We start from the raw sequence: 42,045 nt of genomic DNA on the forward strand, positions 1-42,045 counted from the left end.
CCGGCTTCCAAAGATCAGCATGCGATGCGAATTGAGCTATTTGGAGACGAGGTTGAACGCATCACGGAGATTGATGTACTGACCGGCGAGCTGATAGGTGAGCGCGATCATGTGGCGATATTCCCGGCATCTCACTTTGTTACACGTGAGGAGACGATGAGAGTAGCGCTGGTCAATATTGAGCGTGAGCTTGAGGAGCGTCTTGCTGAACTGCGTGAGCAGGGCAAACTGCTGGAGGCACAGCGTCTGGAACAGCGGACACGATACGATATCGAAATGATGAAGGAAGTCGGCTTCTGCTCCGGGATCGAGAACTATTCTGGACCGCTGACCTTCCGTGAGACAGGAGCAACGCCGTATACACTGCTCGACTATTTCCCTGATGATATGCTGGTTGTCATAGATGAGTCTCATGTGACACTGCCTCAAATTCGCGCCATGTACAACGGTGACCGTGCGCGGAAGACCGTGCTCGTTGAGCACGGATTTCGATTGCCGTCCGCACTAGATAACCGGCCGCTGCAGTTCGAGGAATTCGAGAAGAAGACGAAGCAGCTTGTATACGTCTCTGCTACTCCAGGGCCCTATGAGATTGAGCATACCGAGGGGGATATGGTTCAGCAGATTATCCGCCCTACAGGTCTGCTTGATCCGATCATTGAAGTGAGACCGACCAAAGGACAGATTGATGATTTGATCGGAGAGATTCGGGACCGTGTAGAGAAGGATGAGCGCGTTCTTGTTACGACGCTGACGAAGAAGATGGCGGAGGATCTGACGGATTACTTCAAGGAAGTCGGCATTAAGGTCAGATATATGCACTCTGATATTAAGACGCTGGAGCGTATGGCGATTCTGAGGGATCTCCGGCTAGGCACATTCCATGTTCTTGTCGGAATTAACCTGCTGAGGGAAGGACTTGATCTTCCTGAAGTATCCCTTGTCGCTATATTGGATGCTGACAAAGAGGGCTTCCTGCGTTCCGAACGCTCGCTTATCCAGACCATTGGACGTGCAGCCCGAAACAGCGAAGGTAAAGTTATTATGTATGGTGATAAGGTTACGGACTCCATGGACAAGGCGATTAAGGAGACAGAACGTCGTCGTGCGATTCAGGTAGCTTATAATGAAGAGCATGGTATTACCCCGCAGACGATCCGCAAGAAGATCCGTGAGGTTATTGAGGCAACGAAGGTGGCTGAGGCGAAGAGCGATTATCTGACAGGCGGCGCAGAGAAGATGTCGAAGCGCGATCGTCAGTCGTTGATGCAGCGTCTTGAAGCTGAAATGAAGGATGCGGCGAAGAATTTGCAGTTCGAGCGCGCCGCAGAACTGCGTGACGCTTTGCTTGAACTGAAGGCTGAATAAAATAAGAAGAGAACGGCCGAGGGGTCGTTCTCTTCTTAAAGAGTTCATATGAAATGTTGCTGACCCTGTACTCTTTACTTATGTAATTGTATTTCGGTTTTTAACGTTGAAAGCTAATAATAAGGGCTATACTTATTGATAAATTGATATATTGTTTAATTTAATAGAACAAGCTTAAGGACCGAGCTCGAAGAGCAATGGTCCACCCGTGGGATGAGGCGAAGCGATCCCACGCAGGAACATGCACTTCAAGGACCGAGCTCGAAGAGCAATGGTCCGCCTGTGGGATGAGGCGAAGCAATCCCACGTAAGGAATGCACTTCAAGGACCGAGCTCGAAGAGCAATGGTCCGCCTGTGGGATGGGCGAAGCAATCCCACGCAGGAACATGCACTTCAAGGACCGAGCTCGAAGAGCAATGGTCCGCCTGTGGGATGAGGCGAAGCAATCCCACGTAAGGAATGCACTTCAAGGACCGAGCTCGAAGAGCAATGGTCCGCCTGTGGGATGGGGCGAAGCAATCCCACGCAAGGAAGGTGCACTTCAAGGACCGAGCTCGAAGAGCAATGGTCCGCCTGTGGGATGGGGCGAAGCAATCCCACTCACGATCCCGCGTCGTATGGAAGCATGTTCTAGACAACCAGATGGGTTGTCTAGAACGAATGCGTTCCAACCACAACAACCCAGCTATAAATAACCACGAGCCCAACTACTTCGGCCAATTTCCGGTTTCCAAAGGGAGGTCCCTTTGGGGTCCTCCCTGTCAGGGAGGATTTAGGAGGGTTCTTTTAAGGAGATGAGAGTGTGGCGAACGAGAATATAGTCATTAAAGGCGCGAGGGCGCACAATCTGAAGAATATCGATGTGACGATCCCGCGCGACCGTTTTGTCGTCCTGACCGGACTTAGCGGATCTGGCAAATCATCGCTGGCATTTGATACGATATATGCCGAAGGTCAGCGCAGATATGTAGAGTCACTGTCCGCCTATGCTCGTCAATTTCTAGGGCAAATGGAGAAGCCGGATGTAGATTCGATAGACGGACTCTCTCCTGCGATTTCGATAGATCAAAAAACGACAAGCCGAAATCCGCGCTCAACGGTAGGAACCGTTACCGAAATTTACGACTATTTGCGTCTGCTCTTTGCACGCATCGGTCATCCGCATTGCCCGGAGCATGGTGTGGAGATAACTTCCCAGACCGTTGAACAGATGGTTGATCGGATCATGAGCTACCCGGAACGGACAAGGCTGCAGATTCTGGCTCCTGTTATTTCGGGCCGCAAAGGTGAGCACAAGAGTCTGCTTGCAGATATATCGAAGCAAGGCTTTGTCCGGGTACGGATTGATGGCGAGCTTCGTGACCTGTCCGAAACCATTGAGCTTGAGAAGAACAAGAAGCATACGATTGAGGTCGTAGTGGACCGAATCGTCGTGAAGGAAGATATTCAGTCACGCTTATCCGATTCCATTGAAACCGCGCTTAAAATTTCCGGCGGTCAGCTGCTGGTGGATATCATTGGAGAAGAAGAGCTGAGATTCAGCTCCAACTATGCCTGCCCGATATGTGGATTCAGCATGGAGGAGCTCTCCCCGCGAATGTTCTCGTTCAACAGTCCATTTGGTGCCTGTCCGGACTGTGACGGCTTGGGAACTAAGATGATTGTCGATCCTGATCTGCTTGTTCCTGATCGCAGCAAGTCGATCGAGGGCGGTGCATTTGAAGCTTGGGCTGGGGGAACTTCGAATTACTACCCGCAATTTTTACGTTCCGTATGTGAGCATTACGGAATTCCGATGAATGTTCCCGTCAGCGAGCTGTCACCTGATCAGATGAACAAGCTCCTTAGAGGGACTAATGGAGAGAAGATTCGTTTCCGTTACGAAAATGATTTTGGTCAAAGAAAAGAAGCTTATGTTGTTTTTGAAGGGATCATCCCCAACTTGGAGCGGCGGTATCGTGATACGGCATCGGAAGGCATTCGTGAGTTTATCGAAGGCTTTATGGGCGAGAAGCCATGTGGAACATGTAAAGGACATCGTCTCAAAAAAGAAGTGCTGGCCGTTACAATCAACGGTAATAACATGGCGTACGTGACTAATCTTTCGATTGGAGCTGCCATGGAATTCTTCAGCAATTTGCAGCTGTCCGAGAAGGAACAAGCAATAGCCCATTTGATTCTCAAAGAGATCAACAGCCGTCTGGGATTCCTTGTGAATGTTGGACTGAACTATCTGACCATGAGCAGAGCTGCTGGAACATTATCCGGCGGGGAAGCACAGCGTATTCGACTAGCGACACAGATCGGCTCCAGTCTCATGGGTGTACTCTATATTTTGGATGAGCCAAGCATCGGACTGCATCAGCGGGACAACGACCGTTTGATTGCAACACTGGGTCATATGCGCGACCTCGGAAATACGCTCATTGTCGTAGAGCATGACGAGGATACGATGATGGCGGCAGATTATATCATTGATATCGGTCCCGGAGCCGGAATTCACGGCGGACAGATCATGTCGCAAGGCACGCCGCAGGAAGTAATGGATGACCCTAATTCACTGACGGGCAGCTATCTCAGTGGACGCAAGTTTATACCTGTTCCCGCAGAGAGACGGAAGACGGATGATCGCTGGCTGGAAATTCGCGGTGTGAAGGAGAACAATCTCAAGAACATTAATGTGAAGATCCCGCTAGGTGTATTTACAGCCGTTACCGGTGTATCCGGTTCAGGCAAATCTACCCTCGTGAATGAAATCTTGTACAAAACACTGGCACGGGATTTGAACCGGGCAAGAGTACGCCCAGGGCTGTATAAGGAAATGAAAGGCCTGGAGCATATTGATAAAGTCATTGATATTGATCAATCTCCAATTGGTCGTACGCCTCGATCCAACCCGGCAACATACACCGGTGTATTTGATGATATTCGAGACCTGTACTCTCAGACAAATGAAGCCAAGCTGCGCGGCTACCAAAAAGGGCGCTTCAGCTTCAATATCAAAGGCGGCAGATGTGAGGCGTGTAAGGGCGATGGAATTATCAAGATCGAGATGCACTTCCTGCCGGACGTCTACGTACCTTGTGAAGTTTGCAAAGGGAAACGGTATAATCGGGAGACGCTCGAGGTTAAATATAAAGAGAAGAACATATCGGAAGTATTGGATATGACGGTCGAAGATGCGGTTGAATTCTTCCGGAACATTCCCAAGATTCATCGCAAAATCCAAACCCTGCTGGATGTCGGTCTAGGATACGTCAAGCTCGGACAGCCGGCAACGACACTATCCGGTGGAGAGGCGCAGCGTGTCAAGCTCGCATCCGAGCTGTACCGCCGCAGTACCGGTAAGACGATGTACATTTTGGACGAGCCAACAACCGGTCTGCACGTGGATGATATTGATCGTCTTCTGACAGTACTTCACCGGCTGGTTGACTCTGGGGAATCCGTGCTTGTGATCGAGCACAATCTGGATGTAATCAAGACGGTCGACCATATTATCGACTTGGGACCGGAAGGCGGAGACGGCGGCGGTACCATTATCGGCACAGGTTCACCAGAACAAATAGTACAAGTGAAAGAGTCCTACACGGGTAAATATTTGAAGCCGGTGTTGGAACGAGATACCGAGCGCAGTCAAACACTGGTGTTAAACCGTTCATAGCTGCTACATGAAGAGCTGGAGGAGATACATTTATCTCATCTCCAGCTTTTTTTAAAGTGATCCGTCTTCATCAGAGTGACGTGGCTATATAGACTCTCTATTTTGAGCAACATAAAAAGCCATTGGAACGGAGGACTTCTGTAGTGAGAAGTGAACAAGAAATGATGAACATGCTTATCAATTTTGCCGAAAATGATGATCGAATTCGATTAGTAACTTTGGAAGGGTCACGTACAAACCCCAATATTACCCCTGATACATTCCAAGATTATGACCTGTCTTATTTTGTGACGGATATGAACTCTTTCAAGGAGAATGATCAGTGGCTTCACATATTTGGTAAACCTGTTATGATGCAAAAACCCGAAGATATGGAGCTTTTTCCTTCAGAATTAGGTAACTGGTATTCATATTTAATCCTTTTTGAGGATGGAAATAAATTAGACAATTCACGAAATAAACGATTATTTTACCCATAGCGACGGTTTAGTTGAAGTGTTGCTTGATAAGGACGATCTCGTTAAACACGAAGTGATCGCAAATGATCGTCAATATTGGATTAAAAAGCCGTCTTCAAGAGAATTTGATGATTGTTGTAATGAGTTCTGGATGGTTTCAACTTACGTAGTAAAAGGATTAGGGAGAAAAGAAATACTATTTGCCATTGACCATTTAAACGAGATAGCAAGACCGAATTTATTGCGAATGATGGCTTGGAAAATCGGATCAGAGCAAGGATACAGCTTTAGTGTGGGCAAGAACTACAAGTTTATAAATCGGTACCTCCCAGATGATGATTGGGAAAAACTCCTGTCAACCTATTCCCAGAGTGGGTATCAGGAAATGTGGCAGTCTTTATTCACTTGTTATGAGTTATTTAGAACATACTCAAAAGCTGTGTCAGAAAGTCTTGGATATAAGTATCCAGATTACGATGAAGTGATTACGAAGTATACGGAAAGTATTTATATTTCATTGTCGTGAACCAATTGGATTATTTTAGATTTTCTGGATGAAAAGTCTTGCTAAACCGGGGCGATGAAGATAACATAGAAGAAGGTGTAAACGCTTGTACGTGTACGATATCTCGTCATAAGGGGGCGCATGTATGCTGCTATTAGCGGAAGCTGGAGGCACAACTTCTAAATTTAACGGATTTGATATTTTCGTCATCTTGTTTACAATTATTATCTTCATCGGTGTGGTTCGGCTTATCAAAGCACCCAAGAAGAATCTGTTTGCCATCGCCTTTGGTGTTGTCAGCCTAATCGTATTTTTAATTACCGATTATGCGATGATCAAGCATTGGTTGAGTTAGGGTTACATACAGCATAAGTTAGCTCTGCAGAACACTTTCCCCTGTGTGAAGGGAAGGTGTTTTTTAATCCTCTTTTGAAGAAGAAATAACAGCTGGCGTATGAATTCATAATGTCACATAAGAGCGCGAGAATGATAGATTAAGAGAGGAATCGGTGAAGCCATTTGAAACGTAATAGTATGAATAGTACCAGAGATAGAAACGAAAATAACGTTAGAAATAACGATACAAACACCAATCTATATAGAGTGAAAACTAGAATCACAGCAGCAACTGTTGCAGCAGTCATTATGCTTGGAGCAAGTGCGATTAACCCTGCTGTGATAGAAGGAGCCAGCGTCAAGCTGAATGCCAAGCTCCAGGATGATCAAATATACATAAATTCAAAAGACCTTATTAAAGCGTTAGGCGGCACAGGTCAGTATGACGCGAAGACAGGAACGTTTATTTATACCGCGCAGGATGAGATACCGGAGGTAGTAGAGGCCGTATCCCCATCTGTTGTTGGGATTATAGGGCGCCCGGATGCAGGTGAAGAGGGAGGCGGCTCAGACCGCTATAATTTGACGCATGGAACGGGTGTCATAGTGAAGTCCAATGGATGGATTGTGACGAATGCCCATGTCATCGACGGTTTAACCAATGCAGTTGTAGTCACATCTGACGGTAAGACTTATAAGATTACCGACAGCTACAGCGATCCGACCAGTGATCTTGCACTGATTAAGATCAATGCGAAATCACTGAAGCCCGCGAAGCTTGCCAGCTCCTCTTCCAATATGCGAGTGGGCGAGACGGTCATTGCGATTGGAACTCCGGTGTCTTTTTCACTGCGTAATTCAGCTACAGTGGGTGTGGTCAGCGGGCTCAATCGAGGGGTGAATGCATCCTATCGTCTGATTCAGAGCGATACAGCCATTAACCCGGGTAACAGCGGCGGACCGCTCGTGAATTTGAAAGGTGAAGTGATCGGGATTAACACAATGAAGTATGCGGCAGTTGGCGTGGAGAATACAGGCTTCTCGATCCCTGCTGAGACGGTGCATTATGTAATTAATCATTACTTTAAATATGGCGAAGTCAAGCGTGCAAGTCTGGGGCTTACGCTGGAGGAGAGCTGGTCGGCCATTGTGGGGCTGCCTACTGACGATCCTTTGACCGTAACGAGTGTCCACACAAATGAAGCAGACAAGGCCAAGATCCAAGAGGGCGACGTGCTGTACAGCATAGATGGTGTACGGGTTACTTCGGTAGTTGATATTAATGAGCTGCTTAAGAAGTATCTGCCTGGCCAGAGAGTGAAGCTGCTCATGCAGTCAGATGGAGACATCGTAACACGATATCTAGTATTGACACAGGGTGAGAATACCGTCGTTGCAGTCGAAGACGAAGCATGGGATGAGGTAGAACAATGAATACTAGAACGATACGTACCCTTACAACAGCGCTGTTGACAGGCACAATCATGTTAAGCAGTGTAGTTCAGCCGGCTGCAGCTTCAGATCTTGTTGAAGAGCTGAGATTGAAGACGGGAAGCCAGACGGCAACCATCAATGGAGAGAATCAAACGATTCAAATGCCCTACAATGAGCAGGGAACGCTGATGGTCCCGGTTGGGGTGTTCAAAAAAGCTTTTGATAGCGAGATTCGTCTATCCGGGGAGGATGTCGTTAAAGTGATGGATGGTCCTCATACGGTTGCTCTCACCATCGGCAGCAAGATCGCCTGGATCGATGGGGAAAAAGTAGAAATGACGGCTGCCCCGAAGATGGTGAAGGATGTGCTCATGGTTCCGCTGCGCCCTGTAGCTGAAGGAATCGGAGCTACACTTCATAAGTCAGAACAGGGTGGTGAACTGGTCATTCGCATGAAGGCGAACGGTGCTGAAGCCCCGAATGAGAATCCGGAGAGCGAAATTGATACGGATCTAGGCAAAACAAAGATAGGGAACAGTTACTATGAATGGTCTATGAACTATCCAACCGGACTTATTGTGGGCGGTTCTTACAATGAGAGTGAGGATTTTACCAGCTTCATGAACGCGGAAGGAACATATTATCTTGAAGTTCTGGTCAGCGATCAGGAAGTAGAGCTGGATGCCGAAGATATGCTGCAGCAGCTTGTTCAGGACGCCAAAGACATGGGTGAGATTGTAATGGACCGGGAAGCCTATGGAGAGGCTGTTACCCCTTATGCCCGTATCGTGACCAAGGATGGGGACGGTATGTTCTGGGAAGCGAGACAATACTATGATAATGGGCGCTTGTATGAAGTCTATTTTTCCGATTATGAGGCTGTTAATTACAAGGATTTGCAACAGTATGCCCCACTGCTGAATTCCTTCCGTACATCATTCAACACATCGGATACGACAATGAAGGACTTGTCCACGGTTGAGAATGGCATGACGAAAGTGTACAACGAAGATTATGGCATCGCCTTGTCAGTGCCTGCAGAGTGGGACAAGGATAATCAGTCCCTGGTATACGAGAGCGAGGAAGGAACACATTTATCCCTCCAAGTGACCTCGGTACCGGAAGGGGCATCGCTCAAGGATTGGAGCGACAAGCTGAACCAGTGGATGCGGGATGTGTTCGTAGAGGATGCTCACCGGGAAGTCGATTCCTATACGCTGAACGTAGCAGGTAAGGACGCTCAGGTGAACCAGTTCCAATACGATTTTGGAGATGGCTGGACAACGGAGTATAATGTGCTGATTCAAGAGAACGGATATCGCTACTATTTAGAATATGCTGTACCCGAAGCGGCAGCAGGGGATGAGGACTTATTCGAAGAGATTCTGGCTTCGCTTGAAATTGATTATGATACAGTCTCTGAAAATTTCGGCAAGCTCGGCGAAGATCCTTACTTAGTGAATAAGTCGAGCATGATCACCCGGACTTCCAAAACGTACGGCTACACGCTTGATATACCGAGATACTGGACACCGGTGGAGAACCGATTTGAGTCCACGATTGTAGCGTATCAGTTTACAGGAGGGTTTTTCTCCATACATGTGGATAAGGAAGTATCTGTAGAGATGGCAGTCAGTCAGCTCCGTGAATCTTATGCTGAAGCGGCCCAGAGCCGCAAAGATTTCCGTGTGACCGATACGAAGAATGTGACCTTTGCCGGAGAACCGGCGACAGAGTTCACTTATCATGAAGTCGAGAAGGATGTTCCTATGCAAGGCAGGCAGCTTGTATTTGAGCATGACGGCATTACTTACACCGTGACCGCGGTATTAAATGATGCGAATCGAACGGAAGTACAGCTGAATGCCCTCTCGAAGACGCTTGAATCTTTTTCATTTAATAAATAGTTGATGTGGTGAAGGACTGGCAGAGCTTTTTTTGGCATGCTGGTTCTTTTTTTATAGATTTAGAGAAAGCTTTTCAATACACTATTAATAGAAAAGTCCATGGAGAATGGACGGAAATTTCGGTTTTTTCAGGAAGTAGTAGAGGAAAGAACAAGGATTTGATACACTATTATAGTTGTTTATAGGAATGGCTACACTGATAGAGTATATAGTTAATGAATTGGACGTTGTATTAGGATATTGGCAAAGTAAAAAAAACCTGTTTGGATCAGGTTTAGGAGGATATATGAATACAAAAGCATTGAGAAGAGAAGATGTCGAGCTGTTAGCACCTGCCGGCGATTGGGATTGTATGCGTTCAGCAGTAGCGAACGGCGCAGATGCGATCTTTTTCGGTGTGGAAAAGTTTAATGCCCGCGCAAGAGCAAATAATTTTCGGATGGAAGAGCTGCCGGAGATTATGGCTTTTTTGCATAGCTATGGAGTCAAAGGCTTTTTGACGTTTAACATATTGGTGTTTGAAAATGAACTGGCGGACGCAAAAAAATTAGTCGATGCTTGTGTGGATGCAGGCGTGGATGCCGTAATTGTACAGGATCTGGGTCTTGTGAAGCTGATTCGCGAAATCTCACCGGATTTCCCCATTCACGGTTCAACACAGATGACGATTACTTCACCGGAGGCGGTTGAGTTTACGAAGCCGTTTGATATTGAACGCGTCGTACTAGGCCGTGAGAACAACCTGAAGCAGATTCAAAAAATCGGGGAACAAGCGAAGCTGCCGATGGAAGTATTCGTGCATGGTGCACTCTGCGTCTCTTACTCGGGTCAATGCTTGACTTCCGAGATGTGGGGCGGACGCTCTGCGAACCGCGGTGAGTGCGCGCAGGCCTGCCGTCTTCCCTATGATCTGATGGTGGATGGTGAACAGAAGCCGATGGGCGATGTTGCTTACCTGTTGTCTCCAAAAGATCTGGCTGCAATCGACATTATGCCTGAGCTGATTGAAGCGGGTGTTACTTCCTTCAAGATTGAAGGGCGTCTAAAGACACCGGAATATGTGGCGAATGTGGTAAGCAAATATCGTAAAGCAATTGATGCTTATTTTGACGGGGTTAAAGATCCGATCAGCACTGAGGAAATTCGTGAGCTGCAGCAGAGCTTCTCCCGTGGCTTCACGCATGGCTTCCTTGAAGGAACAAACAACAAGAAGCTGGTGGACGGGACGTTTCCGAAGAGCCGTGGTGTATATTTGGGACGTGTGGAGAAAATACTTCGCGACGGCGTTGTATGTAAACTGGAAGCTCCGCTGAAGCGTGGAGACGGTATTGTGTTTGATGCCGGCGACCCGACCAAACGCGAAGAAGGCGGACGCGTCTATGATATTCGCCGTAAAGGCGTCAAGATCGAAGGCGAAGCTGGCGAAGGCTGGATCATTGATATTGTACCTGGTCGCAGTGACGTGGATCTTCGTCGTCTGCATGAAGGCGATCGGATCTGGAAGACCAATGACCCAGCGCTGGATAAGCGTCTGCGTCAAAGCTATGAGACAGAGAAGCCTTACCGTGTCTTCCCGGTTCATGTGAAGGCAGTAGGCATACCGGGGCAGCCACTCGAAACCTGGTGGACCGATGTGCAGAAAGGTACCACCGTTCAGGTGAATTCCGAGATGGAGCTCGAAATGGCGAAGAAACGCCCGATGAACGCGGAGCTGCTCGAAGAGCAGTTTGGACGACTGGGTGGTACAGTGTACCAGCTGGAGGAGCTTGATGTGCAGCTCCATGGGGATATCATCATTCCGATGCGGGAGCTGAACAACATTCGCCGTCAGGCGGTGGAAATGCTGGCAGGTGAGCGTCCGAAGCCGCCAGTGTACGTTAAGCGTGAAGTGGAGGTTTACGGTGACTCCGTTAAGCCAGCTCCAGCGGTGAAGCGCGGTGCAGCGGAGCTGACCGCTTTATGCCGCAGTCTTCCTCAAGTAGAGGCTTGCCTTGAAGCCGGTGTAGACTTTATTTATGCCGACTTTGAGTTCATCAAGCAGTTCCCGGCAGCGGTTGAAATGGTGCATGCAGCAGGCAAGAAGATCGCACTCGTTACACCACGCATCCACATGCCTGGTGAGAACGGCTACCATAACAACATCCTGCGTCTGAAGCCAGACGCGGTGCTGGTTCGTAATACAGGCGCACTGTATTTCTACCTGCGTCATCGTATGGAGAATCCGGAGGCGAATCATCCGGAGCTGATCGGTGACTTCTCGCTGAACATCGCCAACCATAAAGCGGTTGAGCTGTTCCTCGAAGCAGGTTGTGATGCGGTTACTCCATCTTATGATTTGAACATTCAGCAAATGGTCGATCTGTTGGAGCGTTCCCGTACGGACAAGATGGAAGTTGTTATTCATCAGCATTTGCCGATGTTCCATACAGAGCACTGTGTGTACTGTACATTCCTCAGTGAAGGAACGGATTACACGAACTGCGGACGTCCATGTGAAGATCACAGCGTATCTTTGCAGGACCGTATTGGCATGTCCCATCCGGTGCGTGTCGATGAGGGCTGCCGGAATACGGTATATAATGCCGTTGAACAATCCGGTGCCGAGTACCTGACGAACTTCATGGATCTTGGTGTATCCCGCTACCGCGTGGAGTTTCTGGAAGAGACACCAGAGCAGGTACGTGAGGTACTTGGACTGTACAACCGTGCACTTCGCGGCGAGATCAGCGGTACACAGGTATGGAAGACACTCAAAGCAACCAACCAACTTGGCGTTACGCGCGGGCAATTGGTGAAATAAATTAAATTAAATGGAGCCATTCTCTTCAAATGAAGAGAATGGCTCTTTTTGCTAGTGAAATGTTTATTGCATAAACATCATTATGTAGAGATATTAATATCATCAATTGAAATGTTTCAAGTGCTGAATCAATTCCATATTCGTTGTTTTAAAAAGTTATGAAATTGATTCTGATTAGAGAAGTTTCCAGTTCATTCCGTTATAATGAATTTATTCTAGTATGAAGGGGAATTATGGAATGAAGATTCGAAAAGCAATAATACCTGCAGCTGGGCTAGGCACACGATTTTTACCAGCGACCAAAGCAATGCCCAAGGAAATGCTGCCTATCGTAGACAAGCCTACGATCCAATACATAATTGAAGAGGCGGTGGCCTCCGGAATTGAAGATATTATTATCGTGACAGGTAAAGGAAAAAGAGCAATTGAGGATCATTTTGACAACTATTTTGAACTGGAGCATAACCTGGCATCGAAACAAAAATGGGGATTGCTTGAAGAAGTTCGGAAGTCCTCTGAAATGGCAGATATCCATTATATCAGACAGAAGGAGCCTAAGGGACTCGGGCACGCAATCTGGTGTGCTCGTAAATTTATAGGTAATGAGCCGTTTGCCGTATTGCTTGGAGATGATATTGTTGAATCCGATCTGCCTTGTTTGCAGCAAATGATGGGAATCTATGAGCAATATGAGCAGCCTGTAGTCGGGGTTCAGCCCGTTCCTTGGGAACAAGTATCGAGGTATGGGATTATAGAGGGAAATCAAATCGAAGACAGAGTATATACAGCGAATAATTTAGTGGAGAAACCCCCGGTAGGGAGCTCCCCATCTAATCTTGCGATAATGGGAAGATATATATTGACTCCGGATATATTTAATATTTTGGAGAATCAGCATACCGGAGTGAATGGAGAAATCCAGCTGACGGATGCTATTGCGGCACTTGGTGCAAGCAGAGACATTTTGGCATACCATTTCGATGGAATTCGTCATGATGTCGGAGAGAAGCTAGGATTTATTCAAACGACTCTTCATTACGCGATGCAGCGTGAAGAACTTCGTGAAGGATTGAGTGAATATCTGGAGGAGCTCTTGAGATCTTATCGGACTTTGAAATAAGCAGATATCATGGTTTTAAAAAAGCAGCGAGTTGAAGAAAATCCTTCGACTCGCTGCTTTGTTGTAGTGCTAGAAATTTAAAGAGGCTAACTGATCGATTTGATCATCAGCTTCGGGCTGAATTCCAATTAACTGATTATAGACCTGCTCATCTGTTTGGCCTGCTTTTTGCAATGATGCCAGATACCACCGGGCTACTTCTTGATTGGCAGGGTCACTCATATCTTCTGTCAAACCTTGCTTCAAGGTAGCCGCGGCTTCAGCAGATTGATTCATCATAAACTCTATTTTACCTGCATTCAGAGCAATAGCTGGTGTGATTTCAAATGCACGCCCTTGAAGCTGTCCTTCAGGCAGCGTCTTCAAATGCTCGATACCCTCTACTACATGCTGGTAAGCTTGCAGTCCTGCCTCGAAGTATTCGTCCTTCTTAGCTGTATCCTGATTGCCAAGAGCTTGGTAACCATATTCGAAGGCCTGGCTGATTAGCGTCTCGTGCCAATCAATATCCCAAGCAAAATTGACGGCTTTTTCTTCCTGGATAGCAAAAGCTTGCTCATTCTCCCCTTTTGCTTGTAGAAGAGAAATTTTGCGCTTCAGCATGCTTTTATTATAGGGCTCATCTTCAAGTCCTTTGTTAATCCATGCCAGTGCCTCATTGTAATATTGTTCATCTTGAGTCTGCGAATAGACCTGTTGGTAGATCTCAGCCATCAACAGCAAGGAATCCGGATGAGTGTCACGGATGGATAGATCCTTATCCAGAGCTGTCTTGATTTCATTAAAATCCTGGCTCGTCTGAACCACTTGCTGAGCATCTACAGCAGCATAGCTGGACTGCAAGTAACGAACTGAAGTAAATAGAACAAAGATAGACAGCATACCTACGGCTCCGACATATAGATAGCGAGTACCTGCTCCTTTGAAACTGAATTTCTTCACTGGCTTATTATCCATGACAGCCGCCATTCCGCCGAATCCGAGAAAGACGAGTATTCCCATAAATACATAACTCATATTAAAGTCCAGAATACTGTGAATTAAAATAGAGAACGTAATAATGAAGTATAGGAAATGGGACTCCCGGTTTTCTTCAGACTGACGAATGTATCCTTTAATATATTTCCAGATAATAAAGATCATAAAGGCCATAAAAATAAGGAATCCCAGGATACCGACCTCTACGAGATATTGCATGAAAAAGTTATGGGCTTGGCGACTCGTGTACGGGTTATTTTGATAGGTCTCGTATAAGCTTGCCCATGCTCCACCGCCGGCCCCAATGATAGGATAATCGGCAAGCAGCTTCAGTGCATCCCGATAGAACGTAAATCGTTCGAGCACACTGTGCTGGTTAAAGTTGATGTTCTCCAGGCGGACTTGAATGCTGTCTGGCAAAATGTTTTTGAGACTCGTAAACAGAAGCAGCAGGGCTGCAATAATGGCAACAATGGAAGAGCCAATTGGAATCCAGATGCTCGATAATTTGCGAACAGACCAACCCTGCACTCCGTTTGTTAAGCGAGAGGCCGCATAGCTTTGAATTACCCAGGCAACCACTGCCACAGCAATAGATGCAACAACCAGGTAGATCCACCCGTTTAGAGCTGTAGATGCTGAGTATTGCTCATGTAAAGCCAGACCTGCTGAAGTAATAGGATTAAGTACAATTACCGTCGCTGCGCCTGCTATGAGACAGTAAATAATCCAAAGTATTTGTTTTGCAGGCTTCAAAAATAGCAATAATACGACAAAAACAACCGGTAGAAGGACAAGGCCTGTTCTCGACAAAGTCAGCATAATGGAGACGATGATCGGAACAAGCATAAAACCATGAGTCAACTGACCATACCATTTTTTAGTTCTAACTAAACTAAAGATGGATGCAAAGAGCAAAGCCATGAGAAATGCTGCATATGTATTGGCATATTGGAACACAGAGGTTAACCGCGGTCCATTAGAGTCCACCATGACGGCATCAATATATTTCCCATTCTGTACAGCACTCGTAAACCAACCGACAAGATTCGCTGCCAGATTCGACCCTCCAAGCCAGTTCAATAGACCAAATCCGACAATAACATATGAAATACCCATAATTGCCAAATGTATGATATGATTGATTTGTTTGCTTTGGAGAATATACACTCCAATGGCAAATACAACCGCATAAATGCATTGAATGAGCACCATGTTCGTTGCAAGATAGTGGGAGGCTGCCGATATAAGAGAGATGACATAAGTTAATGGAAGCAACAGGACAGCGACAAGCAGCCACTCTCGTTGTGTCTCCAGCTTAATTTCTTTGTAATAGCTGGCAATCCATAAGAACATCAAGAGAGTTGAAATAAGGACGGCCCAGTAGATTGGCTTTTCAAAATTCAACATTTGTCCGTTGAACAGGGCAATTTGGAACGGAGCCCAGAACAAGAACAAGATAAAGCCGATAACTAGAATCCATCGTGTGACACTAATTTGGTTCTTCGGATCAATACCGCTCGATGGCTTAGCGGATTTACCGTATACTGGATTCGACAAGGTAGAATTCTCCTTTTCTAGTAGATACGACAATTATTTTAACATAGGAATTTAGAAAATTGTAACTATAAAGGATGGACCAAGCATTCCATGCATTATTTTTATAGATAAACCTGAAACTCTGTTGGGACAATGTCCTGACATTTTTCGATAAGAAATATGTTTTTAGTTTATCCTTTTGGCTTTCTGATATTAATTTGTAATGTGACGAGGTACATTTGTATGAATAATTATGTGAGGAATTTCCTTAAGTATAGACACTTCCTGTTCGAACTTATAAAAAAAGACTATAAGTTTAAATATAGGAGATCCCGTTTAGGTGTCCTGTGGAGTTTGCTAAATCCTTTACTTATGATCACAGTTTTATCTATAGTTTTTTCAACATTGTTTAAACACGATATACCGCACTACATTTTATATCTACTTACTGGGAAGTTGATTTTTGATTTCTTTTCAGAATCGACCAGCACAGCTATGAGAGCGATTAATGGTAATGCTTCTCTTATTAGAAAAATATATGTTCCGAAGTATATTTTTCCGATGTCTAAAACTTTTTTTTCTCTAATCAACTTATTTTTCACATTAATTATTTTGTTTGTTATTATGCTGTTTTCAAATATAGAGTGGTCGTGGGAAATGTTATTGTTTCCTCTTCCTCTTATTTATGTGTTTATTTTTTCATTGGGTGGAGGTCTGTTTCTTTCAGCTTATGCGGTTTATTTTAAAGATTTGAATCACTTATATGGAGTGGTATTAACCGCTTGGATGTACCTAACGCCTATTATTTATCCGGTTGAGATTATCCCAGATAAATTTAGGATGATTATGGACTATAACCCTTTGTATTATTACGTAAGTCTTTTCAGAGATATTATTTACTACGGAAATGCTTCTGATTTCAATACGCATGCAATCTGTATAGTAATATCGCTTCTTTCGTTATTAATAGGTTTGTTTGTTTTCCGTAAAAAACAAAATGATTTTATCCTATATTTGTAAGAGGGTATGAGGAAGCTATGATTAATAATCATCAAATAGCCATTGATATTTCCGGTGTGTCTATGAAATACCGGCTGTATAAGGAGAAAGTTGATTCCATTAAAGAATACTTTGTGAGAATGGTTAAACAGGAGCTGCAATACAAGGAGCATAACGCTCTGAACCAGATCTCTTTTCAGGTGCGGAAAGGAGAGATCATGGGGGTTATAGGATTAAACGGTGCTGGTAAAAGTACTTTATTAAAAATTGTAGCCGGGATATTAAAGCCATCTTCTGGAACTATTTCAGTGGAAGGTAGAATGGCTCCTTTGATTGAATTGGGTGCCGGTTTTGATGAACACCTAACAGGGAGAGAAAATATATTTTTAAATGGTTCTCTTTTAGGGCATTCAAATAAGTTTATGAAGGAAAAAGAACAATCAATTGTTGATTTCGCAGAATTAAGTGAATTTATTGATGTTCCAGTGAAAAATTACTCCTCGGGAATGAAAGCGAGATTAGGGTTTTCAATAGCAACTTGTATAAATCCTGATGTTCTTATAGTAGATGAGGTCTTATCTGTTGGAGACTTTAAATTTCAGCAGAAGTGTCAGGCTCGTATGCAAGATTTGCTAGGTGGGGGGACGACTGTTTTATTTGTTTCTCATTCGCTTGGAGAAGTAGAACAACTGTGCTCTCGAACGGTCTGGCTAGAGAAGGGGCATATTAAACTGATAGGAGATACAAAAGAGGTTTTGGATAAGTTTAAGAAACAAGATTAGTGTGGAGGGTTAACATGAACAGGTTTTGGGAAAGTATAATCAAACCAATATTTGAAGAAAGACAAGTAAGAAATATTATCGAAATTGGAAGTCAAAATGGATATAACACATCGAAGATCCTAGAATATTGTGAAGCATTTGACGGACATTTATATTGTATTGACCCTGTACATCCTAAGAAATTAAGCGAGTGGATTGAAAAATTTGGTAGTCACCTAACATTTTATCCAACTCTAAGTTTGTCAGCATTACCCCTTATTGATAATTTTGATGCCGTATTAATTGATGGCGATCATAATTGGTACACAGTAATCAATGAATTAGAGATCCTTGAGAGTAAAGTAGTGGAAAATAATATTTCTCCAGTAATCTTTCTACATGACATTGGGTGGCCATATGGTAGGAGGGATCTATATTATAATCCTAGCAATATTCCAGGAGCTTATATTCAGGCATATAGTAAGAACGGTGTTGTACCGGGAGAATCGAACCTTAATAAAGAAGGTCTTAACAGCCATCTAAATAACTCCATTTATGAGAATAACCCTCGGAATGGAGTTCTTACTGCTGTTGAGGATTTCCTTAAGAAGACACATCTTGAATTCGAATTTTACAAAATACCTGCCTTTCACGGTTTGGGAATTCTCACCTTTGGTAAAAGGAAATTGAAATTATTTGAGAGTGATGCTTGGTACAACGATTTATTGAGTGGAATGGAAAAGTTCAGGATAGATCAAATTTTAAAACAAGAACAAACATCAAAGAGATTGAATGAAGCTAAAAAAAATGTTGAAGACCTCAATAATGAAAAGATAGAATTGCAATTAAAACTAAAAGAACACAAAGAGGATTTTGATAACAAGTTAGAAATCATGAATGATGAAGTAAGAAAATTAACGGAAATCAAGATTAAAAACATTAACGATATACATGAATTGAAAAACAGCATTGGCAATAAAAATAAAGAAATTGAAAGTCTAGCATTAGAGAAATCGTCTTTATATAAGACAGTTACAATAAAAGATCAAAAAATATCAGAGTTAACAAAATCTAATGAAAAATTCAGGCAGGAAGTAATAGCATACAGGAATGAGATAAGGAAATTAGAAGTTGCAAATGGAGTTCATCTCAATTCAATAAAGTATCAATTAGGTGAAGCGTTTGTAGCGGCGTGTACTTCTCCTAAACAGGCACTGCTACTTCCTCTAAAACTTTCTAAATTAATACGACAGAAACGGGAAAGAAAGAAGACGAATTTTGGCCAGAGAAAGTATCGGGACAAAAAACAAAATCTTATACAAGAGGGATATGAAAAAAAAAGTGATGTAGAATTAGAAAAAGTAGAACTTGATATAGTTATCTGTGTGCATAATGCGCTTGATGACGTAAAAGACTGCGTTTATTCCGTGTTAAAAAATACAAGTGTTAGATTCCGGATAGTTATTGTTAATGATGGAAGTGAGGATATTACTAAGAATTATTTAGATAGTATAGAAAGAGAAAATGATAACATAATTGTTATTCATAATAAGGAACCTTTAGGGTATACAATTGCTGCTAATAAAGGCCTACGATATACGAATAGTGAATATGTGATATTACTTAATAGCGATACAATTGTTTCTTTAGGCTGGGAAAAAAACATGATAGATTGTATCGAAAACGATAATAGTACTGGAATTGTGGGTCCTTTGTCTAATGCAGCAAGTTGGCAATCAGTCCCGGACATATTTGATAAAGATGGCGATTGGATGGTTAATGAGCTCCCTAAGGGACTTACAAATGAGCAAATGTCTAACTTAGTTAAAGATTGTTCTCTTAGAATATTTCCGGAAGTTACATTTGTAAATGGATTCTGTTTTATGATCAAAAGAGCAGTTATAGAGAAGATTGGTTACCTGGACGAGGATACATTTCCTAAAGGGTATGGTGAAGAGAATGATTACTGTATAAGGGCAAGGGAAGCAGGATTTAGTCTAAAAATTGCTGATAACAGTTTTGTTTATCATAGGAAATCAAAAAGTTTTACTCATGATACTAGGAAAGTGTTGGCAAAGAATGCAAAAGGTTTATTAAGAGAAAAGCATGGTGACGAGAAAATTGATGCTTTACTCAAGGGAGTTAAGCATAATATGGATCTTCCTAGGATTAGAGAACGTATTGCAGCTGCGTTAAGTGCTTATGATTTTAGGAAGAACTTCAATGTGTTATTTATTCTTCCCGCTAAAGGTGGCGGAGGGGGGGCCCATTCAGTAATCCAAGAAGCCAGGGGGTTAATGAATCTAGGCTTGGAAGTAAAAGTTATATCAAAATTAGAATATAGAGACTCTTTTCTTAGTAACTACCCAGAGATCAAGGATATTTGTTTGTTTTATACAGATGAGTTGGAACTGGCATATATTTCGTCAAAGTTTAGTATTGTTGTAGCAACTGTATATCATTCTGTACAGTTACTAAAAAGGATTTGTCAAAGGTACCCATCAATTATACCAGCATACTATATACAAGATTATGAAGCATGGTTTTTCGACGAAGTAGATCCAAGAAGAGAGGAAGCTGAATCTTCTTATGAGTTGATTCCTGATATTATTGCATTTGCAAAAACTGATTGGATACGTGAAATAGTCCAAGAGAAACATGGACTATTTGTTCATAAAGTCTCCCCAAGCCTAGATACTGATCTATATTACTTAGATCATAATACTGAAAATGGAGTTTATAGAGAGAATGCACCTGTTACTATAACGGCAATGATTAGGCCTAGTTCTCCAAGAAGATCGCCAAGAGAAACACTTCAAGTTTTATATGAAATTGAGAAAAAATATCATTCTAAAGTCGAAATTCATTTCTTCGGATGTTCAGAAGAAGAACTACAAATGCTATTGTATAACCAAGAATTTGCTTCAATAAATTATTATAATCATGGAGTTTTAAAAAGAAACCAAGTATCTGATTTATTAAAGAAAACTGATATTTTCTTAGACATGTCATCTTATCAGGCTTTTGGGAGAACTGGCTTAGAAGCAATGGCTGTAGGATGTGCAGTGGTTTTACCAAAGACTGGAGGAACATCAGAGTATGCAGTAAATGAGAAAAATAGTTTCCTGGTTGACACATTAAATCTATCAGAGGCTATAAGTGCAGTTTCTATTCTCGTAGAAGATTACAAAGTACGTGAAAAAATAATTTCAGAAGGTTTGAAAACTGCGTCCCTGTACTCAATCGAAAAGGCTGCCACCTCAGAATTGGAATTATTTAAAAATATATTTGATAGTAAAAAAAAAACAGACAAATTAATAATTGGGGCCATATTCACTAAAACAAAAAATAATGGCCCGACAGGATCTTCATACCATAGAGTTGTACTACCTCTAGATAATTTATCTATGGACTCGAAAGACACAGTTTGGTTCCCTTTAAATCCTTTGAATGTGATTAAATTTAGAATTGATATCTTGATTATACAAAGAAATTCAATTCAATCTCTTGATATGGCTAAAAGCTTGATGGAATATTGCGATAACAATAATGTAAAAACTGTATTTGAAATCGATGATCATTTAATTGGAGATGATGTAGCGATTCCTACTGAATCAAAAGACATCATTCAATATTTGATGAAAAATGTACAATTGATTACTGTTAGTAGTTTCAAATTAGAAGAACAGTATAGTAGATATAACAAAAATACTAAACTAATACCGAATGCTTTTATTCCAGATATATTTAGTGAGAGACCTGAAAAGCAAACTGGTAAAAGGGGAAAAATTAAAATTGGGTATTTAGGAACTCCTACTCACTATGAAGATTTAAAAGTTGTAGAGCAAGTTGTTATCGATATTTCCAAAGAATACAAGGATGATGTTTGTTTTGAAATTATTGGTCAGGATTTTCCGGGGTTTAATAGACTAGATGTTCCTTTTGCTACTTATCCTAATTTCATTAAAACAGTTACTAATAGTATTGATTGGGACTTTGCAATTGCACCTCTTGCAATAAGTGAATTTAACTATTATAAAAGTTATCTGAAATATGTTGATTATACTGGTTTAAAGCTCCCTGCTATCTATTCAAAAGGTTTTGATTACGATAAAGTAATTCAGAATGAATTTAATGGGTTATTGGCTGAAAATACTTATGAATCTTGGTATAACGCAATATCTAAATTTATTAATGATTTGAAATTAAGGGATCTTTGCCTCCGAAATGCTATTGAAGATATTCAAGAAAATCATCTTATAAATAAAATAAATATAAAAAGGAAGCAATTGTTTAGGGATTTGGTAAACTGAATTTTCCTAAACTCTTAAAGGGAGGGATACAGTGGAAAAAATTATCTTTTGTTTAAAAATCGGAGTCCCTACCCGTAAACAACTTAAAAGTTGGGGGGATTACTATTTAGCAAAAAGCTTGGCAGAAGAGTTAAATAGGCAAGGGCATGAATGCTTCATACAGATTTTACCTGAGTGGAATAGTAATAAAGACGATAATGCAGATGTAGTAATACACTTTAGGGGGCTTTCTTCATATGATATAAAGCCCCATCACTTCAATATAATGTGGAATATTTCTCATCCTAATGAAGTTAGCAAGGCAGAGTTTGAAAAATATGACCTAGTACTCGTTTCATCAAAACAGCACGCAAATTATTTAAAAAGCATTTTGAATGTTCCGGTTGAAACATTTTTACAATTTACGGATACTTCAGTCTTTTATAATAAGCAGAATTTAGAATTACGCCATGAAATATTATTTGTGGGAAACTCCAGAGGGGTTTCCCGCCCAATTGTAAATGATGTTTTAAAATGTTCGGATCAACTGGCTGTTATTGGATCAGGATGGGAAGGAAGAATTGAGAAGAAGTTTATAAAGGATACTTGGTATCCAAATGAAAAACTTAACGAGTTGTATTCTTCCTGCGGAATTTTATTAAATGACCATTGGGAAGACATGCGAAAGTTGGGGTATATAAATAATCGTTTTTTTGATGCGATTGCTTGTAAAGCTGTAGTTATAAATGATGATCATTCGGAACTGAAAGATACATTCCCAGAAGCTCTGACTTATTCAAATGTTGAGGAGCTAAAATTTTTACTCGAAGATATTAAAAAAAATGAAGAAAGCTACAAATTGTTAACTGAGAGACTACACAATGAAGTGAAAAATAACCATACGGTAATCAATCGAGTTGAACAACTGCTAAATATACTTGGTAAATACGATTATACAACGAAAAAAAACAGCGTTCCTAAGACCTCTAACCATAAATTATCTGTTAAGAAAAAAATAAATCAAAGCCTTCTTAATATTTTCGGTTACGGTAGAACTTATCGAATAATACATCGAGGATACATTACCTGTAAAAACAATATTAACTCTATTAAAGGAATAAATAGTAGAGTGAGGAAAAGATTGTTTAGGTCAAATAATTCTATGCTTATTAATTTTTTCTCTGAGTCGGAAATTAAATCATTAGCACAAAATAATGCTACTGTATTTACCAACGATGGGTTTGATTCTTTAGTTAGTATTATTGTGCCTACTTTAAACGGGGAAAAACATCTTAGAAATTTGATTCCTAGCTTGCTTAAAAATACACTTTATTCTAATTACGAAGTAATTTTTATTGATAACAATAGCAAAGATGGAACAGAGAAGTACATTAATTCTTTATACAATAAAAAGTTCAAATACATTAACTCAAGAAAAAACCTGAATTTCTCAGAGAGTATTAACCTAGGAGTTGAAAAGGCATCAGGGGAATATTTAGTTTTTCTCAATAATGATGTCATGCCGTTGTACGGTTGGTTGGATGAGATGTTGAGGATATGGACTTCAATCAATAATCCAGGAGTAGTTGGTGCAAGGTTAATTTACAATAAATTAGATGCTTCACGTCTGAAGATAAAAGAAGTTGTTTACCCTGGATTATCTGTCCAGCATGATGGTATTAGGTTTAGATGGACTAGAAACGGTATAGTACCATTTAATATTGGCAAATATGAGAATCCTTTGAGAAAAGATAGCTTGGTTTCAGAAACTGTACCTGCTATTACCGCAGCTTGCTTATTAACTGATCGAACTACGTTTTTGAAAGTTAAAGGGTTTGATGAGAGATATACATTTGGTAGGGAAGATGTTGATTTCTGTCTTAGAGTGAAAAGTGAGGACTTGAATGTGGTAGTTGCTCGAAATTCTTTATTATTTCATAGGGAATTCTCTTCACAAATCAGAAACAGTCACTCTTATAGAAAGGCCTCCAGAATCGCAAATCACAAGTTGTTTAATGATATCTGGGGTGAAATAATAGCAACTGCTATTTGGAAAGAAAAAATACTATCTAAACAAAATTATTGGACAGATAGTCCATTGAATATAGCCTTTTTGGTTACAGAAAATGATCCTTATACTACAGCGGGAGACTATTTTTCGGCAAAGGGTCTCGGAGAAAGTTTGAAGACTCAATATGGCTATAATATATGTTATTTAGCTAGAAGACCGGATAATGAGTGGTTAGAGATTCCTGAATCGATAGATATCGTAGTATCTATGCTTTATGACTGCAATATCAGTTCATTACAGATTCCAGAAGGAGCATTGACGATTGCCTGGATCAGAGGCTTTTTAAATAATTGGAAGGAAAATGCTAATTTGAATGCTTTTGACGGTGTTATAGTGTCTTCAATTTCAGCTCAAGAAGCAGTTACAAATTGTGTCGAGCCTTCTAGACTCTGGGGACAGTTACCCTTAGCAGTAAACAGCAATTCCTTTAGACAAGATGTGCCTGCTAAACATAGGGATGTTGATATCTGTTTTGTAGGAAATATTTTTCAGGTACCTCGAGATATCGTGTTAAATTTAGATGTCAGTGAAGATGTTAATTTTCATTTTTATGGAAGATTTGAGCCTGCTGAGGTAAACCATCCGTGGAGTAAGTTCCACAAAGGTAGTATCCCTTATTCCAGTCTTCCTGATCTATATCAAAGGAGTAAGATAATTATTGAGGATGTTGCCCCTTTTAATAGGGGGACGATAAATCTCAGAATTTATGAATCAATGGCTAGTGGAGCATTGGTCATTGCTAACGATGTCCCTGAGATAAAAGAAACTTTTGGTGAGCATGTTGTTTTATATAGAAATAAAGAGGAACTCAATTCTTTGATAAGGTATTATTTAACGAATGATCTTGAGCGAGAAAGGGTAGCGTTAGGAGCAAAAGATTTTGTATACAGTCAGCATACTTTTGTTCATAGAGCTACAAGATTCAAAGAAATATTAGAGCAAAACCTATTAGAAAACAATAAAATTCTGTGATTTTAGCAAAATGTTTTGCAAAATCCGCAGTGTGTGGAGGAACTATGAAAATAGCAATGATAGGTACAGGATATGTTGGACTTACCTCTGGTGCTTGTTATGCAGAAATGGGGCACCAAGTAATATGTGTTGATAATAACCAACAAAAAATTCAAGAACTTAACAATGGGATATGTCCTATCTTTGAACCCGGATTAAAAGAACTGATGGTTAAAAATATATCAAGTGGCAATCTTTCTTTTACCTCGAATATAGAAGAGGCAGTAAAAGAATCGTTAATAATAATGATAGCAGTGGGTACTCCTTCACTCCCTAATGGAGGGGTTGATATGTCATATGTAGATGAGGTTGCACGTCAGGTAGGAAACGCTATTAATGACTATAAAGTAATTGTTAATAAGAGTACTGTTCCTGTGGGCTCCGCCGATAGAGTAGGTAAGGTTATACAAAGAATTTCCGACATCTCAATTGACATGGCATCAGTTCCGGAATTCTTAAGAGAAGGTTCTGCGGTCCAAGATATATTAAATGGGGAACGTATAGTTATTGGTGTTGAGTCAGAAAGAGCAAAAGACATTCTTGTTAAATTACATCAGAATTTTAATATACCAATTCAAGTTACAGATATACGGAGTGCTGAACTTATTAAGTATGCCGCCAATTCTTTCCTGGCATTGAAAATTTCCTTTATTAACGAAATAGCTAACTTAGCCGAAAAAATCGGCGCAGATGTAGTAGAAGTAGCGAAAGGTATTGGAAGTGATAGTAGGATAGGAAATAAGTTTTTGAATGCTGGAATTGGTTTTGGTGGTGCTTGTTTTCCAAAAGATACACTTGGTTTGATTTCAATAGCAGAAGAGGTAGAACATGATCTTTCTTTAATGAAAGAAGTAGTAAAAATAAATAAAGAACAGTATAAGACCGTAATATCCAAATTATTATCTGTTTATAGCGATCTTAGAGGGAAAACCGTGTCAGTATTAGGTCTATCTTTTAAACCTAATACTAACGATCTTAGAGAGGCACCTTCATTGAGAATTATTACTGATTTAATAGAAATCACTAAAGGAAATATAAGTATTCGTGCATATGATCCAATAGCAATGGAAGAGGCGGCTACATTGTTGCCCTCATCAGTTGAATTTTGCTCATCTATTGAAGATGCTGTTAGAGGCTCGGATGCTGCAATTATCGTTACAGAGTGGAAAGAGATTATTGAAAAAGATTGGAATGAACTCATCAAATGGATGAATTCAAGTGTGATTATTGATGGGAGAAACTCTTTAAACATAAGTAATAATAGTGGTGTCACTTACCTAGGAATCGGAAGAAAGAAAAGTGTTGACTCAATTACAGAAAACGTCTATTTATAACAATTAAGAATTAGGAGGGATTAAATGAAAGGGATAATTCTAGCTGGAGGAACGGGCTCACGGTTGTATCCTCTTACAAAAGTAACTAACAAGCACCTATTGCCTGTAGGTAAGTATCCAATGATTTTTCATTCAGTCTTGAAGTTGAAAAACGCTGGCATTACCGACATCCTGATCGTCACTGGTAAGGAACACATGGGAGACGTCGTCAACTTACTCGGCAGTGGCCGAGAAATGGGCGTAACGTTTACATACAAAGTACAAGATGAAGCGGGCGGAATTGCCCAAGCTCTTGACCTTGCGGAGCACTTCGTTGGCGAAGATCAGATGGTCGTCATTCTGGGAGACAACGTATTCGAGGATGACATTACGCCTTTTGTTGAAAACTTCCGTCAGCAAGGAGAGGGAGCCAAGATCCTTCTGCAGCAGGTCGCAGACCCTCATCGTTTTGGAGTGGCTGAACTCGAGGGAGACCGAATCGTATCCATTGAAGAAAAGCCAAAACAGCCTAAAAGTAACTATGCCGTAACGGGAATATATATGTTTGATCATCGTGTATTTAATATCGTTAAAACGTTGAAACCCTCTGCTCGAGGCGAATTGGAAATCACAGACGTTAATAATGCATATATTGAATTAGGAGAATTAAGCTTTGACGTACTTCAAGGCTGGTGGACTGATGCAGGTACGCATGCTTCTTTGGCAAAAGCCAATGAACTGGCAAAGGATCTGCTGTTCAGTGAAGATTTCGGTAAGCTGAAATTATAAAAGGGGAGAAAAAGTATGAACATCACTCCTTTACATCTAGAAGGAGCCATTCTGATTGAGCCAAAAGTCCATGGAGACAACCGTGGTTTCTTCATGGAGAGCTATAATGAAGAGGTTTTTCATCGTAATGGAATCAAGCATCCATTTATTCAAGATAACCACTCGTTATCTGCTGAACCCGGTGTCTTAAGAGGACTTCATTACCAGTTGAATCCTAAGGCTCAAACCAAGCTTGTACGCGTTATCGCAGGTGCGATCTATGATGTTATTGTGGATATCCGCCAAAATTCTCCGACCTTTGGACAATGGGTGGGGGTTATATTGAGTGAGCATAATAAGCGGCAGTTACTTGTACCTAAAGGCTTCGCGCATGGTTTCTGCACGCTTGTCCCTAATACACAAGTCATTTACAAAGTGGATGAATATTATTCTCCAGAGAATGACCGCGGAATTCTATGGAACGATCCTGCGTTAAACATCGACTGGCCTGTATCACAACCAGTGTTGTCTGATAAGGATCAGAAGCATCCGGTCCTGGCAGATGCAGAACTGAATTTTGAGTAGGAGGACAAATATGAAACTACTTGTAACGGGCGGTGCCGGCTTCATAGGCAGTAATTTTGTGTTATACATGTTAGAAAAACATCCAGAATACGAAATTATTAACGTTGATGCACTGACTTATGCTGGTAATCTGGAAAATCTTAAATCGGTTGAACACAACCCTAAGCATTCCTTTGTAAAAGCTGACATTACAGATGCGAAAGCTATGGACGAATTGATTCAGCAGGATGTAGATGTCGTTGTCAATTTTGCAGCAGAATCTCATGTGGACCGCAGCATATTGGAACCAGACGTTTTTGTGAAGACAAATGTGCTTGGGACGCAGGTGCTGCTCGATGCGGCGAAGAAATATAACGTATCCAAATTTGTTCAGGTATCCACGGATGAGGTATATGGATCTCTTGGAGCTACGGGACTATTTACGGAAGAAACTCCTTTGGCGCCAAATAGTCCTTATTCTGCGAGTAAAGCGGGCGGTGACCTGCTAGTCAGAGCCTATCATGAAACGTTTGGTCTGCCTGTAAATATTACGCGCTGTTCTAACAATTATGGACCTTACCAATTTCCAGAGAAGCTCATTCCGCTGATGATTTCCCATGCTCTCTCGGACAAATCCCTGCCCATCTACGGAGATGGGTTAAACATAAGAGACTGGCTGTATGTCGAGGACCATTGCAGTGCCATCGATTTGGTCATCCATCAAGGTAAGCTTGGCGAGGTGTACAATATTGGCGGTAACAATGAACGGACGAATATAGAGATCGTCGAGACGATTCTGGAGGAGCTTGGGAAGCCCAAATCCTTGATTACGTATGTGAAGGACCGACCGGGGCATGATCGGCGCTACGGCATTGACCCGGAGAAAACGATGACGGAGCTTGGTTGGAAGCCAAAGCACTCATTTGAGACGGGAATCAAGGAAACGATCCGGTGGTATTTGGACAATGAGGAGTGGTGGACCCGCATTCAATCCGGAGCCTACCAACAATACTATTCCCAACAATATGGAGAGCGACTGGGGGACTAATCGATGAAAGTTCTGGTTACCGGAGCGGCAGGTCAGCTCGGGAAGGATGTCGTAATGCTGTTGCAGAGTAAAGGCTGCGAGGTCCTTGCTTGTGATCGTCAAACACTTGATATCACAAATTCAGAACAGTGTGAAGCTGTGGTAGTCGAATTCAAACCACAAGCGATCATTCACTGTGCAGCCTATACGGCAGTGGATGCGGCAGAAACGGATGTAGAAGGTGCTTACTTAGTTAATGCCACAGGAAGCCGTAACCTGGCCGTTGCTGCTGAGAAGATTGGGGCCAAAATCGTCTATATCAGCACAGATTATGTATTTAATGGCCAATCTTCAGAACCTTATCATGAATATGACAATACGGACCCGCAAAGTATCTACGGTAAATCCAAACGAGCCGGCGAGGTTCTAACTCAAAGCTTATCCTCACGTTATTTTATTGTACGTACTTCCTGGGTTTATGGCCTTCACGGCAATAATTTTGTTAAGACCATGCTGAAGCTGGGGCAGGAGAAGCCGCTGCTCAATGTGGTAAACGACCAGAAGGGATCTCCTACCTATACCGTAGACCTGGCAGCATTTCTGTATGAGTTGATTCAAACGGAAAAGTACGGAATCTATCACGCTTCTAATAGTGGTTCTTGCACGTGGTATGAATTTACTCAAGCGATACTGGAAGAAGCAGCGCAGGTGCTTGATATGAAGGTAACAGCATCCTTGGAGCCTTGCACGACAGACATGTTTCCACGGCCTGCCCCCCGCCCTCAAAATTCGGTGATGGAGCATCTGGCTATTCGAACAAATGGTTTAACAGATCTTCGACCATGGCGGGAAGGATTAAACGACTTCTTGGCAGAACTGAAAGCAATAAGTGTCAGAACAGAATAGAATAGATGACAAGAAGGTCTCGTTCTATCTTTTCCAACTGGGAAAGGGTGAGAAGGGACCTTTTTGCTTTGTATCGCATGTCATCTTGAACCAACATGGTTTATTATAGAATCAGAACACTAAATATACTATATGAGAAGGACAACTTTACAAAATGAAGGAAACCTTAGCAAAACCAAAGCAGATACGAAGTAATGAACAACGGTATAGCACAGTCAGTGTGCATATCGTTACATATAACAGTGCAGACGATATTAAGGAATGTATTGATCATGTTCTTCGGCAGAGCTATTCCGTTCGCTCCATTGTCATCGTAGATAACAACTCTACGGACCAGACCACAGACAGGGTCAGACAGCATCCTGCCTATCGCGAAAATAAGGTTAAAATACAGCTCATTGAGAATGAATCTAATACAGGATTTGCTCCTGCCCATAATCAGGCGATACAAGCGACGACGACAGACTATGTGCTTGTGTTGAATCCGGATGTTTCCCTTGAACCTGATTACATTCGATACTTAGTCGAATTTATGGATCATCATAGCGAAGTCGGAAGTGCTGCAGGCATGCTTAGACTAAAAGCAGATCCATCCTTAATTGATAGTACGGGACTAACGATGAACAAGACCTATAGAGCGTTTGATCGGGGAGCAGGGGAATCAGCAGATAAATGGACGTCCTCTAATGAGGTGTTTGGTGTCTCTGGCGCTGCAGCAATGTATTCTCGAAAAATGATTGACGACATCAGTATCGACGGGCAGTTTTTTGATAGTGATTTTTTCGCCTATAAAGAAGATGTAGATGTAGCTTGGCGAGCTCAGGTGTTTGGCTGGAAATCCTTCTATATTGCTGAAGCGGTGGCTCTGCATGAACGGGGATGGAAAAAAGACAATCGAAAATCCATACCCTTATTTATTCGCCAAGTCTCTTATATCAATCGTTACAAGATGATCTATAAAAATGAGAGTATCGGCAAGTTATTAAAGAACTTGATTTTTTTCTTACCTTTTGAACTGGCAAGTAATTTTTATTTTCTATGGAAGGAAAGAGATGTTCTGAGTGCTTGGAAGTCATTGTATAAATGCCGTTCGGAATTAAAAGCAAAAAGAAGATACATTCAGACGGCTCGTAAAACCTCTCCTAAAAGTTAAATCCAGGACATTTCAGGAAAAATATATCTCCATGTGCTATAATTGTCGATAGATTAGTACATTTTGTCAGGAGATTTCTCATGGATCTTAGCATTATCATCGTGAATTACAATACGAGGCAGCTAACGCTGGATTGCATTACGTCTGTGTATGAATCCAGAACGGAGTATGCCTATGAAATCATTTTAATAGATAACCATTCTAGCGATGGTACCATGGAAGCCGTAGCTGAACAGTTTCCAGGGGTACGTTTGATTACCAATCAAGAGAATACAGGCTTCGCAAAAGCGAACAATCAGGGACTGGCGATAGCTGGAGGAAGATATTCACTTCTGCTCAATTCGGATACGGTGGTACAGCAGGACACTTTGCAAGCGATGCTATCCTTCATGGATGCACCAGAGAACAAGCAGGTGGGAGCAGCGGGCTGCAAAATTATTTTGCCGGATGGATCGCTGGACAAGGCCTGCAAGAGAGGGTTTCCGACACCTTCCGCATCATTTTATTATGCATTCGGTATCTCGAAGCTCTTTCCGGATAACCCGAGATATAATCTATACCAGCTGGGACATCTGGACCCGGATCAAGCTTATCCGGTCGATTGCCTTGTAGGGGCCTTTATGCTGGTAAGGCAGGAAGTAATAGAACAGGTTGGAGGTCTGGACGAGACCTTCTTTATGTACGGCGAAGATATAGACTGGTGCTACCGAATCAAGCAAGCGGACTGGGACATTCACTACTATCCATATACATATATTATTCACTACAAAGGTGCCAGTTCCCGAAGAAAGCCAGCCAAGATCATCTACGAATTTCATAGAGCCATGTGGGTATTTCATCAGAAGCATTACCAAGCGAAATATAATCTATTAACGAATGCAGCCGTATATAGCGGAATTGGAGTCAAACTCGCATTATCTTTCATGAAAAATGGATTAAACCGGTTTGCTAGCAGGGGAGAGTCAAAGCCTCCACTAACCGGAAAGTCTTCTCGCAACGAGGTGAACTTATGATCCGCAGAAATCAGCAGGTGTTAACACAGCTGTATGTCGGCGTGGATTTCTTCATTATACAGCTTTCCTTTTTACTCGCATGGTGGCTGAAATTTGAGAGCGGCTTGCTTCCATACGATGTGTCCGTACCTCTTGAGACTTATACACTATGGAGCCTTGTATATGGAGGAATTGCCATTATTGTCGGGTTTCTGGTTTCCTTATACACACCGAAGCGAAAGAAACGGTTTGCAGAAGATTTTTGGAAAATCATCGAGATTCATTTGATCAGTTTATTCATTTTGTTAAGCTTGATGTTCTTTTTCAAGGAAGTCAATATTTCCCGTTCCTATCTAGGGATCTACATGATTGGAAACATTTCATTCACGCTGTTTTATCGCTATATCTTAAAGCAAATTCTAAAATCCTTACGCCAAAAAGGCTACAACCGTCAGTTCATGCTGATTCTGGGGGCAGGTTCACTTGGCAGAACATTCTATAATAATTTACGCCAGTATCCCGACTTAGGTTATGAGATCATTGGCTTTCTGGACGATTACCGGAAGTGGGATGCAGACGAGCAGAAACATTACAAGCCGATTCTAGGTTCAATGGATGATCTAGCAAATATCCTCTCCAAAGAAATCATCGACGAGGTTGTACTCGCTCTTCCACTGGATGCGCACAGCAAGTATCCGGAGATTATCAATACATGTGAAAAAGCAGGCGTACGTACCTTAATCATCCCGGACTTCTTCGATTATTTGCCTGCGCGTCCGATGTTTGATTATTTTGCCGGCATGCCGCTCATCAACGTAAGAGACATTCCGCTTGATCTGACGATGAACCGTTTGGTCAAGCGGGTGTTCGATATCATCTTTTCCATACTGGCCATTATCATTACCTTGCCGGTGATGCTGCTCGTAGCGCTGGGAGTGAAGCTGACTTCACCTGGACCGGTTATTTTTAAACAAGAGCGTGTAGGACTGAATCGCCGAACCTTCCATATGTACAAGTTCCGTTCGATGAAGCTGCTTCCGGAGGGAACAGTGGACACCGGCTGGACTACTCGTAATGACCCGAGACGCACCCGATTCGGCTCCTTCATAAGAGCTACAAGCCTGGATGAGCTACCGCAGTTCTTCAACGTGCTGTTCGGACATATGAGTGTGGTTGGTCCCCGTCCGGAGCGTCCGTACTTTGTGAACCAGTTTAAGGAAGAAATTCCGAAATACATGATTAAGCATCATGTCCGTCCAGGCATTACGGGACTTGCCCAGAGCCAGGGGCTCCGGGGAGATACCTCCATTGAGGATCGGATCGAACAAGACATTTTCTACATCGAAAATTGGTCGCTGCTCTTTGATATCAAGATCATTTTTAGAACCATTCTTAACGGCTTCAAGAACGCGTACTAAATGCAGAAAAAAGATGGCAGACTCTTGCTCCAAGAGAACGCCATCTTTTTCTATATACCGTCGTTATGACTTGCTGCAAATCCCAGCCTATTAGCGTATTCCGTTCTAACCTTACCTCAGGCTGTCCGCCAGATCCACTTCCAGTATAATGCCCTTCTCTGCAAGATTATCGAGGCACTCCTTCATGTAGGCATCGTCATGCTCATCATAACGCGCTTGGGCCACTATATCGTATTCATCCTCCCAATCCCATGGATCGGTCTGCTTTCCGCGGTAAGCGGGATGTTCCCATAGGCTATCTACGTTGTATCCCCGGTTTTTCATTTCTTCTATAATTAAGATATGGTAACGCATCAACTTCAGTGGATGATAGTCATATACATAATTAACAGTCGCGTGCTTCTTTCCCCATCCGCCGCCCCGCAGCGCGCAGCATTCCCGGTGCTGTCCAAGCAGCTGGGGTCTCGGGAGTATACTAATTAGATCCTCATGCCATAAACGCATCTGTAATTTTCTCCTGTAATCGTTTATTTCTGATTATATAAGCATAGGGGAGAGGATTTAAGCAGGTCAATGGCAAACATCCTATGTTATTGGAAATCTGTCGTCTTTTCGACTAACATTGCTTATACTGAGGGAATTGTTTATCTGAATCCATTTCATAGTCACTTTTTTAATGAGTTATGATAATGATTTTATCTATTTTAATTACATATGCACAGGGAGGTTCGTGGAAATGACAACCATTATGGAACAACTCCGGAAAGAAACGGCGGAGGATCATGATCAGATCGAACAAAATGCTTACGCCGAGGCCATTATGAACCATACCCTTACCAGAGCCGAATATCAGGCGTACTTAGAGAAATTTTACGGTTTTATTCTGCCGATAGAACAGAAGATTGCACAGCTTGATGGTGTCCAGGAACTCGGCATCGATATGAAGCATCGTGCGAAATCGCCGCTGCTGGAGCAGGATCTGGCATTCATCTCTTCAAGTAGACAGCAGGTTCCCATTTGTGGTGAAATTCCCGAGATCGCTTCGTCCGAACAACTGCTGGGATATTTATATGTCATTGAAGGATCCACGCTGGGAGGACAGATTATTACCCGTAAGCTGAGAAATCATTTAGCTCTGGAGCCTGGAATGGGACTTTCGTATTTTAATGCATATGGACAGGATACACGCACGCAATGGAAAGAATTAAGCGAAATCATGAACAAGGCTGTAGAAGCAGGCGCGGATCGCGAGGTAATCGTTGGTACGGCAAAAGAGACCTTCCGATTGCTTAATCAATGGCTTATCTGCAATACCAACGGTGGCCAATCATAAAGGGGGGATCTTACAGACGATACACATTCCAGGAATGGATTCGCCTCATGATTGGCATCGCTCATTCGAGCGAAGATCTGATTATATTGGAAGCTGAGTGCAGAGTATCCCCCCGCAAGTCATTTGAAAAATGGCGAGAGGTGGTTGAATCCACCTCGTATCCTTGGCTGAGCAAGGAGCTGAATATTCTGCCTGAGCTAAAAAGCATCGTTCGGAGCCAGACAGAGAATCAGCTCAGGCAGATGGAAGTAGAGGCGATCCAAAATACCCGCATACTTCAAGACAATGAGCACCGTTATTTGCAGCTTATGGAGCTTTCTCCGGTCGGATTTTTCACGGTTATTCATGGCAGGATCATATACTGTAACAGCGAAGCCGCTCAGCAGCTTGGATAAACAGAATCCATTTCATACTTCATTAAAACGATGAATTTTTGTTCTTCTATAAACTTTTGGAAGTATTTTGCAGATAATTAGCTTAGGGGCTGTCCTTAAGCACACAATTCAGACTCGCTTGGAAGGCCGATTGACTGTGCCTCTTAGCGGGTCTTTTTGATGTTAGCCCGGATGAATCATTAAATTACATAAGAGTAAGCGAGGTTTTTCGATATGGCAAAAGCAACCCGAAGACCCAAAGAATTTACGCAGGCCCAGCTGTATGAGCTCAAGCATAATCCGAACGTATCCAGTATAGAGGGCAGGAATATCACCTATACGTCTGTTTTTAAAATTGCTGCGATTCGTGCAGATCAGGATGGGGTTCGGCCAAGGGAGATTTTTATACGCGGCGGATTCTGCTTAGAAGCGATTGGTACCGATACTCCGAAGAGATGCTTGCAGCGATGGAGGGCGATCTTTGATAAGTATGGCGAGAAAGGACTTATGAATGAGGGGAGACAGCGACATAATCGTAAGCACTGGACTTTGGAGGAGAAGCTGCAGGACAAGATTCATGTGGCAGAGGAGCAGATTCGGTTACTGAAGGACGAGAACGCTCAGTTAAAGCGGGAGCTGAGAGAATTGCAGAAGCTATACGCAGAGAAGCCCAAACGATTATATGTTCGCAGTCGGGTAAGTGAGTATTAAAGTATTTTGAAGCCGAATTTTTGGTATATGCGAATGATTTAATCAATGAATGTTTTAGGGCACAAATGTTTAATCTAGTTAAATTAAATACATGACTGAATCAATTTCATAAATCATTAAATAGGTAAATTTGAAACTATATATAGACAAATAAAATCATTTTAATCTATATATACCCTTGATATAAGCAGCTAAAGGTATTATGAAATTGATTCGACTGCGTAATAAATGCTCTAGCTGCCCATGCAAACCTGCTCTTTCATAAGAAAGCTGCAGGTTTTTTGGTATTCCATCCTCCGTTTCCAGCGAAAAATCTTGTTCGCCTCGTATACGAACATTGACTTACCTTAGCCCACTATCATAGACTTGTTTTAGTAGTGATTTGCTCGCGTGGAGGAATGGAATTTTGAAGGAAATGATCAAGGCATGGAAGCATATTTTCAAACTCGATCCTGACCGTGAACTGACGGATGAGGCACTTGAAGCTGTGTGCATGTCCGGTTCGGATGCGATTATGATTGGCGGCTCTTCCGGCATCACGTACGATAACACGGTGGACCTGCTGTCCAGGGTGCGGAGGTACGAGCTTCCATGTGTACAAGAAATTTCTGATCTTGAGGCGGTTGTGCCCGGATTTGATCTTTACATGGTCCCTATGGTGCTGAACGCACAGGATACGCGCTGGATCACCGGACAGCATCAGGCCGCCATTGAACAGTTCGGGTATATGATTCCTTGGGAGCTTATCGTTTGTGAAGGGTATATTGTACTGAATCCTGATTCAACGGTAGCACGGCTGACCTCTCCGAATACAGCGCTTGAGGCTGAAGGGGTTGCTGCTTATGTACAGGTAGCGGACAGACTGATGAATCTGCCTGTGGTGTACATTGAATACAGCGGAACCTTTGGTGATATGGAAACAGTAGAGTCAGCTCGTAATGCGGCGTACCAGTCTCAGCTATTTTATGGCGGCGGGATTGTCGATTATGATACAGCAGCTCAGGCAGCAAAGGTAGCGGATACCATTGTTGTGGGCAATGCCGTTTATTATGATTTGCCGTCAGCAGTTGCTACGGTTCAGGCGGTAAAACCGGGTGAGACCAAACCAACCTCGAATAGAGGATGATGCACTTTTTTACTTCAATAACGAAAGGGGCTTGCATGTATGCAATCCATTAATATACAGGACGCTGTTGCACGTCTGAACCCTCCGCAGCGGGAGGCGGTTATTACAACAGAAGGACCACTTCTCATTATGGCCGGCGCAGGGAGTGGTAAGACGAGAGTGCTGACGCATCGTATCGCTTACTTGATTGCCACTAAAAAAACAGCACCTTGGGGCATTCTCGCCATCACATTTACGAATAAGGCAGCACGGGAGATGCAGGAGCGGGTCTCGAAGCTCGTCGGTTCGGAAGGGCGCGATATATGGGTATCTACGTTTCACTCCATGTGTGTTCGGATTTTGCGCCGCGATATTGAGCGGATCGGATTCACCTCTAACTTTAGTATTCTCGACTCGGCGGATCAGCTGTCCGTTATTCGTAACTGTATGAAGGATCTGAATATCGATACGAAGAAATTTGAACCCAAAGCGATTCAGTCCGCCATGAGTACGGCAAAGAATGAGTTGGTAACTCCAGCACAGTATGAATCAAAGATCGGCGATTATTTTGAAGGTATTGTGGCGAAAGTATACACGATGTACCAAAAACGCCTGAAAGCAAACAACTCGCTTGACTTCGATGATCTCATTATGACGACCATTCAGCTCTTCAAAGAAATGCCGGAAGTGCTTGATTTCTATCAGAAGAAATTCCAATACATCCATGTGGACGAGTATCAGGATACGAACCGTGCGCAGTATATGCTGACCCGGATGCTCGCGGACAAGCATCATCGTATATGCGTCGTGGGTGACAGTGACCAGTCGATCTATCGCTGGCGCGGTGCGGATATTAGCAATATTTTAAATTTCGAAGAGGACTATCCGGAAGCCCGCACGATCCTGCTGGAGCAGAATTATCGTTCGACTTCGAATATCCTGGATGCGGCTAATGCCGTCATCGCACTGAATTCGGGACGCAAGCCGAAGAAGCTGTGGACGGATAAGACCGGCGGGGACAAGATCAAGGTCTATCGTGCGGACTCTGAGCATGACGAAGGATACTTTGTAACTTCCGAGATCAGCAAGAATGTGAACAAGGGCAAGAGCTATCAGGACCATGCGATATTGTATCGTACCAACGCACAGTCGCGGGTTATCGAGGAAATTTTGATTAAGTCGGATATTCCTTACCAAATTGTCGGCGGGATCAAGTTCTATGACCGTAAAGAGATCAAGGACGTCCTTGCTTATTTGCGCCTCCTATCGAACCCTGATGACGATATCAGCCTCACGCGAATTATTAATGTGCCTAAACGTGGCATCGGTGATACGACCGTTGGTAAGCTCGCTGCCGCAGCGGGGGAGAGAGGCGTGTCCATTTTCAAAGTGCTTGAGGTGGTTGACGATCTGGGTTTTGCTGGACGTACACGCAATGCGCTGGTTGAATTCTATGATATGATTGCGGCACTTCATCGAATGGTTGAATATTTGTCGGTAACGGAGCTGACTGAAAAAATACTGGAGATGAGCCAGTATCGTCTCGAGTTCCAGAATGAGAATACGCTGGAGTCCAAGGCCAGACTTGAAAATATTGATGAGTTCTTGTCTGTAACGATGGAGTTCGAGAAGAATAACGAAGATAAGTCGCTCGTATCGTTCCTTACAGATTTGGCCCTTATTGCTGACATTGACAGCATGAATGATGATGAGGAAGAGCAGGACGATGCGGTCGTTCTTATGACAATGCACAGTGCCAAGGGACTTGAGTTTCCTGTTGTCTTCATTATCGGGATGGAGGAAGGCGTGTTCCCGCATAGCCGGACCTTTATGGATGAGGAAGAGCTTGAAGAGGAACGTCGCCTTGCTTATGTAGGGATTACCCGTGCGGAACAGCAGCTCTTCTTGTCCTGTGCCCAAATGCGGACGTTGTTCGGACGGACGACAGCGAATCCACCTTCCCGCTTCCTGGATGAGATTCCGGAAGATCTCAAGGAGGATACGAAAATTGCCCAGGACCGCTATCGCCGCGGGGGAGGCAGCAACGCTGGAGGCTCCTATGGCGGACGCGGATTTACTGGAGGAGGAAGTAACTTTGGGGGCTCTCGGGCCAGCACCGGCTTCAGTGGTTCTACAGCTTCAGCAGCATCTAAAGTATCTGTTACAACAGGGAGAACAGGTGCAGCTGCAGCCGCAGCCGCAAGTGCAGCAGGCAGTGGCTCGAAGGATTTCTCTGCAGGCGACAAAGTACAGCATGGCAAATGGGGAACAGGAACGATTGTCTCCATTAAAGGTGCGGGCAACGATATGGAGCTGCAGATTGCTTTTCCTGCGCCGGTTGGTGTTAAACGTCTGCTCGCAGGTTTTGCGCCGATTACCAAAGTGGAATAATAATGCACTACTGAATTTAACATCATTGGTGTGAGCACACCTTATATAGAGAAGGTACCCGTGAGGAGACTAATGTTAAAACGGAATACGCTGAGAGAGATATCAGCATATTTGAGCAATACATCTAAGAGCAGTATATCTAAATTGGCCTCTCACGGGCCTTACATATTTTTCTAAAATTATTATTCACGGAGGGATAGCCCTAAATGGATCCAATGCATCGATTGGAGCAGCTCGTAAAGGAGCTGAATGAGTACAACTATCACTATTACACATTGGACAAGCCGAAGATTAGTGATAAAGAGTATGATGTCTTGTACGATGAGCTGGTGTCGCTTGAGTCGCAAAGCGGGATTGTACTGCCCGATTCTCCGACTCAGCGTGTGGGAGGCGAGCTGCTCAAAGGTTTCAAGCCTCATCGTCACCTATCTCCTCTCTGGAGCCTGGACAAAGCACAGAATATAGAGCAGCTTCGCAGCTGGAACGGCAGAGTGCAGCGTCTTGTTCAGGATTACAACACCAAGAATCCAGACACACCGCTTCCTGATCCAGGCTATGCGATTGAATTGAAGTTTGATGGTCTCACTTTAAATCTGACCTATACAGATGGACAGCTTGTTCAAGCCTCGACCCGGGGGAACGGTGTTACAGGTGAAGGGATTTTGGCACAAGTAAAAACGATCAAGTCTGTACCGCTCACGATCCCATACACGGACGGTACGATTGAAGTGCAGGGGGAAGGGATCATGAACCTTTCCGTGCTTAACAAATACAACGAGACGGCAGCCGATCCTCTCAAGAATGCACGCAATGCCGCAGCAGGAGCCCTTCGCAACCTGAATCCCAAAGTAACAGCAGAACGCAGGCTGAGTGCTTTTTTCTATAATGTGGGCTATTCGGACGCCATTCAGTTTGAGAGTCATGAAGAGATGATGCAGTTTCTGCGGGACAATCACTTCAAGGTAAATCCTTATATCAGCTACTTCCAAGAGTTTGACGATGTGATGGAGCGTCTGGCCGAAATCCAGGAGAACCGTGACAAGCTGGACTATCTTATTGACGGAGCGGTTATCAAGCTAACAGACATGCGTACCCGGCAAGTGCTGGGCTATACTGACAAATTCCCGCGTTGGGCCGTTGCTTACAAGTTTGAGGCGGAGGAAACAACGACGGTGCTGAACTCGGTCAGCTGGAATGTGGGCCGAACAGGAAAAGTCACGCCGCTGGCTCGTGTTGAACCGGTAGAACTGGCAGGAGTGACGGTATCCAACTGTACGCTGAACAACGTTGGTGATATCGAGCGCAAGAACCTGAAGTATGCACTTGGAACACGTGTCTTTATTCGGCGATCGAACGATGTAATACCTGAAATTCTGGGCAAGGTGACAGAAGAAGCAGATGGAGAAGAGATTGTGTACCCTACGGAGTGTCCTTCATGCGGATTACCGCTGGAGGAGCGCGGTGCACATTTATTCTGTAACAATAAAATGAACTGCAAGCCGCAGATCGTAGCCCGGATCTCTCATTTTGCTTCCCGTGATGCGATGGATATCGAAACGTTCAGTGATAAGACAGCTATACAGCTCCATGATGAAAAAGGTTTGAAAGAACCGGCCGAGCTCTACACCCTGACCTATGAAGATCTCATTGGGTTGTCCCGATTCGGTGATAAGAAGGCAAAGAATTTGCTGGCAGCTATTGAAGAAAGCAAAGGCAGAGACCTAGCCTCCTTCCTGTATGCATTGGGCATTCCGAATACAGGGAAATCAACCACTAAGATGCTTGCGGACCACTACCGCGACCTTCACCGCATTATGAATGCGTCAGTAGAGGAGTTGGTGGAACTTCCGGATGTAGGACTTATCGTAGCAGAGAGTATCGTATCCTTCTTCCAGGATCCATTTATACAAGCGAGTATCGAGAAGATGCTGTCTCTTGGAGTCGAGGCCAAAGCGCCTGAAGAAGCTCAGGTTGTTGTGACCGACTCATTCTTTAGTGGGAAAACCGTGGTGCTCACAGGAACCTTGCATCAGCTAACGAGAGAAGAAGCTACCGAAAGACTTGAAGCTCTCGGTGCAAAGGTAACGGGAAGTGTATCAAAAAAAACAGATCTCGTCATAGCAGGAGAAAAAGCAGGAAGTAAACTGTCTAAAGCTCAGCAGCTCGGTATAGACACAATTGAAGACGAGGATGAATTCGTTAAGCTCTTGCAGCTTAAGTAGAATGGCAGCTTAAAGTAGAACGATCTAGTTATATGTAGAAGCGCAGTTTGTCGTATTAAGTTTTGTCGACAGCTGCGCTTCGTTAATTCATGTTTCATTTGAAGAAATTAATTTTATAAAAAGGGTTGTCAAAATAATTTTGACGTGTTATATTATTTCTTGTCGCTTCGAGCGATGCAAGAATATTGTCGAATGATGCTGAAAAACATCGAAAAAAGATGTTGACAACATCGACAATAAAATGATATGATAAATATCCAGTCGCGAGAAATTGGCGGTTGAGATAAAGAATCAAGTTCTTTGAAAACTGAACAAATGGATGATGAAATTAAGAGAACATGATGTTCTCGTCAGTTTTTCTAAATGAGCTTATCGCTCTTTTCAATCGATGTTGCTAGACAACATCTTTATTGGAGAGTTTGATCCTGGCTCAGGACGAACGCTGGCGGCGTGCCTAATACATGCAAGTCGAGCGGAGTCGATGAGGAGCTTGCTTCTCTGAGACTTAGCGGCGGACGGGTGAG

28 protein-coding genes, 1 rRNA gene and 1 pseudogene (1 of these 30 only partly in view) are annotated in these 42,045 nt (G+C 42.9%); 28 read left to right on the top strand and 2 right to left on the bottom strand.

Features of this window, described 5'->3' with window-relative positions:
* The 9 genes and pseudogenes from uvrB to galU form a co-directional block, all read left to right on the top strand.
* Positions 1 to 1,368, top strand: partial view of an excinuclease ABC subunit UvrB gene (uvrB, locus tag ACFQ3J_RS18530; protein ID WP_091160696.1) — the 3' portion only. It extends 627 nt beyond the left edge of the window; the window shows 1,368 of its 1,995 coding nt (coding positions 628–1,995); its start codon lies off the left edge, out of view; the stop codon is at positions 1,366 to 1,368.
* A 360-nt stretch (positions 1,369 to 1,728) separates the two neighbouring features.
* Positions 1,729 to 2,064 carry a hypothetical protein gene (locus ACFQ3J_RS18535; protein ID WP_251582827.1) on the top strand — a complete coding sequence of 112 codons (336 nt, stop codon included), beginning with the start codon at positions 1,729 to 1,731 and terminating at the stop codon, positions 2,062 to 2,064.
* Positions 2,065 to 2,171: 107 nt separating this feature from the next.
* Positions 2,172 to 5,033 carry an excinuclease ABC subunit UvrA gene (uvrA, locus tag ACFQ3J_RS18540; protein WP_251582825.1) on the top strand — a complete coding sequence of 954 codons (2,862 nt, stop codon included), beginning with the start codon at positions 2,172 to 2,174 and terminating at the stop codon, positions 5,031 to 5,033.
* A 143-nt stretch (positions 5,034 to 5,176) separates the two neighbouring features.
* A pseudogene (gene ant(6) / locus ACFQ3J_RS18545) lies at positions 5,177 to 6,017 on the top strand (aminoglycoside 6-adenylyltransferase).
* 124 nt (positions 6,018 to 6,141) lie between these two features.
* Positions 6,142 to 6,351 carry a hypothetical protein gene (locus ACFQ3J_RS18550; RefSeq protein WP_170862559.1) on the top strand — a complete coding sequence of 70 codons (210 nt, stop codon included), beginning with the start codon at positions 6,142 to 6,144 and terminating at the stop codon, positions 6,349 to 6,351.
* Positions 6,352 to 6,641: 290 nt separating this feature from the next.
* Positions 6,642 to 7,766 (top strand): S1C family serine protease, encoded by a 1,125-nt coding sequence (locus ACFQ3J_RS18555; protein ID WP_251583175.1) that lies wholly within the window; start codon positions 6,642 to 6,644, stop codon positions 7,764 to 7,766.
* Positions 7,763 to 9,673, top strand: a complete 1,911-nt coding sequence (locus tag ACFQ3J_RS18560) for a stalk domain-containing protein (protein ID WP_251582824.1) — start codon at positions 7,763 to 7,765, stop codon at positions 9,671 to 9,673. The genes ACFQ3J_RS18555 and ACFQ3J_RS18560 overlap by 4 nt, the downstream gene beginning before the upstream one ends.
* 286 nt (positions 9,674 to 9,959) lie before the next feature.
* On the top strand, positions 9,960 to 12,473 hold the full coding sequence (locus ACFQ3J_RS18565) for a U32 family peptidase (RefSeq protein ID WP_251582823.1): 2,514 nt from the start codon (positions 9,960 to 9,962) through the stop codon (positions 12,471 to 12,473).
* A gap of 238 nt (positions 12,474 to 12,711) precedes the next feature.
* The gene (gene galU / locus ACFQ3J_RS18570) at positions 12,712 to 13,593 is read left to right on the top strand and encodes a UTP--glucose-1-phosphate uridylyltransferase GalU (protein WP_251582822.1); all 882 of its coding nucleotides are present in this window, start codon (positions 12,712 to 12,714) and stop codon (positions 13,591 to 13,593) included.
* A 69-nt stretch (positions 13,594 to 13,662) separates the two neighbouring features.
* On the opposite strand, the gene ACFQ3J_RS18575 is transcribed toward galU, so the two are convergent.
* Positions 13,663 to 16,131, bottom strand: coding sequence for an O-antigen ligase family protein (locus ACFQ3J_RS18575; protein WP_251582821.1), 2,469 nt, complete (start codon positions 16,129 to 16,131; stop codon positions 13,663 to 13,665).
* Positions 16,132 to 16,353: 222 nt separating this feature from the next.
* On the opposite strand from ACFQ3J_RS18575, the gene ACFQ3J_RS18580 reads away from it, so the two are divergent.
* The 12 genes from ACFQ3J_RS18580 (at position 16,354) to ACFQ3J_RS18635 (ending at position 33,385) form a co-directional block, all read left to right on the top strand.
* Positions 16,354 to 17,130, top strand: a complete 777-nt coding sequence (locus ACFQ3J_RS18580) for an ABC transporter permease (protein ID WP_251582820.1) — start codon at positions 16,354 to 16,356, stop codon at positions 17,128 to 17,130.
* A 17-nt stretch (positions 17,131 to 17,147) separates the two neighbouring features.
* Positions 17,148 to 17,891: an ABC transporter ATP-binding protein gene (locus ACFQ3J_RS18585; protein ID WP_251582819.1), complete on the top strand. Its 744-nt coding sequence runs from the start codon at positions 17,148 to 17,150 to the stop codon at positions 17,889 to 17,891.
* A gap of 14 nt (positions 17,892 to 17,905) precedes the next feature.
* The gene (locus ACFQ3J_RS18590; protein ID WP_251582818.1) at positions 17,906 to 22,183 is read left to right on the top strand and encodes a glycosyltransferase; all 4,278 of its coding nucleotides are present in this window, start codon (positions 17,906 to 17,908) and stop codon (positions 22,181 to 22,183) included.
* Positions 22,184 to 22,214: 31 nt separating this feature from the next.
* Entirely contained in the window at positions 22,215 to 25,205 is a 2,991-nt protein-coding gene (locus tag ACFQ3J_RS18595; RefSeq protein ID WP_251582817.1) for a glycosyltransferase family protein, read from the top strand.
* A gap of 44 nt (positions 25,206 to 25,249) precedes the next feature.
* Positions 25,250 to 26,578: a UDP-glucose dehydrogenase family protein gene (locus tag ACFQ3J_RS18600; RefSeq protein ID WP_251582815.1), complete on the top strand. Its 1,329-nt coding sequence runs from the start codon at positions 25,250 to 25,252 to the stop codon at positions 26,576 to 26,578.
* Positions 26,579 to 26,602: 24 nt separating this feature from the next.
* Entirely contained in the window at positions 26,603 to 27,346 is a 744-nt protein-coding gene (locus ACFQ3J_RS18605; protein ID WP_251582814.1) for a sugar phosphate nucleotidyltransferase, read from the top strand.
* 15 nt (positions 27,347 to 27,361) lie between these two features.
* Positions 27,362 to 27,910, top strand: a complete 549-nt coding sequence (rfbC, locus tag ACFQ3J_RS18610) for a dTDP-4-dehydrorhamnose 3,5-epimerase (RefSeq protein ID WP_251582813.1) — start codon at positions 27,362 to 27,364, stop codon at positions 27,908 to 27,910.
* Between the two features lie 10 nt (positions 27,911 to 27,920).
* Positions 27,921 to 28,937, top strand: coding sequence for a dTDP-glucose 4,6-dehydratase (rfbB, locus tag ACFQ3J_RS18615; RefSeq protein ID WP_251582812.1), 1,017 nt, complete (start codon positions 27,921 to 27,923; stop codon positions 28,935 to 28,937).
* A 3-nt stretch (positions 28,938 to 28,940) separates the two neighbouring features.
* The gene (rfbD, locus tag ACFQ3J_RS18620) at positions 28,941 to 29,822 is read left to right on the top strand and encodes a dTDP-4-dehydrorhamnose reductase (protein ID WP_251582811.1); all 882 of its coding nucleotides are present in this window, start codon (positions 28,941 to 28,943) and stop codon (positions 29,820 to 29,822) included.
* 154 nt (positions 29,823 to 29,976) lie between these two features.
* Positions 29,977 to 30,975 carry a glycosyltransferase family 2 protein gene (locus ACFQ3J_RS18625; RefSeq protein WP_251582810.1) on the top strand — a complete coding sequence of 333 codons (999 nt, stop codon included), beginning with the start codon at positions 29,977 to 29,979 and terminating at the stop codon, positions 30,973 to 30,975.
* Positions 30,976 to 31,055: 80 nt separating this feature from the next.
* Positions 31,056 to 31,988: a glycosyltransferase family 2 protein gene (locus ACFQ3J_RS18630; RefSeq protein ID WP_251582809.1), complete on the top strand. Its 933-nt coding sequence runs from the start codon at positions 31,056 to 31,058 to the stop codon at positions 31,986 to 31,988.
* The gene (locus tag ACFQ3J_RS18635; RefSeq protein ID WP_251582807.1) at positions 31,985 to 33,385 is read left to right on the top strand and encodes an undecaprenyl-phosphate glucose phosphotransferase; all 1,401 of its coding nucleotides are present in this window, start codon (positions 31,985 to 31,987) and stop codon (positions 33,383 to 33,385) included. The genes ACFQ3J_RS18630 and ACFQ3J_RS18635 overlap by 4 nt, the downstream gene beginning before the upstream one ends.
* Before the next feature lie 111 nt (positions 33,386 to 33,496).
* On the opposite strand, the gene ACFQ3J_RS18640 is transcribed toward ACFQ3J_RS18635, so the two are convergent.
* A complete protein-coding gene (locus ACFQ3J_RS18640) occupies positions 33,497 to 33,889 on the bottom strand; it encodes a TIGR02328 family protein (RefSeq protein ID WP_251582805.1) in 393 nt (130 codons plus the stop codon).
* A 232-nt stretch (positions 33,890 to 34,121) separates the two neighbouring features.
* Between ACFQ3J_RS18640 and ACFQ3J_RS18645 the strand changes: the two genes are divergently transcribed.
* From ACFQ3J_RS18645 to ACFQ3J_RS18675, 7 genes are all read left to right on the top strand, one after another.
* Positions 34,122 to 34,718: a biliverdin-producing heme oxygenase gene (locus ACFQ3J_RS18645; protein ID WP_251582803.1), complete on the top strand. Its 597-nt coding sequence runs from the start codon at positions 34,122 to 34,124 to the stop codon at positions 34,716 to 34,718.
* A gap of 47 nt (positions 34,719 to 34,765) precedes the next feature.
* Positions 34,766 to 35,113 carry a PAS domain-containing protein gene (locus tag ACFQ3J_RS18650; RefSeq protein ID WP_251582801.1) on the top strand — a complete coding sequence of 116 codons (348 nt, stop codon included), beginning with the start codon at positions 34,766 to 34,768 and terminating at the stop codon, positions 35,111 to 35,113.
* 213 nt (positions 35,114 to 35,326) lie between these two features.
* Positions 35,327 to 35,803, top strand: coding sequence for a hypothetical protein (locus ACFQ3J_RS18655; RefSeq protein ID WP_091160642.1), 477 nt, complete (start codon positions 35,327 to 35,329; stop codon positions 35,801 to 35,803).
* A 406-nt stretch (positions 35,804 to 36,209) separates the two neighbouring features.
* On the top strand, positions 36,210 to 36,929 hold the full coding sequence (locus ACFQ3J_RS18660) for a heptaprenylglyceryl phosphate synthase (RefSeq protein WP_251582799.1): 720 nt from the start codon (positions 36,210 to 36,212) through the stop codon (positions 36,927 to 36,929).
* Between the two features lie 39 nt (positions 36,930 to 36,968).
* Positions 36,969 to 39,299, top strand: coding sequence for a DNA helicase PcrA (gene pcrA, locus ACFQ3J_RS18665; RefSeq protein ID WP_091160639.1), 2,331 nt, complete (start codon positions 36,969 to 36,971; stop codon positions 39,297 to 39,299).
* 206 nt (positions 39,300 to 39,505) lie between these two features.
* Complete coding sequence (gene ligA / locus ACFQ3J_RS18670) at positions 39,506 to 41,521, top strand: NAD-dependent DNA ligase LigA (RefSeq protein ID WP_251582797.1); 2,016 nt, start codon at positions 39,506 to 39,508, stop codon at positions 41,519 to 41,521.
* A 407-nt stretch (positions 41,522 to 41,928) separates the two neighbouring features.
* A 16S ribosomal RNA gene (locus tag ACFQ3J_RS18675) occupies positions 41,929 to 42,045 on the top strand; the annotation flags it as partial.

The organism is Paenibacillus provencensis (genome assembly GCF_042678545.1).
GTDB lineage: Bacteria > Bacillota > Bacilli > Paenibacillales > Paenibacillaceae > Paenibacillus > Paenibacillus provencensis.

Excerpts from the sequence above, each read along its gene's own strand:
- ACFQ3J_RS18535 (WP_251582827.1), top strand. The coding sequence starts at position 1,729 with ATGGGCGAAGCAATCCCACGCAGGAACATGCACTTCAAGGACCGAGCT.
- ACFQ3J_RS18550 (WP_170862559.1), top strand. The coding sequence starts at position 6,142 with ATGCTGCTATTAGCGGAAGCTGGAGGCACAACTTCTAAATTTAACGGA.
- ACFQ3J_RS18555 (WP_251583175.1), top strand. The coding sequence starts at position 6,642 with ATGCTTGGAGCAAGTGCGATTAACCCTGCTGTGATAGAAGGAGCCAGC.
- ACFQ3J_RS18560 (WP_251582824.1), top strand. The coding sequence starts at position 7,763 with ATGAATACTAGAACGATACGTACCCTTACAACAGCGCTGTTGACAGGC.
- ACFQ3J_RS18565 (WP_251582823.1), top strand. The coding sequence starts at position 9,960 with ATGAATACAAAAGCATTGAGAAGAGAAGATGTCGAGCTGTTAGCACCT.
- galU (WP_251582822.1), top strand. The coding sequence starts at position 12,712 with ATGAAGATTCGAAAAGCAATAATACCTGCAGCTGGGCTAGGCACACGA.
- ACFQ3J_RS18580 (WP_251582820.1), top strand. The coding sequence starts at position 16,354 with ATGAATAATTATGTGAGGAATTTCCTTAAGTATAGACACTTCCTGTTC.
- ACFQ3J_RS18585 (WP_251582819.1), top strand. The coding sequence starts at position 17,148 with ATGATTAATAATCATCAAATAGCCATTGATATTTCCGGTGTGTCTATG.
- ACFQ3J_RS18590 (WP_251582818.1), top strand. The coding sequence starts at position 17,906 with ATGAACAGGTTTTGGGAAAGTATAATCAAACCAATATTTGAAGAAAGA.
- ACFQ3J_RS18600 (WP_251582815.1), top strand. The coding sequence starts at position 25,250 with ATGAAAATAGCAATGATAGGTACAGGATATGTTGGACTTACCTCTGGT.
- ACFQ3J_RS18605 (WP_251582814.1), top strand. The coding sequence starts at position 26,603 with ATGAAAGGGATAATTCTAGCTGGAGGAACGGGCTCACGGTTGTATCCT.
- rfbC (WP_251582813.1), top strand. The coding sequence starts at position 27,362 with ATGAACATCACTCCTTTACATCTAGAAGGAGCCATTCTGATTGAGCCA.
- rfbB (WP_251582812.1), top strand. The coding sequence starts at position 27,921 with ATGAAACTACTTGTAACGGGCGGTGCCGGCTTCATAGGCAGTAATTTT.
- rfbD (WP_251582811.1), top strand. The coding sequence starts at position 28,941 with ATGAAAGTTCTGGTTACCGGAGCGGCAGGTCAGCTCGGGAAGGATGTC.
- ACFQ3J_RS18625 (WP_251582810.1), top strand. The coding sequence starts at position 29,977 with ATGAAGGAAACCTTAGCAAAACCAAAGCAGATACGAAGTAATGAACAA.
- ACFQ3J_RS18630 (WP_251582809.1), top strand. The coding sequence starts at position 31,056 with ATGGATCTTAGCATTATCATCGTGAATTACAATACGAGGCAGCTAACG.
- ACFQ3J_RS18635 (WP_251582807.1), top strand. The coding sequence starts at position 31,985 with ATGATCCGCAGAAATCAGCAGGTGTTAACACAGCTGTATGTCGGCGTG.
- ACFQ3J_RS18640 (WP_251582805.1), bottom strand. The coding sequence starts at position 33,889 with ATGCGTTTATGGCATGAGGATCTAATTAGTATACTCCCGAGACCCCAG.
- ACFQ3J_RS18645 (WP_251582803.1), top strand. The coding sequence starts at position 34,122 with ATGACAACCATTATGGAACAACTCCGGAAAGAAACGGCGGAGGATCAT.
- ACFQ3J_RS18650 (WP_251582801.1), top strand. The coding sequence starts at position 34,766 with ATGATTGGCATCGCTCATTCGAGCGAAGATCTGATTATATTGGAAGCT.
- ACFQ3J_RS18655 (WP_091160642.1), top strand. The coding sequence starts at position 35,327 with ATGGCAAAAGCAACCCGAAGACCCAAAGAATTTACGCAGGCCCAGCTG.
- pcrA (WP_091160639.1), top strand. The coding sequence starts at position 36,969 with ATGCAATCCATTAATATACAGGACGCTGTTGCACGTCTGAACCCTCCG.
- ligA (WP_251582797.1), top strand. The coding sequence starts at position 39,506 with ATGGATCCAATGCATCGATTGGAGCAGCTCGTAAAGGAGCTGAATGAG.